At 62.0% G+C, this 57,671-nt stretch carries 48 protein-coding genes, 1 CRISPR repeat array and 1 riboswitch (2 of these 50 running past the window's edge); of the genes, 3 read left to right on the top strand and 45 right to left on the bottom strand.

Translation table 11 applies throughout. The features are described from left to right. Both CORGL_RS02275 and CORGL_RS02270 read left to right on the top strand, forming a co-directional pair. On the top strand, positions 1-591 hold the end of the coding sequence (locus CORGL_RS02275) for an MBOAT family O-acyltransferase (protein ID WP_013708305.1). 987 nt of this gene lie to the left of the window's left edge; only the last 591 of its 1,578 coding nucleotides appear in the window; its start codon lies beyond the left edge, outside the window; the stop codon is at positions 589-591. Between the two features lie 12 nt (positions 592-603). After that, the gene (locus CORGL_RS02270) at positions 604-1,611 is read left to right on the top strand and encodes a hypothetical protein (RefSeq protein ID WP_013708304.1); all 1,008 of its coding nucleotides are present in this window, start codon (positions 604-606) and stop codon (positions 1,609-1,611) included. Positions 1,612-1,628: 17 nt separating this feature from the next. Here the strand turns inward: CORGL_RS02270 and CORGL_RS02265 are convergent, their stop codons facing one another. The 24 genes from CORGL_RS02265 to CORGL_RS02150 all read right to left on the bottom strand — a co-directional run bounded on the left by CORGL_RS02265 (position 1,629) and on the right by CORGL_RS02150 (position 33,879). Next, positions 1,629-2,744, bottom strand: coding sequence for a YitT family protein (locus tag CORGL_RS02265; RefSeq protein WP_013708303.1), 1,116 nt, complete (start codon positions 2,742-2,744; stop codon positions 1,629-1,631). A gap of 165 nt (positions 2,745-2,909) precedes the next feature. Further along, positions 2,910-5,645: a magnesium-translocating P-type ATPase gene (gene mgtA / locus CORGL_RS02260; protein WP_013708302.1), complete on the bottom strand. Its 2,736-nt coding sequence runs from the start codon at positions 5,643-5,645 to the stop codon at positions 2,910-2,912. 288 nt (positions 5,646-5,933) lie between these two features. Beyond that, positions 5,934-6,092: riboswitch (M-box (ykoK) riboswitch) on the bottom strand. 110 nt (positions 6,093-6,202) lie between these two features. Beyond that, entirely contained in the window at positions 6,203-7,234 is a 1,032-nt protein-coding gene (locus CORGL_RS09310) for a class C sortase (RefSeq protein WP_013708301.1), read from the bottom strand. 227 nt (positions 7,235-7,461) lie between these two features. After that, on the bottom strand, positions 7,462-8,775 hold the full coding sequence (locus CORGL_RS02245; protein WP_013708300.1) for a hypothetical protein: 1,314 nt from the start codon (positions 8,773-8,775) through the stop codon (positions 7,462-7,464). 182 nt (positions 8,776-8,957) lie between these two features. Next, positions 8,958-9,659: a hypothetical protein gene (locus tag CORGL_RS02240; protein WP_013708299.1), complete on the bottom strand. Its 702-nt coding sequence runs from the start codon at positions 9,657-9,659 to the stop codon at positions 8,958-8,960. Positions 9,660-9,665: 6 nt separating this feature from the next. After that, a complete protein-coding gene (locus CORGL_RS02235; protein WP_013708298.1) occupies positions 9,666-10,115 on the bottom strand; it encodes a hypothetical protein in 450 nt (149 codons plus the stop codon). Beyond that, entirely contained in the window at positions 10,112-11,143 is a 1,032-nt protein-coding gene (locus CORGL_RS02230; RefSeq protein WP_013708297.1) for an NAD(P)-dependent oxidoreductase, read from the bottom strand. The genes CORGL_RS02235 and CORGL_RS02230 overlap by 4 nt, the downstream gene beginning before the upstream one ends. Before the next feature lie 90 nt (positions 11,144-11,233). After that, the gene (locus tag CORGL_RS02225) at positions 11,234-12,208 is read right to left on the bottom strand and encodes a DegV family protein (RefSeq protein ID WP_013708296.1); all 975 of its coding nucleotides are present in this window, start codon (positions 12,206-12,208) and stop codon (positions 11,234-11,236) included. A gap of 78 nt (positions 12,209-12,286) precedes the next feature. After that, on the bottom strand, positions 12,287-12,871 hold the full coding sequence (gene hpf / locus CORGL_RS02220; RefSeq protein WP_013708295.1) for a ribosome hibernation-promoting factor, HPF/YfiA family: 585 nt from the start codon (positions 12,869-12,871) through the stop codon (positions 12,287-12,289). A gap of 242 nt (positions 12,872-13,113) precedes the next feature. Next, complete coding sequence (locus tag CORGL_RS02215) at positions 13,114-14,064, bottom strand: substrate-binding periplasmic protein (protein WP_041738530.1); 951 nt, start codon at positions 14,062-14,064, stop codon at positions 13,114-13,116. Positions 14,065-14,473: 409 nt separating this feature from the next. Next, positions 14,474-15,244 carry a ComF family protein gene (locus CORGL_RS02210; protein WP_013708293.1) on the bottom strand — a complete coding sequence of 257 codons (771 nt, stop codon included), beginning with the start codon at positions 15,242-15,244 and terminating at the stop codon, positions 14,474-14,476. 104 nt (positions 15,245-15,348) lie between these two features. Then, a complete protein-coding gene (locus tag CORGL_RS02205; RefSeq protein ID WP_013708292.1) occupies positions 15,349-16,941 on the bottom strand; it encodes a regulatory iron-sulfur-containing complex subunit RicT in 1,593 nt (530 codons plus the stop codon). After that, a complete protein-coding gene (locus CORGL_RS02200) occupies positions 16,932-18,074 on the bottom strand; it encodes a DNA polymerase III subunit (RefSeq protein WP_013708291.1) in 1,143 nt (380 codons plus the stop codon). The genes CORGL_RS02205 and CORGL_RS02200 overlap by 10 nt, the downstream gene beginning before the upstream one ends. Positions 18,075-18,184: 110 nt before the next feature. Further along, positions 18,185-18,913, bottom strand: coding sequence for a dTMP kinase (gene tmk, locus CORGL_RS02195; protein WP_013708290.1), 729 nt, complete (start codon positions 18,911-18,913; stop codon positions 18,185-18,187). A gap of 50 nt (positions 18,914-18,963) precedes the next feature. Then, positions 18,964-21,573, bottom strand: a complete 2,610-nt coding sequence (locus tag CORGL_RS02190; protein ID WP_013708289.1) for a DNA topoisomerase I — start codon at positions 21,571-21,573, stop codon at positions 18,964-18,966. Between the two features lie 543 nt (positions 21,574-22,116). Beyond that, a CRISPR array of direct repeats spans positions 22,117-22,949; the repeat unit is 28 nt; unit sequence GGATCATCCCCGCATGCGCGGGGAGCAC. 80 nt (positions 22,950-23,029) lie between these two features. Further along, complete coding sequence (gene cas2e, locus CORGL_RS09575; RefSeq protein ID WP_013708288.1) at positions 23,030-23,392, bottom strand: type I-E CRISPR-associated endoribonuclease Cas2e; 363 nt, start codon at positions 23,390-23,392, stop codon at positions 23,030-23,032. Then, entirely contained in the window at positions 23,389-24,336 is a 948-nt protein-coding gene (gene cas1e, locus CORGL_RS02185; RefSeq protein WP_280985032.1) for a type I-E CRISPR-associated endonuclease Cas1e, read from the bottom strand. The genes cas2e and cas1e overlap by 4 nt, the downstream gene beginning before the upstream one ends. A 144-nt stretch (positions 24,337-24,480) precedes the next feature. After that, positions 24,481-25,170: a type I-E CRISPR-associated protein Cas6/Cse3/CasE gene (cas6e, locus tag CORGL_RS02180; protein WP_013708286.1), complete on the bottom strand. Its 690-nt coding sequence runs from the start codon at positions 25,168-25,170 to the stop codon at positions 24,481-24,483. Between the two features lie 8 nt (positions 25,171-25,178). Then, entirely contained in the window at positions 25,179-25,883 is a 705-nt protein-coding gene (gene cas5e, locus CORGL_RS10180; RefSeq protein ID WP_013708285.1) for a type I-E CRISPR-associated protein Cas5/CasD, read from the bottom strand. Positions 25,884-25,885: 2 nt separating this feature from the next. Next, positions 25,886-27,019, bottom strand: coding sequence for a type I-E CRISPR-associated protein Cas7/Cse4/CasC (gene cas7e / locus CORGL_RS02170; RefSeq protein WP_013708284.1), 1,134 nt, complete (start codon positions 27,017-27,019; stop codon positions 25,886-25,888). Between the two features lie 27 nt (positions 27,020-27,046). Beyond that, the gene (gene casB / locus CORGL_RS02165; protein ID WP_013708283.1) at positions 27,047-27,706 is read right to left on the bottom strand and encodes a type I-E CRISPR-associated protein Cse2/CasB; all 660 of its coding nucleotides are present in this window, start codon (positions 27,704-27,706) and stop codon (positions 27,047-27,049) included. After that, entirely contained in the window at positions 27,690-29,417 is a 1,728-nt protein-coding gene (casA, locus tag CORGL_RS02160; protein WP_049777664.1) for a type I-E CRISPR-associated protein Cse1/CasA, read from the bottom strand. The genes casB and casA overlap by 17 nt, the downstream gene beginning before the upstream one ends. Before the next feature lie 269 nt (positions 29,418-29,686). After that, the gene (locus tag CORGL_RS02155) at positions 29,687-32,827 is read right to left on the bottom strand and encodes a CRISPR-associated helicase/endonuclease Cas3 (RefSeq protein ID WP_013708281.1); all 3,141 of its coding nucleotides are present in this window, start codon (positions 32,825-32,827) and stop codon (positions 29,687-29,689) included. 197 nt (positions 32,828-33,024) lie between these two features. Then, positions 33,025-33,879: a class II fructose-bisphosphate aldolase gene (locus CORGL_RS02150; protein ID WP_013708280.1), complete on the bottom strand. Its 855-nt coding sequence runs from the start codon at positions 33,877-33,879 to the stop codon at positions 33,025-33,027. 496 nt (positions 33,880-34,375) lie between these two features. On the opposite strand from CORGL_RS02150, the gene CORGL_RS02145 reads away from it, so the two are divergent. Continuing rightward, positions 34,376-35,188, top strand: a complete 813-nt coding sequence (locus tag CORGL_RS02145; RefSeq protein WP_013708279.1) for a DeoR/GlpR family DNA-binding transcription regulator — start codon at positions 34,376-34,378, stop codon at positions 35,186-35,188. 9 nt (positions 35,189-35,197) lie between these two features. Here the strand turns inward: CORGL_RS02145 and CORGL_RS02140 are convergent, their stop codons facing one another. From CORGL_RS02140 to CORGL_RS02040, 21 genes are all read right to left on the bottom strand, one after another. Further along, entirely contained in the window at positions 35,198-36,235 is a 1,038-nt protein-coding gene (locus CORGL_RS02140) for a galactitol-1-phosphate 5-dehydrogenase (RefSeq protein WP_013708278.1), read from the bottom strand. Positions 36,236-36,348: 113 nt separating this feature from the next. Next, positions 36,349-37,761 (bottom strand): PTS galactitol transporter subunit IIC, encoded by a 1,413-nt coding sequence (locus CORGL_RS02135; protein ID WP_013708277.1) that lies wholly within the window; start codon positions 37,759-37,761, stop codon positions 36,349-36,351. A 131-nt stretch (positions 37,762-37,892) separates the two neighbouring features. After that, positions 37,893-38,180, bottom strand: a complete 288-nt coding sequence (gene gatB, locus CORGL_RS02130) for a PTS galactitol transporter subunit IIB (RefSeq protein WP_013708276.1) — start codon at positions 38,178-38,180, stop codon at positions 37,893-37,895. 58 nt (positions 38,181-38,238) lie between these two features. Beyond that, a complete protein-coding gene (locus tag CORGL_RS02125) occupies positions 38,239-38,748 on the bottom strand; it encodes a PTS sugar transporter subunit IIA (protein WP_013708275.1) in 510 nt (169 codons plus the stop codon). Next, entirely contained in the window at positions 38,741-39,556 is an 816-nt protein-coding gene (locus CORGL_RS02120) for a DeoR/GlpR family DNA-binding transcription regulator (protein ID WP_172633515.1), read from the bottom strand. The genes CORGL_RS02125 and CORGL_RS02120 overlap by 8 nt, the downstream gene beginning before the upstream one ends. A gap of 244 nt (positions 39,557-39,800) precedes the next feature. Further along, positions 39,801-40,736, bottom strand: coding sequence for a hexose kinase (locus CORGL_RS02115; RefSeq protein WP_013708273.1), 936 nt, complete (start codon positions 40,734-40,736; stop codon positions 39,801-39,803). 37 nt (positions 40,737-40,773) lie between these two features. Beyond that, on the bottom strand, positions 40,774-41,655 hold the full coding sequence (locus CORGL_RS02110; protein ID WP_013708272.1) for an aldose 1-epimerase family protein: 882 nt from the start codon (positions 41,653-41,655) through the stop codon (positions 40,774-40,776). 80 nt (positions 41,656-41,735) lie between these two features. Further along, the gene (gene nagA / locus CORGL_RS02105; RefSeq protein WP_013708271.1) at positions 41,736-42,887 is read right to left on the bottom strand and encodes an N-acetylglucosamine-6-phosphate deacetylase; all 1,152 of its coding nucleotides are present in this window, start codon (positions 42,885-42,887) and stop codon (positions 41,736-41,738) included. Between the two features lie 5 nt (positions 42,888-42,892). Continuing rightward, positions 42,893-44,059 carry an AgaS family sugar isomerase gene (locus tag CORGL_RS02100; protein WP_013708270.1) on the bottom strand — a complete coding sequence of 389 codons (1,167 nt, stop codon included), beginning with the start codon at positions 44,057-44,059 and terminating at the stop codon, positions 42,893-42,895. 72 nt (positions 44,060-44,131) lie between these two features. After that, a complete protein-coding gene (locus tag CORGL_RS02095) occupies positions 44,132-44,863 on the bottom strand; it encodes a GntR family transcriptional regulator (protein ID WP_013708269.1) in 732 nt (243 codons plus the stop codon). Between the two features lie 148 nt (positions 44,864-45,011). Further along, entirely contained in the window at positions 45,012-46,085 is a 1,074-nt protein-coding gene (locus CORGL_RS02090; protein ID WP_013708268.1) for a PTS system mannose/fructose/sorbose family transporter subunit IID, read from the bottom strand. Then, positions 46,075-46,878 carry a PTS mannose/fructose/sorbose/N-acetylgalactosamine transporter subunit IIC gene (locus CORGL_RS02085; RefSeq protein WP_013708267.1) on the bottom strand — a complete coding sequence of 268 codons (804 nt, stop codon included), beginning with the start codon at positions 46,876-46,878 and terminating at the stop codon, positions 46,075-46,077. Before CORGL_RS02085 ends, CORGL_RS02090 begins: the two co-directional genes overlap by 11 nt. A gap of 94 nt (positions 46,879-46,972) precedes the next feature. Further along, entirely contained in the window at positions 46,973-47,455 is a 483-nt protein-coding gene (gene agaV, locus CORGL_RS02080) for a PTS N-acetylgalactosamine transporter subunit IIB (protein ID WP_013708266.1), read from the bottom strand. Between the two features lie 89 nt (positions 47,456-47,544). After that, on the bottom strand, positions 47,545-47,832 hold the full coding sequence (locus tag CORGL_RS02075) for a preprotein translocase subunit YajC (protein ID WP_013708265.1): 288 nt from the start codon (positions 47,830-47,832) through the stop codon (positions 47,545-47,547). Positions 47,833-47,834: 2 nt separating this feature from the next. Further along, positions 47,835-48,275 carry a PTS sugar transporter subunit IIA gene (locus tag CORGL_RS02070; RefSeq protein WP_013708264.1) on the bottom strand — a complete coding sequence of 147 codons (441 nt, stop codon included), beginning with the start codon at positions 48,273-48,275 and terminating at the stop codon, positions 47,835-47,837. Positions 48,276-48,968: 693 nt separating this feature from the next. Beyond that, positions 48,969-51,929, bottom strand: a complete 2,961-nt coding sequence (locus CORGL_RS02065; protein WP_013708263.1) for an ABC transporter permease — start codon at positions 51,927-51,929, stop codon at positions 48,969-48,971. Between the two features lies 1 nt (position 51,930). Further along, entirely contained in the window at positions 51,931-52,608 is a 678-nt protein-coding gene (locus CORGL_RS02060; RefSeq protein ID WP_013708262.1) for an ABC transporter ATP-binding protein, read from the bottom strand. A 203-nt stretch (positions 52,609-52,811) separates the two neighbouring features. Beyond that, positions 52,812-55,745, bottom strand: a complete 2,934-nt coding sequence (locus CORGL_RS02055; RefSeq protein WP_013708261.1) for an ABC transporter permease — start codon at positions 55,743-55,745, stop codon at positions 52,812-52,814. Between the two features lie 42 nt (positions 55,746-55,787). Beyond that, on the bottom strand, positions 55,788-56,426 hold the full coding sequence (locus CORGL_RS02050; protein WP_013708260.1) for a DUF5028 domain-containing protein: 639 nt from the start codon (positions 56,424-56,426) through the stop codon (positions 55,788-55,790). Next, positions 56,423-57,073, bottom strand: a complete 651-nt coding sequence (locus CORGL_RS02045) for an ATP-binding cassette domain-containing protein (protein WP_013708259.1) — start codon at positions 57,071-57,073, stop codon at positions 56,423-56,425. Before CORGL_RS02045 ends, CORGL_RS02050 begins: the two co-directional genes overlap by 4 nt. Continuing rightward, on the bottom strand, positions 57,073-57,671 hold the 3' portion of the coding sequence (locus CORGL_RS02040; protein WP_013708258.1) for a hypothetical protein. The gene runs 241 nt beyond the window's last position; 599 of the gene's 840 nt are visible here — the last part of the coding sequence; the start codon falls outside the window, past its right edge — the gene reads right to left on this strand; the stop codon is at positions 57,073-57,075. The genes CORGL_RS02045 and CORGL_RS02040 overlap by 1 nt, the downstream gene beginning before the upstream one ends.

Below are 57,671 nucleotides of genomic sequence, written 5' to 3'. Positions count from 1 at the left end.
CGGCGCCGTCTCGGCAACGTCTACGGATCGATCGCGTCGAGCGCCATCGCGTTGTTTTTCGTCTGGCTCGGAAACGGGCTGTGGCATGGGGCGGGAACCCAATACGTTCTGTTCGGCATGTACTATTTCGTGCTCATACTCGCCGGAGGCGCGATCGAGCCCACCGTGGCCGCGCTGTGCGCGAAAGCCGGCATCGATCGGGATGCGGCATGGTATCGCAGGCTGCGCATCGCCCGAACGATCGCGGTCATCTGCACCGGAGAGATGCTGTTCCGCGCTTCGAGCGCCCAGGCTGCGCTCTCGATGGTCGGCGCCGTCCTCACAAGGTTCTCGCTCGCCTCCCTGGTTGATGGCACGGCGCTGGCGGTCGGCATGGACGCGGCCGATTTCGTCGTTGTCGGATGCGCGCTCATCGTCATCGTCGCCGTGAGCCTCGCTCGCGAGCACGGCGCATCGCCGAGCGAGACGATCTGTCGCGGACGGGTGCCGCTGCGCTGGGCGGTGCTGTGCGCCTTGGCCATGGCAACCGTCGTGTTCGGAGCCTACGGAGCCGGATACATGCCCGTCGATCCGATGTACGCTCAATTCTAAGGAGAGGGACCGATGGTCGATCTCAGATTCCGCGCGCGCGGCGCTCGCGCGGCGCTCGCTTTGGTTGTCGCCCTCGCCGGAGGCGCTGGCGTTCTCTCGGCGGCGTCCTACATCGTGGAGCCCAAGAACAACCAAGCCGAATTCGGTATGATCGAGGCGCGGGCGAATGGCGTGCTCGGTGAGCCGGACGACTCGATCGACGCCGTGTTCATCGGTGACAGCGAGGTGTTCAGCGCGGTCTCGCCGCTGCAGATGTGGGGCGAGCGGGGATTCACCTCCTATGCGTGCTCGACGACGGCCCAGCAGCTGTGCTACACGCGCACGCTGCTGCTGCGCGCGCTCGCGCGACAGCATCCCCGGGTCGTCGTACTCGAGTCGGATTGCTTCTTCTATCCCTTCACGGCGGCTGACGGTCTCAAGCGCGAGATACAGGATGTATTCCCCGTCTTCGAGTACCATGACCGCTGGAAGAGCCTGGGCCCGCAGGACCTCTTGGGGCCGCTGCGCCACACCTGGACCGACGATCTCAAGGGCTTTCGCCTGAACGCCTCGATTAAGCCGGTCGATGCGCTGGCCGACATGAACCGCGTCAGGAGCGATGCCGAGCTGCCCTGGATCAATCGGCTCTACATCGCCGATATCGCTCGGATCTGCCGCGACCACGGAAGCGAACTCGTGATCGCGACCGTGCCGAGCATGAAGAACATGAATGACGCACGGCACGCAAGAATCCAGCAGATCGCCGATGAACTGCATGTGGACTACATCGACCTCAACGATGAGAAGCATGACACCGGGGTGGACTGGAGCCATGACACGAGAGACTTTGGCGATCATGTGAACATCTTCGGGGCGAAGAAGGTCTCCGCCTCCCTCGGCGAGATCCTGAGCTCGAGGTACAACCTGCCCGATCATCGCGGCGACCCCGCATACCGGGGATGGGAGACCGCGCTCGCGCGTTACGATCGACGCGTCGATCGGCTCATCGCCGAGGCCGGTGCGGATTCCCAGAGGCCCTGATGTCGCCTGCGGCGCGGCTAATCGATCGGCGGCCGATAGAAGTTGCCGAAGAAGTTCTCGGTCCGCATCACGTTCACGACGGCCCCGCCGTCTTCGACGCGCACGAGTTGGATGACGTCATCGAGTTCATAGGCTGAGATGACGGTGTTGATCAGCCAGTAGCGATCGCGACTGCGCCCGCCGAGCACCTCCATGACCGATGAGCCATGCTTGTGAACCCTGTTGTAGGCGGCGAGGATCTGATCTGGTTTCTGGGTTATCACCTGCAGCGTCAGCCTATCGTAGCGATGGTAGAACATCTCGATGGTCTTGGTCGAGATGAACTGGAATATAATCGAATACGCTGCGGCCTCCCAACCGAACAGCGCACCGAATACGGCGAGGACGATGCAGTTCCCAACGAAGACCGATCCCCAGATCGACTTTCCGGTTCTGTTCGAGACCATGAGCGAGATGAAATCGGTACCCGCGGTGGATGCGCCCCCGCGCAGAGCGAGGGCGATGGAGAATCCATAGAGGAAGCCACCGAACACAACCTCGAGCATCGGCGTTCTGATGATGGCCGCGAAGTTCAGAAACCTCAGAAACATGCTCGCGGACACCACCTGCACCATGGAGAAGATGACAAAGCGCTTGCTGATGCTTCTCCAGCACAGGAGCGCCACCGGAACGTTTAAAACGAGCATGCCGGCGAATGTGGGAAACGAGACCCCGAACAGCGAGGTCACGCGATCGATCAGAATCGCCAGTCCCGTGAAACCGCTCGAGAGCAGACCAGCGGGCTGCACGAAAACCTGAATCGTGTACGCCTGCAAAAATGCCGAGAGAACGACCGAGGAGAGCGTGACGCACCTGCGGACGATGGTCCGACGGCGAAGATCCTTCAGGCGGGCGAGCTCTGCCTTGAGGTCGATCTTGGCCTCGGGCAGGCCGATCCAAGCATGCTTGGTCTCGCGCGCGGACGCCTGCCGTCGCCTTTCGTCTATCCGGTCGAGCACTTCGCGCCTGCGCGCCTCGCGCTCCTCCCGAGATCGTCTGACCGCGCGGTCGGACGGGTCGCGCATCCCTGAGACGACGCGCCTCAGCAGGCGCGCACGTGATGACTTCTTTCGCGGCTCACGCGGCTGATCCATCGCGACCCAGCTCCCGTCTTGAATCCTGCGAGGCGCGACGCGGGCGCGCCCCTGCCGACAGACCCAACCATAGACGGTTCCCCGGAAAACGCGTCCCGCATGGGATCGCGCGCAGACAAACGGCATATTTTCACAGACCGGATCTGCGCGCGACAGCAGCGCGACTCAGAGCAGCTCGCCGTAACGAGCGATGAAGTGACGTTTTGCGATCTGGGCCAGGCCCATATAGAGCATCACGGTCACGATGAGGCCGGGGAAGTAGATGAACGGAAGCGATGTCAGACCGATACCGGCGCCGAACGGCGTGAACGGGATTGCGGTCAGCACCGAGATGCCGACGACGGTGAGCAGCGTCAGAGGAGCTGCGGCGCGGCTCTGGATGAATGGGATCCTCGGCGTGCGAATCATATGAATCACCAGCGTCTGCGTCCACATGGACTCGATGAACCAGCCCGACTGGAACAGCGCTATATATGTCGCCGCGAGCGCGGGATCCGTGATATCGCCGAACAGGCGCCCTCCCGTCAGCGCCGGGCACACGACGAAGTACATCAGCAGATACGTCGTGATATCGAACACCGAGCTGGTCGGACCGATCCACAGCATGAACCGGCCGATGCTCGACGCGTTCCAGCGGCGCGGAACAAGCAGATAGTCGCTGTCCACGTTGTCCCAGGGGATGGCGGTGCATGAAAGATCGTAGATCAGGTTCAGCAATATGAGCTGCAGACCCACCATCGGCTCGAAGGGCAGAAACGCGCTGGCGAGCAGCACGGAGAACACGTTGCCGAAGTTCGAGCTGGCGGTCATCTTGATGTACTTGATCATGTTCGCATAGGTCTTGCGGCCCTCTATGATGCCTGACTCCAAGACTGTGAGATCCTTTTCGAGCAGGATGACGTCGGCGGACTCTTTCGCGACGTCGACTGCCGTGTCCACAGAGATCCCGATGTCCGCCGCCTGCATGGCCGCGGCGTCGTTGATGCCGTCGCCCATATAGCCCACATTGGAGCCGTTCTCGCGAAGCGCGCTCACGACGCGCGACTTCTGCTTCGGAGACAGCTTGGCGAACACGTTGTGCTCGCGCACGACGCTGGCAAGCTTGCGCTCGCTCATCGCCTCGACCTCCGAACCCAGGACGATGCGCTTGACCGGTATGTTCACCTGCCGGCAGATCGTCCGGGTGACCTTGTCGTTGTCCCCCGTCAGAATCTTCACGTCCACGCCGTGCCGGTTGAGCGTCTCTATCGCCGTCGCAGCCGAGGGCTTGGGCGGATCGAGGAAGGCGAGGTAGCCGAGCAGGGTCATGCCGCGCTCGTCCCTCACGCCGAAATCCGCCGTATCGTTCGAGACATCCTTGCGCGCGACGACCACGACGCGCATGCCGTCCTCGTTGAGCTCATCGGCTTTTTTGAGCACCGATCTCTTGATCTCGTCGGTCAACTCGACGGCATGTCCGTCGCGCTCGACAAAATCGCAGATGGATATCATCTCCTCGACGGCGCCCTTCGTTATGATCTGCGTCGCGCCATGGCGGTCGGCCACGACGACGCTCATGCGGCGCCGCTCGAAATCGAACGGGATCTCGTCCACCTTGAGAACGTGCTCGGCGAGACCCATGGAGATCGTTCCATCGGCCTGCGCCTCCTCCAGGCTGCTGATGATCGCAGAGTCCATGAGATTGCGCAGACCGGTCTGAAAGTGACTGTTCAGATACGCATGGCGCAGCACGCGATCAGATTTTTCGCCGTCGACATCAAGATGGTACTCGAGCACCACCTTGTCTTGCGTGAGGGTTCCGGTCTTGTCCGTGCAGAGCACATCCATCGATCCCAGATTCTGGATCGAGTTCAGGTTCTTCATGATGACTTTCTTCTTGGACATCGACGTGGCGCCCTTGGCCAGACACACCGTGATGATCGTGGGGAGCATCTCGGGCGTGAGACCGACCCCCACCGAGATCGCAAAGGTCAGAGCCGCCACCCAGTCGCCCTTCGTGACACCGTTGATGATGAACACGACAGGGACCATGATGGCCATGAAGCGGATGAGCAGCCAGGAAACGGAATTCACACCTTTCTCGAAACCCGTTTGAACCGGTTCCTCGATCGCCTGGGACATCGATCCGAACAGCGTGTCGTCCCCGGTCGCCACGACCACGCCCGACGCGCTGCCCGACACCACCGTGGTGCCCATGAACGCCAGGTCGGGAACCTCGGTGAGCGTGTCATAGGGGGGCTCGATCGATCCAGCTATCTTTTCGACCGCGATGCTCTCCCCGGTGAGGGCCGACTGGCTCACAAAGAGGTCCTTCGCGGAGAAGATGCGCATGTCCGCGGGGACCATGTCACCGGCGGCGAGTCTGACGATGTCTCCGACCACGATGTCCTCGATATCGATCTCGCGCTCGGGCTGATCGGCACCGCGCCTGCTCACGAGCGCCGTGGTCGTGATCATCTTGAGCAGGTTCTCCGCGGCGTTGCCGCTGCGCATCTCCTGAACGAAGCGCAGAAGACCCGAGATCAGAAACATCACCGCGATGATGACGACCTTGGTGAAGTCGCCGCTGCCCGGTTCGGCCAAGATCACATCGGTGAACAGCGAGACCACGCCGAGAAAGATCAGGATTCCTGTGAAGGGGTTGATGAATGCGGACACGAGCCGTTTGGCAAGCGAATCGCGATCGCCGCGCGTGACGACGTTCGCGCCGAAGCGCTCGCGCGCGTCCTCGACGGCATTCACGTGCACTCCGAGCTCGGAGGTGGAAAACTTCTCGAAGAGCTTGGGGACGTCCGCTCGCGCGGCGAAGACCATGCGCTCCTCGACGGCCATGCGGCGATGATCGGCCGCGGTGCCGCTTCTGGTATTCGGTTGCACTGTGAGTGCAGATTGATTGATCATCTTCGATCATTCCTCCCGTGGAACGGCAGCGCGCAGCGCCCCGTCCCGGGTCCGGCAGCCGTGAGGATCACAGCTGCGCATACGGATGTATCAGGAAATGTCGAAGAGGCGCGCCTTGGCCGCGCACGGAGCGGGACATGCGCCCGCACCGGTTGCTAGAGCTGCCAAGGAGCAGCGACTTCGACTTCGTGAACAGTCATCCATGTCCCACCTCCTTAATGAAAAATCCCCTGCCGAACCCATGTGCGACAGGGGATTGCGCAAGCAGATGCAGGCACTCGACAAGCACCTGTGACCCCGTCGTCTGAGTTTCGGCTTCGCAGGGCGATGCTGTTGCGTTAGTCCATGCCTTCACTCGACATGGACTGCTGGCCTGCTGGTGATGTCTCCATCACTTCGCGGCAGCAACCCGTATCCCTGCGGTAGCCTCACCTACCGAGTCGGTAATGAAACCGAGCGAAGTATAATCCTTGTGACATGTGATGCCAAGACGCGACGAGTTCTCCACATTGCGCATCCACGTGACGGACGCGCGCCTCCGCGACCGCGCAGAAGGGTCACTGCCGATCGTCGCGACCTTCGCGGCAGCGCTCGGCATCATTGCGAGCGGTCAGCGCGCGCACGCGCGCCGCGTGCTTGCGCTCGCGCGACTGCCGGTACAGCCGCCACGCGCTCGTCAAGATCGCGAGCCCGCACAGGACCGTGAGCGCGAGACCCAAGATGCGCAGCCAATCCTCGAAGACGAGCATCGGCGAGGCGGTCGATGCGGTCGGCGGCAGAAAGCCCGTGATCGCATCGGCGATCGCCCCTGGGTCGGCTGCCTTGGGCTTGGCGTCGGTCTTCTCGCAGAATACGAGGTAGCGTTGTGAGTTCTGTCCGTAAGGGTGACAGGTGAACAGCGTCAGCATATCGCGACCGCTCTGAATGTTCAGCGCATCAGCATCCGCCTTGTCGATGATCTTGGTTGAGACGGTCGCGTAAACGATGGTCTCCCAGGGCGTCTCGACGACGACTTGATCGCCCGGCTGCATGCTCTCGATATTCCTGAACATGAGCAGACCGTGCAAGGCGCCGCGATGGGCGGCGACCACGGTGTTGGAATCCTTCTCGCCGAGCGGCATCGAGGTGCCCGCTATGATGCCGGCCCCCTTGTTCATATGATCGTCCGTCGCACCGAGATACAGCGGAAGGGTCACGCTCATACGGGGTATCGTTATGCTGCCGATGATGCCGTCGGGCAGACCGAGATCATTGAGCTCGCCGCCGTTGAATGCGAACGGATCGTTGATCTGCTGGCTGGTGCCGGTGCGAACGGCCTCGTTGTAGCGCTGGAGCTTGAGATAGGTTGAGTCGTTGCTCTTCGAGCGATATGTGACTCCCCCATCGACCGAGGTTTGCTGTGCGGCGGAACCCTGCACGAGCTCCCTTCGCATCTTGCTGAGTGCGGCGTCTGATTCTCCGCGCGCAGCGATGCTCGAGGCGGCGGGATAGAAGATGAACGCGGCTCCGAGCATAAACAAAACGATGCTCAGCACAAGCGAGACCTTGCTCGCCGGACATTGCGCACCCCTCTTCCTTGCTCTAGGCATCCCGCTGGTCCTCCTGCGTCCCCTTCGCATCGCAAAGATGGCTCAGGCCACAGCAGATGCGCTTCGTTGTTCCATCATGCAGCTCCGGTCGAAGAGACTCCCGTTATCTCATTTTCGACTCAACATAGTAATGATAGAGGAATCTGCAAAAGGATGCTTGTCTGAATTGTCAAGATAGGCGGTTCTTTCCGCACTCGACGGCACCGGCGCACATGGGAGAGCCAGATTCAGGCGCACATCCCATAGAATGTGATATCCACCTTGGAGAACAGATCATTTTGAAAATCGCTCCACGCCGAGGTGGCTTTGGAGTTCGATTCACTGTATTGCTGGTATGCCACATAGTATACCGCCATCGCCTGATCATAGGTGGCGGAGTCCGATGTGAAGTGCTGATCCTTCAAGACCGCGTGGAGCGGTCCGGTCTCGTCCGCCCACGTGCCCTTCGCAGCGTCCCACTCCTTGCCGAGGAGCTTGATGATGTAGTCGGCGTAGCCCTTCGATGCCGCGTCGCCCTTGCCCCCGGGGGGTTCATCGGGCGGCAGGGGCATAGATGCTCCTGCTGCGGAATCGCCGACGACCTGCGCGTAGAGCTTTTGGATCAGCGCCTGATCCTTGACGATCTTCTTCGCCTGATCCTCACTCACCTTGAAGCGCGACGCGATCGTGGAGTAATCGCTGACGCCGATCTTCGTCTGCGCGTAATCGGTCATCTCGTTGTCCGACACGGAGAGGCCGCGCTCGGACGCGACGTCGGTCAGGATCTTGCTGCGCACCTCATCCAAGATCGACTCAACCGAAGGCGTCGTGTAGGTACCTTCCTCATTCTTCGACATGTCAACGCTGGCCTGCCCCTCGATGGCGTCACGCGCCGTGATAACGTGATGCTGGCCCTCATAGGTGTAGCTGGCGACCACGGTTGCGAGCTGGTCCTCGCCGAATGTAGGCTTTCGAATGCCGTGAGGGGCGAAGCCGCCCCCCAGCGCGAACAGCGCGACGCCGCAGACGATGACGACGAGCACGGCCGCGGCGATGAAGGCGGTGATCTTGCGGCGGCGCTTGCGATGCGCGGCCGAGCCAAAGTCCGATCCTCCGACGCCTTCCGAGGCGGCGTGACTTCGAGGCTCGCAGCGTGACGCCGAGCCATCCGCATCCGCATCTCCAGCGTCGAGAGCATCGCAGCTGTCGAGATCATCGGGGATGACGTCATCGAGCGTGCCGGGCTCGGGTTCCTCATGACCCAGATCTCGTCGCGAATCGCGGGCGCCGTCGCCCGTTGAATCCCGTCCGGAGTCATCGTCGGGATGCTCCGCGGCATCCGGCTCGCTCGCGACATCGGTGTCGGCGTCCTCGACGCTTCCGGCATCCTCGTCGGTCGCGTCGGTCCGCGCCGTGCTCTGATCGGCCGATATCTCCTCGGCTGAGGCGCCCTCTACGATATCGACCTCGCTTTCCGGCAGATCACCCGGAACATCAGATCGCTCGATGATCTCGATGCCGCTGACCTCATCCCGCTCGTCCCTCTTCTGAAAAAGGCCCATCTGCCAGAACTCCTTTTGTCGGTGCGCCCATCCAGGCGATGCGAATGAACAAAGAATACTACGGCGTCCCGATCGCAGAGCAGCAAAAGCGGCTCGATTTGCGGAGTCGCATCTCAGGGGGACAAAGAACGCGCGCGATCACGAGGTCGGCACAGGTTCGTCATACGATATCCTTGCGATCTCTAACGGACGACATCGGCCTCGTCATCATCGGATGCCGGCTTCACGCGGGCGCGCTTCTTCGGCGCGTTGAACTTGAATCGCTTCGAGAGCATATCGTAGATCTCGCGCGAACGGGCCTTGAGATAGCTGCCCTTGCCGTTCTCCGCATCAAATTGGATGCGGCCCGCCAGCTCCTCGGCGACGCTGCCGGTGATCTTGCCTGACGCGAAGACATACAGGCACCCCAGCATATCGCGATACTCGAGATCCCCGTGGTAGCACTGGATGGCCTCGTCCAGCATGGGCCACACCTTCTTCGAGCGTCCGCGATCCGTGGCGCCCCACGTTGTGAGCAAGCGAAACGCAGACAGCCTGAGCGCGGGCGACAGCTCGTCGAACAAGGCCGCCTCCGCGCCGTCGAACGCGGACCCGACCTCCTTTGCGCACACCGGAACGAGCGAGGTGAGCGCGTCCAGGATCTCCCATCGGGTCTGAGCCTCAGGGCGGTAGAGCGCGTCGATGAGCTCGGCTGCGAACGGAGCGACCATGCCGGGGTCGCGCGCGCTGAGCAGGGCGACGACACGTGCGGAAAACTGTCGAGAGCGACGAGACGCGCTGCTCAGGTCTTCGATAAGCGCTGAGAGCGCCGACGAGTCGGTCTCAACGAGTTCGAGTCGCTCGCGCTCCTCGGCGCTGAGCTCCACATCGTTGGTTTCTGTCATGGCCACCTACCTCTTCTTGCGTCGTCGACTGGAAGTACCCGTCTGCTGATTCGCTTCATCGCGCCCGCCGCCGGAAACCGACATGAGATCGCGATCTCGCATGCCCGGAGCTCCGCGGTGAGCGCGGCGGGTGCCGCGTGTCGCGCGCTGTCGGCGGGCCTCGTCCGCACCGAACAGATGATCTATCGCGCGCCAAGGGCCCGTGGACGAGCCGAAGCCGGTCTTGAGCCCGACGAGGCAGCCCGCCATCAGACCGACGACAGCCGAGTACATCAGGGGCAGAGCGCTGAGCGCGGCGAAGGCGATCGCCGCGACGCATACGCATGCCACGGTGGCGCCCCAGAAACCCGCCTTCGTCTCGACGCGCTTCGCCCACTCCGAGCCGATCGCGAACCCGATGTAGATACCGAAGAAGAGCAGGAGCAGCGAACAGATGATGAACGCCGGATCCGTCATAGCTCGGACCCCTGCTCATCGGCTCGCTCGGCGCGGCAGCCGCATGCGCAACCATCGTGATCCGACGTGTCTGCGGATGCGCAGGAGCAGCTATCATGCTCATGGTTCGCCGTATAGAGCGACCAATCCAGGCCCGCATCCGAGGCGGCGTCCTCGTCTTGATACAACAAGGAGATGGCCTGCGTGCCGCGCTGACCCCCGCCGATGGTCTCGAGCATGTCGTAGAGCGAGAAGGCCGTCTCGGTCCCGGGCAGCGAGACCTCGTGCTCCTCGGCGTCTTGGATCGCGAGACCCAGATCCTTCAAGAAGTGCTTGACCATGAAGCCGGGTTCCCAGTCGCCGGCGAGCGCGAGCGGAGCGAGTTGCGCCATCGCCCCGGACGACCCCGTGCCGCCGAGGATCATATCGCGCGTCTGATCGAGATCGAGCCCGCAGCTCTCAGCATAGGCGAGCGCATCGGCCATGCCGACCATGCATGAGGCGAGCGACACCTGGTTTGCGAGCTTCGCGGCCTGACCGGCACCCGGTGCGCCGAAGCAGCATATCTTCGACGTGAACGCATCGAGCAGCGGTCGGACGCTTCGGATGTCGCGCTCAGTCGCGCCGACGATAGCCGTGAGGGTCCCCGCGATCGCGCCGCGATCGCCTCCGGTCACCGGACAGTCGAAGGCGAGTTTTTCCTCGACCTGGGCGGCTGCGGCGATGTCGCGCGCCAGCGATGGCGAACTCGTGGTGAGATCGATGAGGACGGCCCCGGGCTTGGAGACGGCGAGCAATCCGTCACCGGAAAGGTAGATCTCCTCGACCTGCTCGGGGAAGCCCACCATGGTGAAGATGAAATCCGCATCTCGAGCCGCCTCAGAGGGAGATGCCGCCCAGCGGGCACCGCGCTCGACGAGGCCGTCCGCCTTGGATCTGGTGTGATTGTGCACCGTGAGCGGATAGCCGGCATCAAGCAGGTTGCCGGCGATGGGCGCGCCCATGATGCCGGTCCCGATAAACGCCACGGTGGGTCTGCTGTCTGTCATATGATCTCCTCAATCAACAGGGTGCGTCAATACGATGGGTTCCCGAGCGCCTCGGCCCCCCTGTTTCGCTTCAAGGGGCCGAGGCGCGAGCTAGGATCTTGCGCGAACACCCTCCGCCTCGCGGACGCGTCGCGCGATCCGATCGGTCAGAGATATCTTATCAGCTCGGTTGCGCCCCCAGAAAACAAGCGCAACCATGCCCGGTCCCACATGCGCACCGATCGTCGGTCCGACGGCACCTCGGATGATCGTGAGGTCCTCGCAGCCCTCCTCCTTGCGAACGGCGCTCTCGACCCAGTCGGCGTCACGCTCCGCATCGGCGGAGGCGATCGCGATCGGCATCGTCGGATCGAGCACGTAGTTCTCGCGGAACATCTTGATGAGCGAGCGCAGCGCCTTCTTTCGGCCTCGAGAGACCCCGGTGAGCGACAGCGACCCCGTGCGATCGAACGTGAGATTCGCCTTGACGTCGAGCTTGCTCGAAAGCTGGGCGGCGGCCGGCGGTATCCGACCACCGGCGGCAAGAGCCTGGAGGCTGTCGAGCGTGAAGTAGCCGTGCACGTAGAACTTGGCCTCCTGCGCCCAGCGCGCCAGCTCTCGGGCGCTGAGCCCTGCGTCGCGCTGTCGGACGGCCTCCAGGGCGAGCAGCTCGCCGGCAGCGCACGGCAGACCGTTGTCCACGATGTAGAGCTCGAAGTCGGGGTAGGCCTCCCGGACATCTTGGGCGGCGCGGCACGCCGCATCGTAGCTCGACGACAAGGCCGAGGTGAAGCACAGATACACCGTGGGCGTCCCCTCCCGGGCGCACTCCGTGAGAAACTCGAGATAGCGACCGAGCGACACCGCTGACGTCGATGCCGGCGTCCCCGCCCGCAGTCTGTCATAGAAGGCCTCTGGGGTCATGGTGCTCCAGATGTCGTCGATGAACTCCTTGCCGTCCAAGATATATGGAAAGCCCAGAATATCGACGTCGAGCGCCGCGGCGATCTCGGGTGTGAGATCGGCGCAGGTGTCGATCACGATACGGCAGCGATCGGGACGTGCAACAGCAGCTGGCGGGTTCATCATACGCGCCTTTCCAAGCAAAAAGCGGCCATCCGCATGGGATGGCCGCCATCCTTCATTCATGCCAGACGATACATTTTACTCGTCTGGGCTCTCGAGTTTCGGCTTGATGATGCCATATCCACCATTCTTACGGTGATATACCACATTGATGAGGCCGGTCGCGTCGTTTTCGAACACATAGAAGTCATGGCCGAGCAGATCGATCTGAACGAGCGCCTGCTCCTCGGACATAGGCGTGATCTCGATGATCTTCTCTCGAACCAACTGGTCATCTTGATCCTCGGGTACAAGCAGATCGGCGAGATCCTCGACGCGCTGCACGGGAACGACCTGCGCGGCGGATGCGCCCTGCTGACGCATGTCAACGACCTTGGTCTTGTATTTGCGCAGCTGACGCTCTACCTTTTCCGCAGCGAGATCGATTGCCGCATACATGTCCGCGCCGTGCTCGACCGCCCGGATGACCGATTTTCGCACACGCAGGGTGACCTCCACGATGGCCGGCTGCGGATTGGACGGGTTCTTCTCATAGCGCAGCACCGCATCGACGGTCATCGGCTCGATGTCGAACACCTTGAGCGCATCGGCGATCTTTTCGGTCACATGGGCGCGCAGCGCATCCGTCACCGTGGTCTTGCGACCCGAGACCCTGATATCCATAACCGTCTCCTCACTCTTCAGCGGATAGTGTCCCCTATAGCTTCTACCCAGCACCCGTTAATAGCAAATTTCGTGGCGCTGGCGCGCCATTAGCGAGACGACTGCGACCGGTCACCGATCCCTGGGACAAAACCTCCATTTCAAGCCGAGCGCGCCGTCGGCGGCTCAGCGGTGAGCCCGGACACCGGAAGAGTCCCGCCGCGATGCCGGGCACCTTGGATAAGGCGACGCGCCGGCGCTGCTCACGCACCGGAAGAGGCGCTCTTATCGGATCCGGCGGAGCCGGTCTGCCCCGTGCCGCCTCCGAGCTCGTCGAGCACCGAGTCCTGATCCGCGGAGGCCGCTTCGGGCTTGATACCGGAGACGAGCCTGTCGGACAGGGCCATGGGCAGCTCGCCGTACCACGCGGTATGGATCGCCTCGAGCACCCCGTCTTCGGAGATGCTGTCTACGACCTTGGTGACCCGCTCCGACAGATCGATGGAGGTCGACCGCAAGAGGATATCGTATTCCTTCGGCGAGGCGATCGCGGCGACAAAACCCAGGCCGCTGTACTGGCGCGCCAGGTAGGCGCCGGCCGTGGCCTCGCACGCGACATAGTCGACCTTGCCCGCCGCCAACGCCTCGAAGCACTCGTTGACGTTTTTGAACGTCGTGATCTTCGAGGTGATTCCCGTATGGGTCAGCACGCGCTGCGAGGCCGAGGCATCCTGCACCCCGACGCTGACGCCGCTCAGATCCGCCGCGGACAGCGAGCGCGCCTCTTGTGCATCATGACCGAAGAGCGACACCGCACTCGTGAGATAGCTCGCGGACACCTTGAGCGCATCGCTTCTCGCATCGGGCTGCGTGCCCAGATAGATATCGATCTTCTTCTCCGACAGCGCGCTGCCAGGCGAGCTGGCGTTCACGAACGAGACCTTGAGACCGAGCCGCTCGGCGATCGAGCGCGCGACGTCGACGGTGTAGCCGTTCAACTCTCCCCTGGAGTCCATCATGGCCTGCGGCGCGTCGGAGGTGTTGAGCCCCACGGTGAGCGTTCCGCTCCGAACGAGCATCATGTCGGACACCGTCGCGTGGGTCTTGCTTTGCGCATCGGAGATCGTCGGGGTGAGCAGCGAGCAGCCACCCATGGACAGCGCGCAGACCATCGCGCACAGACAGACACCCGATCGGACGATATGTGACTTCATGCCTCGGATCATTCTCGCAATCCCGCCTTCGCGTCCAACACGCGCCTCCCCGCCGCCGCGAACGTCTGCGACGCGCGCAGACACGGAGAGGTGCATGATCCACCTGCTGCAAGTCCTCCCAGCTGACCTGGTCTTTGACCCCACACCTGCGCACCGGGGCGTTTGCTCGGAGCGCCGGGGCGCTCGTCACGACTGACCCGCTCGTCCGCGGGGCGCATGCCCTCTTCTGGAACGGACGGTGCGACTTACCTCTAGGACGCGCCATGATCGCGCGCTGATGAGCGCGCTTACGTGGATCCCTTTGACCGCGTCTATCATGGACTTGGACCGGGAAAAGACCCGATCCGCAACCACAGCCTGGGAGGAACACAAGGATTATACCAGTTCGGTCGCAGAAGGCCACAGCCTGCTACCAGACGCGAGCGACGGCCAGACCCGCGATCTCTACGGCGCCCGCGCCTCGCAGGGCGTCCGCAGCCGCCTGCATGGTCGCGCCGGTCGTGATCACGTCGTCGATGAGGGTGAGCCGCAGGCCGCGCACGTCGGCGACGATCTCGTAGACGCCCTCGGTGCTCGCTCGGCGCTCGACGCGGTCCAGGGCGCGCTGATCGGCGCTGCCGCGCTTCGCGAGGGCGTCGAGCACGGGCACCGAGCTCATGCGCGCCAGGGCATGCGCGACCGCTTCCATGTGATCGAAGCCGCGCCGCCTGAGCGCCGCCTGCGTAACAGGTACGAACACTATGGCGTCGGATTCGAGCAGCACCCCTCGGTAGCGCTGCGGAGCGGCGCGTTGCGCGCGAGCGACGGCGTCGGCGATCAGACCTGCGAGCGTTTCGGCGAGACGTCGCTCGCCGGCGTCCTTGTAGACGCGAATGACGCGGCGGAGCGGTCCCTCGAAGGCGGCTGCCGCCAAGCACAGATCCAAGCCCGTCGGAGAGCCACGGCACTCCGTGCACACCAGCTCGCCGAAAGGCGCTCCGCACGCGGTGCACGCGTGACGCGGATCTATCAGGCTGAGCTCGGAGCGACAGCGGTCGCACAGCAGCGAGCCGGGCCGCTCGCATGCGGCGCATCGCGTCGGCGAGAGGATCTCGAGAGCGCCTTCCCTCAGACGTGCGAACGCGCTCTCGAGGAACGCCCCGCGGCGGCTGACCGTATCTTCGATGGCTTCGCTGCGCATGACCGATCACTCCCGGATAGGGAGGACAGGGCAGCTCTGGGTTCATCATAGCGCGTCGCGTCGCCGACCGCCATGGATCGCCGTCGGCGATCGGCGCGCGCGAGCTACTTCTCGGATCGAGAATCCTGGGGCGCGTCGGTTCCCCCTGCGCCCCTGCGCGGGCCACGGCTTCGACGACGGCGGCGCTGCGGCGGCTTCGTCTCCCGATCGGTCTGCTGAGCGCGGCGCTGGGGCCCTTCGGGCTCAGAGCCGCCCTGATCGCCGGGACGGCGCCTGACGGCGAAGCGCCCGTCGGCGAGCTGATCGGCGACCGAGGGCGTTTCAGGCTTGCGCGCGGACGTCCCGCGATGACGGCGACGCGGGGTCTCCTGGGCACCCTGCGGCGTCGCGTCGGCGCGGACGCCGCCGGGGGTGCGAGCGGTGAGACCGGAGTCTGAGGCGGAGCCCTGCCCGCTGTGGCGACGACGTCGTCGATTCTGCTTCTGGCGCGGTGCCTGCTCGCCGTCGACGGGTGCGGCCGCCTTGCCAGCGGGCTCCCCCGCGCGCGCCTCCGGTGCGGTCGTCGACGCGCGACGCCGACGCTTGCGGCCGCCGGCGGGGGTGCGGGCCGCATCCTCTGCCTGCCGGTCGCTCCGGCGTCTCTCGCGCCTGTGCGCGGAGCGATCATCGCTGCCGCCGCAGGCCGCCGCCCCGCTGCGGCGAGAGCGCCGCCCTCCGGTCGAGCGACCCTCGATTCGATCGTCGTTGCTCAGCCCGTCTCCGACATCGACACCCATCTCGCGATCGAGTTCGAGCAGGGCGAGTGATATCTCGGGCGCCTCGATGCGCTCGAGCACCTCGCGGGTCACGCTGTCCGGCCGGCACGGGCACCGCGCCTCCTCGGAGTGCTTGATGCACGCCTCGCTGCAGCTCATCTCCGAGAGGTCGACGCGGAAGACGCGTCCGCTTTCAAGCCTCAAGACGAGCTGCTCCTTGGGCGTGTCGTACTCGAGGATCCGCGCGTGACCGAGCGGTGTGTCGATGAGGGTCTTCTTCTTGGGCGCGCGACTCTTGAAATCCTTATATGCCTCGAATTCGTAGCGAAGGCAGCACATGAGCCGACCGCACATGCCCGAGATCTTCGCCGAGTTGAGGGGCAGATCCTGCTCTTTGGCCATGCGGATGGACACTGGCTGGAATTGACGCCCGAACCGTGAACAGCACAGCTCCTGACCGCAGTGCGCGAATCCGCCGATGAGACGCGTCTCATCGCGCACGCCGATCTGGCGCATGTCCACGCGCTCGTGGAACCGCGCGCACAGATCCTTGATGAGCTGACGAAAGTCGACGCGATCCTCTGCCGCGAAATAGAAGACGGTCTTCTCGCCCCCGAACAGGAACTCGACGCCGACGGGCTTCATATCCAAACCGTTGCTGTTGATGAGCTGGCGAAAGTCGCTCATCGCGGCCTCACCGCGCGCCGCAAGAGCATCGGCGCGGTTCAAATCCTCATCGGTTGCGATACGGACGATAGCTTTGAGCGGGGCGATCAGCTGAGATCGAGGCACCTCGAAGGGATCAGCCGTGACGAGGCCGAACTCCGTGCCGCGCTCCGTGGAGCAGATCGCGTAATCGCCTTTCTCGATATCGAGCCCATGGGGATCGAACCAGAGCGCGCGGCTGGCGAAGGGGAACTTGACGGGAACGACTACTGGCATAGAAGAGCCTTCCTGATATCGAAGAGCATGACCTCGAAGGCCAGCTGAGGAGTGACATTGCGAGCGATGTGACGCTCGGCGGCGGCGACCGACTGAAGCGCGCGCGCGGCACCGACGGGCCCGGCGACCGAGGCGAGGCGGTCGATGACATCGCGGACGTCCTCGTTCACGATATCTGTCGACATCGACTCCGCGCAGAGCAGAACGTCGCGCAGCAGCGAGCGAGCACTCGCCAGCACCTCCATGATAGCTGATCGCTCGTGAGCATTCAGCTCGCGCTTGTTTCTGTCTTCAAGCTGCTTCATTGCTCCACGGGAGAGGTAGTCCGCATCGCGCTCCAACACGGCCCGCTGCGTCGAGGCGACTTCGGCGAGCGGAGCGCGCACAGCCGCCATCAGCGCCTTCGCGGCAGCCAGGATATCTGCCTCGTCCGCACCAGGCAGGGCATCGATCGCATGGACGATCTGGCGTCGGGCGTCCTGTCGCGCCGCGCTTCTCAGGTACTCCTGCGCGGCGCTGGGGCTCCCGGCGATCGCGGCGGCTATGCGGCAGCGCCCCTCGGGCAGACCCGTCGCACGGGACACGATAGCGGCGACCTCGGTCGGCGGAACCGTGCGGAACAAGACGCACTGGCAGCGAGAGACGATGGTGGGCAGGATCGTGTCGGTCGAGGCGCCGATCAGGATGAACGTCACGCCATCCGGCGGTTCCTCAAGCGTCTTCAGCAACGCGTTGGCGGAATTCGGGCGCAGCAGATCGGCACGGGTGATGATGTATACCTTGCGATGCGCGCGGATGGGAGCCAGCGCGACGTCGCCGAGCAGCTCGCGAATCTGGGTGATGATGTAGCCCATAGCGCTCTCCGGCTCCAGCACATGCACATCGGGATGGGTGCCGCGCGCGACGCGCACGCACGTGTCGCATCTTCCGCATCCTCGCTCGTCGCACAGCAGCGCCTGGGCGAGCGCGCGGGCGGCATCGCCTGCACCCGATCCGGTGGCACCCAGAAAAAGATAGGCGCTCGAGGTCCTACCCGCCTCGAGCGCGCGCTCGAGGAAATCGCGCACGCGCGGTTGCGCTTCAAGGTGCGCCAGCAGCGCCTGACCGGCCGCGTCTGCCCTATCCCGCGTCATGTCCCTCCTTCTGCTCGCAGCGATCGCGCTTCAGCTGCCCTACATGATAGCGCGAAGAGCGACGCGCCCAGCCGAGCCCGAGCGGCTCCACAGGCTCCGGGCGAGTCGGGTCACGCGTAGGCCGCGGTGAATGCGACGTGAGCATCGGTATCGGTGATCTGAAATCCGACTGCGATGAGTTCGGCGACCGAGCGAAGCAGGACGTGCGCCACGTCCTCGGATGCATCGATCAGCCTCACGCGCTCGGGCTCCTCTGCCGCGATGGCGCGAAAGCCCTCCGCGGCGCGCTGCTGGAATGCGGCGCCCTTGGCCTCCATTCGATCCCGTGCGCGGCCGGGCATCCGCTCGGCGGCGAGATCCGGAGCGATATCGCAGACGATCGTGATGAGCGGGCGAATCGCGCCGACGGCCAAACCGTTTGCCGTATCGACGGTCGCGCGATCGATGCCGGAGCCGAACGACTGGTAGGACGTGGTAGAGTCGTAAAAGCGATCGCATACGACGACGCGACCCGTCTGCAGAGCCGGTACGATGAGCTGATGGACCAATTGGGCTCGAGCCGCCTCGTAGAGCATGAGCTCGCAGGTCGCGCTCATCTCGGCGTTGGCAGGATCCAGCAGCAGCTGACGAATCTTCTCCGAGATGGCCGCGCCGCCCGGCTCGCGGAGCAGCTCGACCTCGTAGCCCGCGTGCTCCAACGTCGCTGCCAGCAGCCGCGCCTGCGTGGACTTGCCGCACCCGTCGATGCCCTCGAGCGTGATGAACGCCGGCGAGGGGGCCTTCGGGCGATCGTGACGAGCCGTGATACCCGCCACCTTGGCATGCATGTTGCGAGACATTGCTCCCCCTTGGATAGATCACCCAGTCCGACGAGACGTGCGCGCGCCGCTCATCGGCTCGATGCGGACTTCTTCGCGGCCGCGGTCTTCTTGGCGGCCGCGGTCTTCTTGGCAGCCGGCTTTCTCTTCGCGGGCGACTTCTTGGCAGCCGATTTCTTGGCGGCCGCGGTCTTCTTGGCAGCCGGCTTGCTCGCCGCCGCGGTGCCGCGTCTGCCTCGGGCGGGCCGCTTCTCCTTGCCCGGGCAGTCCATGTTGACGCAGATCCGCCAGGGCCCCCGCGCCGTCTCGACGACGACGATCGGGGAGCCGCAGTGCTCGCAGGTCTCTCCGGTCGCCTGAAGCTTGCCGCGAGCGGGCAGCGGATAGCTCACGGCGCACTCATCGTAGTTCGTGCAGCGGATGAAGCGCTTGCCGCTGCGCTCGGACTTGTGCGCGATCAGATCGCCGTGACGTCCCGCCTCGGCGCACACCGCGCACTCCCCGACCTTGAGATCCGGTTCGTAGTTCGTCGGGCACCTTGGGTTCACGCACACCTCGTAGGCTTTCGATCGAAACGGCTTGCACTTGATTTTGGGCGCACCGCACTCCGGGCACACGCCGTCGTCGCCCTCGATGGGTTCGAGCTTCACTCCGGAGGGCACCGGATAGGTGACGTCGCACTCCGGCCAGCCCATGCAGCCGATGAAGTTGCCGCGCGTCTTCGCGCTCGCCTTCATGACGAGGTCGCGCCCGCAGGTGGGACACACTCCCACCTTTGCGTCGGCGGTGACGGCGTCCGAGATCGCCTCGCCGAGATCGTCCTTGTGATCGATCAGGTTGTCGATGAGGCCGGCGAGCAGCGCACGGGAGTGGTCGACGACGTGAGCCTCCGTGTCGGCGCCCTCGGCGACCTTGGTCATGTCGCCGTCGAGCTCGGCGGTCATGTCCGGGGTGGTGATGCGCGGCGCGTAGGCGGCCAGCGCATCGATGATCGCCATGCCGAGCCGGCTGGGCTCGATCGGGTCGTTCTTGAGGTAGCGCACCTGATAGAGGCGCTCGATGATGCTCGCGCGCGTGGACTTCGTGCCCAGGCCGCGCTTCTCCATCTCCTGCACGAGGCGACCCTGGCTGTAGCGCGCCGGCGGCTCCGTCTGCTTGGCCTCGAGTGCGAGATCGCGCACCTCGATGACGTCGCCGGCGGAGAGCGGGGGAAGCTGCTCATCGCGCTTCAGACCGTAGGGGTAGGCCTCGCGAAAGCCCGCGGTGACGAGCACGTCGCCGGAGGCCGTGAGGGGCTCGCCTGCCACGTCGATCGAGAGCTTCGTGTTCTCTATGGTGGCCGGCCCCATGAGCGTCGCCAGAAAGCGCCGCGCGATGAGGTTGTAGAGCTTGCGCTGGCCGCCGTCGAGCGACTCGGGGCTGCCCTGTCCGGTGGGGTGGATCGGCGGATGGTCGGTCGTCTCGGTCTTGCCGCGCGTCGGCTTCATGGGCCCGGCGAGCACCTTCTTGCAGACCGGTGCCAGAGCCGGTGAGCTCGCAGCCAGCCCGGAGACGATGGCCGCGAGGTCCTCCGATGGAGGATAGACCGTGTTGTCGACGCGCGGGTAGGAGATGAGACCGGACATGTAGAGAGACTCGGCGATGCGCATCGTCCGCGCCGGCGAGATGCCTTCCGAGGCCGCGGCGGCCTGCAGCGACGTGGTGTTGAACGGCGCCGGGGGGGCCTGCTTGCGCGCGCGCGTGGCGACCTTGACGATCGTGCCGGATGTCTTGCCCTGGACATGGGCGAAGGCGGTCTTCGCCTTCTGCTCGTCGGTGAAGCGCGCGGTGGCGTGCGCGATCTTGAACGCGGTGTCACCCGACGCGCCGATGCCGCGGATCTGCCAGTAGTCCTCTGGCACAAAAGCGAGTCGCTCGCGCTCGCGCGCGACGACTAGAGCCAGCGTCGGCGTCTGCACGCGGCCGGCCGAGCGCACGTTGCCGAAGCCGCCGAATTTCGCGAGGGTGAGATAGCGCGTGAGCACCGCGCCCCAGATGAGATCGATGTGCTGACGGCTCTCGCCGGCATCGGCCAGATCCCGATCGAGCTCAACCAGATTGTCGAAGGCCCCGCAGACCTCGCCTTTGATGAGCGCGGAATAGCGGGCGCGCGCGACCGGCACGTCAGGGGCGACCTCGCGCACCTGCGAGAGGGCGTCGGCACCAATCAGCTCGCCCTCGCGATCGAAGTCGGTCGCGATGATGATGGAGTCGGCCTTCTTCGCGAGGTTCTTGAGAACGCGGATGATCTCCTTCTCCGCGGGATGCTTCACGACGGGTGCCCACGTGAGATAGGGCAGGCTATCGACTTTCCAGCTCTTGATGTTGATGCCGTCGGGCAGATAGGGACGACGCTTGGAGTCATAGGGCGGCCGCGCGAGGCCGTCGGGCACGTCGGCGGGCAGGATCTCACCGTCGTCTGTGAGCGAGTACCAGCCGCGCTCGGCGTCGAACAGGATGGCTTCAGGGAAGTCCGGAGCCAGGATGTGTCCGGCGAGCCCCATGGAGACCCACTCCTCGCCGTCCACCGAGAAACGGTAGACCTGCGTGCTGTAGACCTTGTCGGTTTTCGGCGCGCCGTCTGCAAGCAGCTGCGCGATCTTTTTCGCCGCGATGTTCTTCTCAGCGATTACGAGTACCAAGAAAACTCCTCACCTACATCATGTGACGCTGTGGCTCAACCTCCGCTGCGCGCGCAGGCGCGGGTCCAGCCTCAACATGGCGCTACCAAGCCACACAGTATACACGTCCATGTCAAATGGGGGTATCTTACCCAGATGACGATCGTGAGATCATAAGTCGCCCTGTTACAATGAGCGGAACCATGGTGATATATTTAAGTGTTATCATGATCGGAATTTTGAATGGGATGAAAGAGAAAACTTCTCCTATGGAAATTGAAGATACTTTTTTATGCATCAGATTTACGCATCTACTAAGAGAAATTCTGATAGATCACTGCAAATGCCAATAAACTGCAGAAGGCAAAATGAACTCTGCAATGTACTGAGCGTAGGTCATTCCCTTTCTGTAACTACGTTGATGTCACCTCATTAAATCTTTGCGTAAAAAGAATTAGCTGTTCGTATGCGGGGGGGGGCATCCGGCAGCTTCAGCTCGAAAGGATCATCCCCGCATGTGCGGGGAGCACGCTGACAACACTGGCGGTGGTCGCGATCCTGTCGGGATCATCCCCGCACATGCGGGGAGCACGATGTACTTCGACAGGCGCAGCCCACTCGTCGAGGGATCATCCCCGCATGCGCGGGGAGCACCTGGGCCATGTCGGCCACGCAGGGCAACGCGACCGGATCATCCCCGCATGCGCGGGAAGCACTATCCCGTTCCCAGCAGTGCCGTATATATTGATAGGATCATCCCCGCATGCGTGGGGAGCACTCGACGCAGCTCGAATGGTACTCTCCGTTGGAGGGATCATCCCCGCATGCGCGGGGAGCACAAGGGCTCTTCTAAACGCGCGTCTGCCTCAAAGGGGATCATCCCCGCATGCGCGGAGAGCACGTCAATCTGGTCGAGCGCCTTTAGGTCCTTGGCGGGATCATCCCCGCATGCGCGGGGAGCACGATCGAGAAGGCCAAGCGACTGCGGGCCAACACAGGATCATCCCCGCATGCGCGGGGAGCACCTTGAGCGCGTCGTCGCCGGCGCGCACCGATATGGGATCATCCCCGCATGCGCGGGGAGCACTCTCCTGCGCGGCCTCGGTGGTGACTCCGAAGTGGGATCATCCCCGCATGCGCGGGGAGCACGGCTCACCTGCGGACACGTCGGTGTCAGTCCGGGGGATCATCCCCGCATGCGCGGGGAGCACCCGTGGCGGATGTCGTGGGATGCGTGTCGTACCAGGATCATCCCCGCATGCGCGGGGAGCACGCGAGAGATGGTCTCTGCCGATGAGCCGTCGGGGGGATCATCCCCGCATGCGCGGGGAGCACATCATCATCGTAATGATCATCTGACCAATTGCTGGGATCATCCCCGCATGCGCGGGGAGCACACTTAATTATCTGGTATGAAACCCATCTTTGTAGCTGTTTTTATTAAAGCAAAAGTGCTTTACATCCGCAGCACACAGTTTCATTGGTTCCCAAACTTTTTCATTTTTCGATACTTACTTGCGTTGCTCCATCCTTTTGCAACTGGTCCAACCAATGTTGAATCCTCGGTTCCATAGGGCTTTTTTATCAGTAGGGCTCCATCGCAATCGAAAGGCTGCCAATCCGCTTGATGTACGCTAAACTTAAGGTGCTGTTCATTTTGAGCAGCTTGAACCATGATTGCACGACCCTCCTTCACGGCAGCAAGAACGCGCCCCCAAATCCCCTCGCGGACTCGCGCCGAGATGCAGCCAACAAATACACCAGGAGCAATCTCAAGCAACCAGCGCGTCAGATCTCCCCTAAGCCCGATCGGACATCGTGTAAGAACAAAGATCGTCATTCTTGTACCTCAATCATTTCTTCGTCTCCATATGATCGCCCTGCGGCGACTTCACCCTTCGCCCCGTCCCAAAGACCGACGTGGTCATCCATTTTTTCGCAAGAATCAGATCCATCCACCGAAAGCAGTGCCTTGATATCACGTACCATACGCTTCATGAGCGCGAGATCATAAACCGCGTCGCGGAAATTTCTCCGTGTCGCTGAGCCGACATCCTCCGGAGATTCGGCCACTGTAGCGAATGCGACGGGGATCGACAGCTCTGCCTTATAAAGGTCGGCAACATCATATACAAAGGATTTTTCATGACCGGTATGAACAAACCCCAGCCCGGGAGAGACTCCCAGTGCGATAATCACAGCATGGGCGATACCATATAAACAGAAATGCGCTGCTGACAATGCCTGATTTATGGGCGAGGCATCTTCAAAGTCCTCGGGATTGTAAGTTCGCTTATCCCAGATGACCTTCGTTTTTTCGGACCAGGTTCTGTACACGCGTCGTATCCGGATACCCTCCCTCCCGCGGAGTTGCTGCATGGTGAAATGACTCACGTCCTCTTGGGGAAACCTCATCTGATACATCCGGCGAGCAACATTGAGCCGAGCGTGCGTGTTTGAGACCAGTTTTGCCTGACGCTGCAGCAAAGCCGAGGAGTGAGTAAGCGGTTTGCCGGAGGCGTACATTCTAACGCCCCGCTCCCCCACCCACAGAACCGTTGCGCCGTTTTCACCAATAGCGGTCATAGCCCTGTGTGTCACCGTGGTGCCCGGCCCTAAAAGCATCACATTCAACGATGCGGACGGCACATGAATGGTCCCTTCGTCGTCGGCCACGGTTATGGCATTGCTTTCCCTGTTGATAGCACAGTGCTCGAAATAGAGAAACGAGATTCTGTCTTCCACGCGAGACAGGTCAGAGAGATTGGGAGGAGGCGCTCCCATCCTTTTCGATTTGGGTTTGTTTCCGTTGGACTCATCTGAAGCAACCATATCGATCTCGATTCGTACCGAAAGAATAAACGGGCGCGAGAGCCCCGCATCCCGTTTCTGTATGGATCCGGGGCTCTCATAAATAACAGATAGCGACTATACGGCAGGCTTCACGATCGTGAGCAACCCACATCCGAAGCTTTTCGCACGGCCGATTCCCGAGCAGAGCACCTTTCGAAATTCCACGACATCTGTGATCTCGAGAAGCCCGTCAAAAAAGGCGGTTGCCAACGTGACCGTGCTTTGTCCGCGAGAAAAGCTCTCTTTTGTGCTCTGCGACACGATAAGGGCAGGTTCGCCGTTCTGACTTTGCCGGACACTGAAGCCATGGGCTGCAGTTCGGGAAAGCATCCAGCGCTTCTGCTGCTCAGCAGTCACATGCCCTTGAACGGTTCCGACGATACCCTCTCTGGGGCTCTGTCCTTGATCCTTGAAAACCTTTCGCACCGGATTCGCCTTTATGCGAAAGCTCCATACCTGCCCCTGCTCCAGCGAGTCGAGCAGCGGGAGGTAGCTTTTCGTCTGCCAGCGTTTCGAATCCGTCCAGCCTGCCTGCTCAACAACATGTGTAAAATCGGGCTTATCGGGGCTGACGACGTACAACCAAAGCGTCTTGATCGCCTTCGGCATGGAGTCGAGCCTCCACAAAATACGACAGTCATCGCCTGCTCGTTTGGCGAGCGGCGAGAACGATTGCTCGACGGCCGCATGCACCTTGTACGGGGAGCTGATGAACCGTATCGTATCCGGTCTAGCCATATTTAGTGGCACTTTAGATATGTACATGGAACCTCCTAACATGCGCAAAGGGGATCATGATTAGACGCTATTTTGGCTATATCCTCTTGACCCCAATCGGGATTGTCGATCCAAGCTCGATATACTCTGCGGTCCTCGTACGTGCGCCCCGACTTGCTGAAGCTCAGTGGAAGATCAGCTTGTCGGGAATACGGTTCTCCCTCTCGCGCATCGCAGGCTATTTCGAGTTGCCGGTGCTGCGCTAATCGGCGTTTGCACCGGGAGGATGCGATCCAGTTCATCTGTTGAAGAGCTTGGCGCACATCTTTGTACTCTTCATGCACGCCCAACGAGATCGGAGGATCCGGTGGACAGGATCGTCGTCCGAGATATAAAGGCCATCGAGGGTTTTGGATTGCCTCGTCAAGCTTATGAAGAACATCAAGCTTCCCATGGAGAGCCGCAAGAAATATCGCATCAGCGAGATAATACCTGTTGGAAAGCGGCATCGTGGTTTTGCCGTCGAGCGACCGCTCGGTCTGAAAATCTCGAAGCATATTGCCCTGTTGGTCGATACGAACGCCAAATTCTAATTTCGCAAGATCGTTCAGCGATTCTTCCCGCGTTCTCCCAAGAGCGGATGCCAGCAATCCGATGACCCCGCTTTTCGTTGGCTCTCTCCTAGTGGCTCTCCTAGTAAAACGAGAGGAGTCCCCCCACGACTGCAGGGGACCCGAGAGGCGAAGCAGCAGCACCGCCATGATCAGCTCCTCGTCCTCAGTACACGTTCTGCTTCACGCTGAACCTCGCCAAGCAACGTCTTGAAGTCAATTCTCTCGCCCAGTGCTCCGTTTGGAGTAGCGGGGAGATCGATCGTCGCGCACCAAGCGCGATCAGCGGGCTCATCAAAGAGCCCCTCGATCTCCGCGACCCTTTTTTCCAGCAGCTCGGCCGCCTGTTGCGAGATGGATCGATCCTCCTTGGCAGATACGGGGATTTCGAACGCTGACACTGGGTTGATAGGCTGTCGTGAGCGGAAGGCAACGGAAACAGTACTCGGAAGCGTCCTGTTCGCAAAGGTGTTCTGCTTGCCGGTGGGCATCGACCGAACGAAGGTCTCAACGAACACAGCAGTGCCCTTTGCCGTTCCTTCGATATCTTGGAGCTGCTCGAACAGTGAATCCAAGTTCACGGTCGCGTAGCGATACAAAGTCGAAGAGTTGTATCCGGCCGTTTCGAGCATGCTGGCACCGGTATTATCTGCTGACGCGCAGTCGTCGACAGCGGCGAAGTAATCGTACTCCTGCACGACGCGATCGACCGAGATCGCATGGGCGACCTGAGCTGAAGCATCCGTATTCAGCTTCGAGGCCTCGGTGAGCATGCGACCGAACAGCGCGATATCGATGGCTCTGAGATCTTGAAAGACGGCGGCGGCTTCCTTTTTCATCGACTTGGTCAGTTTATTGATATTGCGTTTTGTATTGTGCCAATCTATCATCAGCTGCGCCAAGCCATCGATTTCCGGCGGAGCAAGGAAAAGGAGATAACCGGTTTCCTGCTCACCGCTGTCGGAGCCGGCGCGCCTAGACTTCTTGAGCTTCAAACCCAAGGCTTTGAGAGCGGCTTCTGCCAGCTCCTGCCCTTCGCTTTCCAGATCTGGACAAGCAGCCACTATTCGATCCTTGATGAGCCTTACCGCATATTTCGTCCGGACGCCCAAAGATCCTTTCGGCAGGTACGCAGGAAACATCTTCCTCATTGCACGCTTCCAGGCCTGGCTTGAGACGCGCGCCCTCCGGGCGCCTCCGTAGAGTGCGGTTTTAGGACTGCCGGTATCGTCTCGGTTGATGTTGTTTGACGGTACATTTTGGATGACGCAGATATCAACAAACATGTTGGTTCCTTTCGATGTGATAATTTCCTACGCCTTCTCTATCTCGATCGCTGCCGCTTTCTGAGGTTCGGTTTCCAGTGAACCGAAATACGCTCGGCTCCAATCGATGAGCACTCGGTCTTTTAGGCCGTCGCACTGAACAAGATAGAGATCCTTAATCAGAGAGAAGTAATCCAATCCAATCTGTTTGCTGCTCATCAACTTGATCAGACCGCGCATATGATAGGCGATGCCTTCAAAATCATATGCTGCCTCTATCGACGCCAAGCGTCTCCTGATGGCGCCCGATCTGTCGATATCGGGATCTATCTGGCGACACGCTTGACCGAACGAATAGGGATTGCGCCTCGGCACCTGCGCACCGTCTTTCTTTTTATGGGGCATGGACATCCCGACCGTATTCGATTGCTGATGGATCGCATAAAACTTAAAGGACGTCGCAACGGCTCGAAGCGCACGGGTTTCCTCGGACGGCCCGAGATCCAATTCTGGCCAATTCTCAAACAGCTCCCGCCCTGCCATGATCCAAGTGGAGGATCCCGGTTCATGCAGGCGGCGCAACTGAGCAAGGACGGAACGCGCATGTGCCGCCCGCGATCCGGAGCCGAGATAGTCTCGTTGTAGTATCTGAATCTTTCGAGCAGCAAAAGCACCGAGCTTGCCTGCGACTTCATAGGTGTTCGACATGGCTGTCCTCCTCTATCCGTGAACCGGAATTAAACGTTGGAGAGCCCAGTGCCTTCGTGAGTCCTCGATAAAAAAGTATCTGTGCCTTCCCTGATGTCATCAGCTCTTCCTTCTTTCCGAATTTCACTCTGTGCACGGAGAACGCACTCGAACTTGCCGCAGAAGCATATGATTTGCCGAGATCGAGAAGGACGCTGCGTACCTCTTCTTTCCAGTCATTGGAATACGAGTCGATATCCTGATCAGGAGTAAAGCCGGAAAGCCGTTTGCGAAATATCGTGTTAAGCTCACTGTAGGCACACTCGCGGATATCATTTTCCATGGTTGAGTTCTGACGCATATAGCCTGCGGAAGATTCCATGTTGCGCACGTATCGCATTAAGCTGAGTACTGCCTGATCGGTGCGAGAAACAAGATCGATCGAAGCTGCTGCCGCTTGAGCATCGTGTCTCATCATCGATACATCGAGATCGAAATGATCATCGATGCTATCAATAATGGCCGAGCTACCCTTTTTTATGTTGTACACGATACCTTGGGCGCAGATTGAGACTATTAGCCCCGATTTTGGAAGAGCAATGTCGGCTTCACCGAGTGTTTCGTTCCATCTGATCACTCCTGGTCTTACATCAGCCCCTTCTTCGTTTCGGGCGGCAAGCAGCGCGGACAAGCCCTCCCATATCGTTTTACTTGGATCGTGTTTCAAAGGCACCCAAGGTGTATGAGAAAGACCGAGCTTCTTTTGTAGACCACCGTCAGATCGCCAGGCCGTCATCCACTCATATGGGTGCTTATCGTAAGAAACCGTCGCATCTCCATAGCAGATCACTACGCCGATCGCTGAATTCTTTTCACCGTCGAAGATGAGTCTGATTCTTCTGCTCTGCCAAGTAAGCAAATCGACCGGACCGTTCGGTTCACGGAAAACGATGTCGCAACTTGGTAAACTTCTCTCCCAAGGAGGAAGATCCACGTCAGACTCTTTATCGCTATTCGAAGCCCGTGAATCGTACAGAACCATATTGAACAGCAAGGTTTCGTATAATGTGCGGCCTCGCACATAGACTCCGCCGATCGCCCCGACAAAGCCCGTTTGCACAACCCCATGAGGGGCGTAAACATGCCCTCGTTTTACTTGAGTGTTTCCTTCAACAGGGCTTTTTATCCCAGCAAAATCGAACGCCTGCGCTAGGATCAAGTATCGCGCTGCTTCCGACAATTTGATACACGGCGGGCTACTTGAACGCTCTTTCATTGCAAACAGGTATTTGTCGGGCTTTGGAATATCAGGGACCAGCTCGCTTATCCAGTCGTATTCCTTTTTCTCGTCTGAATAGGTGAGATCCGCGACCTGATAAAAAGGAGTGACTGGAGACAGGATGTCGAACCGATCTTTGAAGTGCTCCAAGTACTCGTCCACGTATTCCGAATCAAAGTGCCGCTGAGTCCAAAGATCCGACCATAATGCCAGGGCGTCTCGTTTGCTCAGCGCTTGACTCGAATACGCTCGTAGCAGGATCGCGATGAGAAATCTCAGCAGAACGATGCGAAACTGAGGAAACTCATCCGAGATCTCTTGGATCTGGTCTGCATCCTTGAAAACGGTACTCAGTGAGACATCGGCTTTATGCTCGTCTGTATAAGTAACCGGGATCCAAGGCTCAGTCACGAGATTGAAGGTTGGATCACTGTTTATATCGTCTTTCATCATCTGTTCTCCATTCTAATTGCGCTTTCAAAAACCTTCACTCCTCTCTGTGCATCCGGCTGAAGATCTATTGCTACCGCAACTGCACGATTATAAAAAAGAAAGTCCAATCGTTATAGTGGACGCTGCTGAAAGCATTACCGAAAAGCCATCGCTTACGAATCATCCCACCCGTGCAGAGGATTTTCAAAATTAGGTCCTGACATAATTATCCCTCGCGTAACCCCTGATGAAATCCTCATCACGTCCTCCCACTGGCAAATATAGTAAAACTAACTGGAAAGATGATTTTCACTCCTTTTTACATTTTCAGAAAGACCAGCCTCTCGAGAATATGAAACTTCCCAGTTATCAATATCGACAACCAATTCCGTACCTCCTCTCTCTTCAAGAATCAATACGAGGCTGCCAGCCAACCATGGCGAATCCTGCCATGCCCCAATCCAACTCTGAGTCAAAGTTTCGAGCTTCTCGATGAGCGAATCGATCTTTCCTATCGCGCACATGCTCAGCGGCAGTCGCACGGCAGACTGCATGATGAACTGGGACAGTGCGGGGGACGGCTCCTGATCCATGGGAACTGCAGCGCCGTACTCGACAGCTCGTTTCGGATCCCCGACCCATGGCAGAAGTCTGAGCTCGTCATGCTGCCGCCAAAGCAGCAGAACCTCAACGGTCTCTTGCGTGTCGCGAACGGCCCGCGGACCCCAATCATCATCAGCCCCCCGTCTTGCATTCGATTCGGAAACTGCACCTGAAGCGAACAGGTCGACTAACGTGGCATCATTGCTGTGCAGAAAATCCACTGATTTAAGCAGGCACGGGCGCGCGCGGCGCTTCTTTTTGTCATGGACGTCCGATCGCTTCCTGACGGCATCTGCGTAGATGCCCTTCCATGCCTCCGGTATCCTCGACGAAACGTCGCTTCCATACCCTGCCCGCACCGTCCTCGCCACATCGTCGGGAAGCTCGAACTCCGATTCCGGATGGTGCTCTGACAGCTCAAGGACAGCTAACGATTCCAGAAGTGACGCGCGATCGTAGACGCGCTCGACGTCTTGGGGAAATGAAGGCGCTTCTCCCTCCCCCCAATGCTCGATGCCGCGCAGATAGCACGTTGCGCCTCTCAGTTTGCCTGGCCGTTCCGACTCGGCCGTCCCGCGCCGATGACGGTGGACCCTCCCGAGCCGCTGCATGATGAGATCGATCGGAGCCACATCTGAGACCAAGACATCGAAATCGATATCCAGCGACTGCTCAAGGACCTGCGTTCCAACGATTATCTTCAGATACGGTCTTGTGCCAGCATCGACGTTCGCTTCGGGTCCCAGCATCGCTCTCAGCATCCGTTCGTTCGCCATGCGGTCGAAGTCGACAAACCGCGCGTGCGTCAACATGATCGATTCGGATCCGAACTGATCGGAGAGGGCGGCGGCCGTCTGCTGAGCTCTTGTGACGGTGTCACACACGATGCCCGCGCACCCGCCTCCAGATAGCCGCTCGCGCAGCAGCTCAATCAGGGAATCGTTGTCGTCGCTCATGATTTTGACGGTTACGTTCCAGCGACGGCTTGAAGCGGGAATCCCCCGTGATCTCATCTTTTCGCCTTCGCTGTAGGTGATCAGCGGATATGCGGCGGCGACATCCGACGGTTCCTTACCGCTTTCTTTGCTGCTCGCTATCGAAGCGGGAGCACTCGATACAAGCTCAGCACGCCGCCAAGATTGCGCTCGTCTTGCCGTCTCTCTCCAGTTGCCTGTTGCCCTGTGCGGCTGGCCGACCGTCCGGCGTCCTTTCAGGTAGGCTTCGATCAGCTGAGCTCTCAGCGCCGGCGGCAGGGTTGCCGAAAGCAAGACGACCGGCGTTCGCCAGCTGCCGAGCCATTCCAGCACACGTGTGAGATACTGCTGCATGTAGATGTCGTAGGCGTGGCATTCGTCGATCACGACCACTTTGTTAGCCAGCGCCAGATGCCGCAGCGCAAGGTGCTTCATCTGGAGAGCTCCCATGAGCACCTGATCGACCGTGCAAATCAAAAAGTTGGACAGAACTCCTTTTTTTCTGCCGTTCATCCAGTCCGATGCGACAACGCTGTCAGATAGCTCGCCAGCTTCGAGATCCTCTCCGAGAACTTTATATCTCTGCTTGGAGCGCGACGCCGTGACGATGCCTTGAAACTCCTCATTCAGTCGCGCCTTGCCGTGTGCCAGATAGATGCTTCGTTCGTTTTCGTTGTGCTCCGGAAGCCGCTTCAGCCACGCGTGCACGCGCCCGAACATGGCATCCGTCGTCGCCATCGTGGGAAGCGCCACGGCTATGCCCCCGCAGCCGGAACGGGAGGCAAGGATCTCCGCAGCTGCCAGCGCCGCCTCGGTTTTGCCTTCGCCCATCGGCGCCTCGAGAATGATGATGCCGGGATCTTCAGTCGTGCGCGCCACCTGATCGCTTGCAATCTGTATCGGCCGAGGACGCGTACCGCCGGTGAAACCGAACCGCTCCCCATAGAGCGTTTCCATGTCGGGGAGATCGCATGCATCCTCACGCCAGGCGGGAAGGATGCGAGCAGCATCCCACGCCTTTGCCGAACGCGCAGAGAGCTGCTGCGCGGCGTGCCGCGCACAGAGAGCGACCGTGCTCGGCTGATCGGAGTGGTGCAGAGGTACGAGCGGGAAAAACGCCTGATTGCTCACGATCCAATCAACCATGATGATAAGACCGGTGAGCAGGCTCGCGATCTGAGGCTCGACGAATCGGCCGCTCATCAGTGTCAGATCGGCTCGGGTGATCTCCGAAAGGCGCAACGCGTGTTCGATGAGCTCACGCTGAACATCTCTCCAGGCACTTCCGCATGAAGCATCCCAACCCAGCTCCCTCTGGCGCGTCCGCACAGCATCGCCGAGATCCTTCTGCCGCGGAGGGCGACCGTGATGCGCTCCGATGATGCAGGTGAGCGAGCCGGCGATCCCTGCTTCCCAGTGATGTTCGTCCTCGAGATACGCTTTCAGGATCACCTGGCCCGCGATGGCATGGCTCGGTCGGGTGGCGCAATCGAAAACAGAAGTGAAGGGCAGGCCGGCGGATTGCGGTTTCCATGTAAGATAGGCCTCCTCCGCCTCGGTATCAAACAAAACGCGGCGAGCCTGAAACAAGGGTGTCGCTTTGCCGATATCGTGCACGCCGGCCAGAAAGCAGACGAGACGCTGCGCCAGCGCCTCATTCTCGCAGTATGCGCTGCTGATGGCTCCGCGCGTGCTACGTGGCACCCACGTGTCCCAAAGTCTTCTCGCCACGCTGACGGCATCTTGCGCATGCGTGACCAGCGGCAGCCAGGATCGCCCTTCGTCACGATCAGACTTCGCCCATAGTGATCGCGCACGCTTCGAGCACGTCAGCTCTCCGCCAGTCTCGCTCATCGACACCACCCCGCCGTCGGCCTACCCGGTTCCATCAGGTAGCTTCAGTATAGCGATGCGTGGGGACAAGTTTTTACTCACGCATCGCCAGCAGGCGATCCGAGCGTAGGAACGAGAAGTGTCGCCGTCAATGAAAGCACCCCCGCAGCGACGGCGCGGGGGTGCAACCCTCGATCAGATTCGAAAAAGAAGGTTTTTTACGCCCGCCCCGCAGACCCCAGATTCTGCATGTGCTCGCTCACGACCTTCGTGATCTCTGCCATGCCTTGAATCGCGGGCTTCTTGGGATCGAAATTACCCGGGTTCTCCGCCATGTAGCCCATGAAGCCGCGCGTGTAGGCCTGCCGCAGCTCGGTGGCGTAGTTGATCTTGGAGATACCGTTCTTGATCGCCTCGGCGACCTGCTCATCGGGCACGCCGGAGGTCCCGTGCAAGACGAGCGGGATATCGAGACGCGCGGCGATCGCCTGGACGATGTCCTGCTGGATGTGCGGCGTGCCGTGATAGACGCCGTGCGCCGTGCCCACGCCGATGGCAAGCGAGGTGCACCCCGTGCGCTCGACGAACTCGACGGCCTCGTCCGGATCGGTATAGGGGTTCTCGCCGGCGACGGCCGGGCCGTCATCCTCCTTGCCGCCGACCTTGCCGAGCTCCGCCTCGACCGGCACGCCGATGGCTCTGCCCGCGCGCGCGACCGGCGCGGTGATCTCGATGTTCTGCTCGAAGGGCACGTGGCTGCCGTCGATCATGACGGAGGTGTAGCCCACGTGCAAGGCCTGCAGGCAGCGGTCGTACCCGTCACCGTGGTCGAGGTGGAGCGCCACCGGCACGCTCGCCCGCTCAGCGGCGCATTTCACGAGCGCGTGAAAATAGTCGAGACCGGCGTACTTGACCGTTCCCGGCGTGGTCTGCATGATGACCGGGGACCCGGTCTGCTCGGCGGCGGCGAGCACCGCCATGACGAACTCGAGGTTCTCGACGTTGAACGCCCCGATCCCATAGTGGCCCTTCTTAGCCTCGAGCAGCATCTCCTTGGTGGTGACCAGTGCCATAGCGCACACTCCTCTCTCTCCGGCTTCAGCCGGACGGCCGCAACCACATGCGACCGGATTGGATACTCGAAGGGGTCCCGGAGCGACTTATCTTGACTCGGCGCGGCGACCCGATCAGGCTCCGCGCAAACCAGCTCCTACCGGAAAGCCTTCGATTGCTGCTGGCATTATACGAAATCGCAAATACCGGGTCGCAGCGCGATTGAACGAAGCCCGGGTGCTGCCGAAAGCAAACGCATGTCGCGCTTGACTCGATGATAGCCGCACTCGTTGCATTACCCTTTCTAGATGCAAACATCATCGGAGCTACCATACCCGATTTTGCTATACTATCGAACGCAAGCAAACGCAACGCAGATGTTTTCGTATATCAAAAGTAACGAAAACACAATCTGCACAATCCGAGAGTGCCGAGCCGGATGGGCCGGGCTGCGGCAGCACACGACCGCAGACGGCTTTTCCGGCTCGCCCGCACAGCATCTGAAAGGAGCTCTCCATGTCCTGCAAAAAACCTCTGTATGCCGACGAGCGCAGGGCTTCGATCTTGGCCGTTCTCGATCGCTCGGCATCGGTGCAGGTATCCGGTCTCGCCCGCGCGTTCTCGGTCTCAGCTGTAACCATCCGCGGAGATCTTGACGCTCTTGAGCGCGCCGGCAAGCTGCGCCGCACGCATGGCGGAGCCGTCTCACTGCACCGCTCGCTCACGGTCTCCATTCAAGACCGGCGCGTCAACGTGAATGTGGAAGCCAAGCGCAGAATCGCTCAGGCTTCGCTGTCGCTGATCTCCGACGGCGATGCCCTGCTCGTGGACTCCGGGACCACCGCGCTCGAATTCGTCCGCATGCTCGGTGTCTACCAGAGCCTCACCGTGATCACCGCGGACGTCACCATCGCCGATCTCATAGACGAGAGCATGCCCTCCGTTGACGTCATGTTGCTCGGCGGCGCGCTTCGCCAAGGTCACCGCTACCTCACGGGCCCGCTCGTCCTCCGCTCGCTTGAGGTGCTCCATCCCGACAAAGCGGTGATTTGCCCCACCTCCTATGTTCCGGGCCGCGGCCTCATGACCGGCTACGCCCAGATGGCTGAGGTCAAAGCTGCATTTCTCGCCGCAGCCGACGAGTGCATCGTCCTGATGGACGCAACCAAGATCGGAAGCTCGGGGCTCATGCGCTTCGGTGGGCTCGAAGACGTCGATGCCGTGGTCGTGGATGCCGATCCCGATGGACTCATCGAAGCCGACATCCGCACGGCAATGGAGACATCCGCTTCGAGATGCCGCCTTCTGATCGCTGACGCTACGAGCTGACCGGCTGCCTCATCCGCCGATGCGATAGAGCACCTTCACCTCAGATGATCCGGGTGCGCGCATCCGCTCAAACGGCTCCGCAGCATCCTCAAGCGACCAGGTGCTCGTGATGAGCGCAGAGGTGTCGATCTCACCGGTCGCCAGATAGCGCAGCGCCGCGTTCCATACATATCCGGGAAATGGAGCGGAGTAGGACATCCATGAGCCTGTCAGCTCGAGCTCGCGGCGCAAGATCAGCTCAAAGGTCTCCGGATCGAAATCTATCGGTTGGGTGCACGTTCCGATGAATACGACCTTGCCGCACCGATCGGCGTACCTGATCGCCTGAACCTGCGTCACATGGTTTCCGGCTGTCTCGAAGACGACCTCACCGAGCCCGTATCTACCGAAGTGATCATCGAGGTCGACGCGCGCGGGATTTATCGTGCGGTCCGCCCCAACCTCGCGCGCCACTCCGAGCCTGCTCTCGTTGATGTCGACGACGGTGATCTCGCCGATGCCGAGCGCCCGCAGCGCCAGTACCGCCATGAGACCGATCGTTCCCGCACCCAAGATGAGGGCGCGAGCGCCCGGTCGAATTCTGACCCGCTCCATGCCGTGCAAGGCGACCGTAAGCGGTTCGATGGTCGAGGCGATATCGAGTGGAAGAGCATCTGGAACCTTCAAGCAGTTCTTGGCGGGCGCCGTGACATATTCCGCCATCGCACCTGGACGACGCGAACCGATGAAGCTGTAGTTTTCACAGAGCTGCGGGTTGCCCTGCTGGCACTGATCGCACGTACCGCACGGCACGAGCGGCGCGACGACGACCGCGGTGCCGGGAGTCAAACCGCATACCCCCTCACCCGTTCGCTCGATCACGCCCGAGAATTCGTGGCCGAGCACCTGCGGATATTGATGAACCCCTCCTTCGAAGTACCTCGGAAGGTCTGATCCGCAAACGCCGACATAAGAGACCCGGATCAAGACCTCATCGGGGCCGGGGCTCGGCACCTCTATGTCGACGAGTTCCATATTCTTGCTAGCCGTGATCGCAAGCGCTTTCATAAGGCGCTCCCTCGATTCTATGTTTGAATAGCATTCCGTTTCGGACGGACCGCTGCGACCTCGCCGACGTTGAGACTTCAGCGGGCGCAGCCGCCGGATCGCTCACATGAGAGCTAGGCGATCTCCACCTTGCCGGCCTCTCGGCTCGCGTCATGCTCGGCAGATCGCTCGGCAGCGTTCCTCGACTTGAACAACCGCCCGCGTTTGTAGCATATATAGGTATAGGCGAACGCACCGATCCATAGAGCAGCGATGACGATGAACCCGATGCCAAGATCTGTCGTCGTCGCTCTGGTCAGCAGAAATGTGATGGGTGAACCGGATTGATCGAGCGAGGATATCTGCTCCCCCGCCTTGACGAGCCCAACCGAGCGGCCGAGCGCCTGTTGCAGACCGGCCATCTGGTTGGCGATCCACAGGGTGATCGACATGATCAGCGCGCCGGAGAAAAGCGTGCGAAACACGTTTCCCTTATGAACGCCCACGGCGATTGCCACGAAGAATCCTATGGTGGCAAGGTCCCCGAACGGCAGAATTCGATTGCCGGGCATGATGACGGCGATGAGCAATGTCAGCGGCACGAACAGCATGGAGGACGCCACGACGGCCGGGTCGCCGAGCATGAGAGCACAATCGAGACCGATACGGAAGTCGCCGCCTTTGAAGTGCTTATTCAGCATTTCGCGCGCTGCCTCTGAGATTGGCATGAGCCCCTCCATGATGAACTTCACCACGAGCGGCATGAGCTTCATGACCGCGGCCATCTCGACAGCGAGGGTGCCGGCACGGCCCACATCGTATCCCGCGAGCAGACCGATCAGGAAACCGAGAAAAAATCCGATGATCATAGGTTGTCCGAGTACGCCGAGCTTCTCCTCGACGGTCTCCGGTGTGATGTTGATGCGATTGATCAGCGGGATGCGATCAAGCAGATCGTCTACAGGAGCGGCGAAGACTCCCATGTATGCAGATGTGCCGTGAGGCATCGCCATGCCCTCGAGCTCGAAGTACCCGTCGGTAACCGGAACGAACATGTCTCCGAGCTTGTAGGCGATGGCCGCATGGATCGCGACGCAGACGAGAGCGATCGCGAAGTTTCCCGTCGCCATCTCTACGATCGCGCCCGTGAATGCCATATGCCAGACGTTCCAGATATCCACGTTGACGACGCGAGTCGCACGCACGCAGAGCATGAGGATGTTAACGCCGATCGCCACGGGAATCGCGATGATACCCACATCAGAGGCCCATGCCATGGGAGAGGTCCCTGGCCAGCCGAGATCGATGATCGACAGATTGAGATTGAAATTCTCGGCCATGGCCTTTGCAGCCGAGCCGAGATCTCCCGTCATGAGACTCACGACGAGGTTCACACCGACGAACCCGATGCCGACGGTCAGACCGGCGCGCAGAGATTTTCCGATGCCGAGTCTCAGGCACAGCCCGATTATGAAGATGATGACCGGAAGCATGAACGTCGAACCCAGGTTGACGACATACTGAAGCGCTTCGAATATGATGTTCATTGCGTTCTCGCTTTCTTACCCACTGAGGTTTCCTGTACGGGTCACATCACACGGGGCTGCGAGGCGTTTGCGGGGTTCCGGTGGGCGGAGCCCCGCGCTTTCTCTCGCGGTCCGTTTTTTTCCGCAGCCTCTCACGTGCTCTGAAGGGCATCCAAGATCTTGCGCTCGGTGGCTTCGATTCCGATGCCCGAGATGAATGCGACGCCGTGGATCACGGGAACGCCGTAATCGCGACGAACCTTTGCGGTCGTCACGATCAGATCCGCTTGATCCTTCATCGATTCCAGCTCCGTGATGCGAGCCTGAGTGACATCGGCGTCGATGCCGTTTCTGTCGCATATCTCCCGGATTTTGTTCGCTGCAACCGTCGAGGTCGCGATCGCACCTCCGCATGCGACGATGATTCGCTTCACTGCCATGGTCTTGCTCCCTTCCCTCTCGCCGGCGCGTCTGCCGACGCTGTATCTGAGCCGCGCTCTACCACACGCTCGCGATCACCTCCCTGAGTTCGGCTTCATCTGCTGCTCTCATGATGCGCGATACGAGCCCTCCCTGTTGGATTCGCTCTATCAAGCTCGAAAGCACGTCAAGATGCGTCTTGCCCTCACGCATGACGAGGATGAAGAACACGCTGGGGCAGACGATGTCATCCGCCTCGCCGCACATCTCGACGAACTCGATCGGACGCTTGTTGACTATGCACGCGATGGCTTCTCTGAGTACATGCTCGCCATCGGTATGCGGGATCGCCACCGCTGGCTGCGTGGGAAGACCGGTCGGAAACGAGCGCTCCCGTTTGGCGAGCGCCTGCTCGAACCCCGGGCGCACATACCCGTGATCGAGAAGATAGGTGCTCACACCATGGAACAGGTCCGGTTGATCTGCGAAATCAGTCCCATGCAGGTACAGCCACTCAACTTCTGCCGGATCGCGCTTTGAAGGGTCGGTCGGCACGGGTTCTGTGCGCGGGCTTGCAAGATCACTCATCTTTGCTCCTATCGATCTTGATAACCTCCACATTTGCTTCGGTGAATTCCGTCTCCATCGCGGAATCGTCGATATCATCTGTGATGAAGATGTCGATATCGGCGATCTCCGATGTCCGATATAAAGCGGATCTGCCGATCTTCGATGCGTCCGCAAGCAGAATCGACGTGCGGCTGTGCGCAACCATGAGCTTGGAGATCTCGATCTCGCCCATGTGATAGTTCGTGGGGCCGGCTTGCGGGGTGATGCCGGCACATCCGAAGAACCCGATGTCAACGAAGATGTCGCTGGCGCTGTTGAGCCCGAGGCTGCCGAAGAGCGAGTCCTCGTTCTTGCGAACATTTCCACCCAAGATGATGAGTTCGATGCCTGGAGAGTGGATCAGGCGATTCACGATGGGAATCGTATTCGTGACGACCGTGAGACCGGTCGAGTTCGCAAGCTGTTCGGCCAGCGCGTACGTCGTCGTCCCATAATCGAGATAGATCGTGTCACCGGGTTCGATGAATTTCACGGCACGCTGGGCGATCGCCTTCTTTGCCGCATCGCTCTCACCTCGACGCCGATCGTAATCGGTTTCCACGTTCGCCTCGTCTAAAACGGCTCCGCCGTAAGTCTTTCGAAGCAAACCTTCCTGTTCCATTTCGGCGAGGTCCTTCCGGATGGTCTCACGCGAGACGCGCAGCTGCTTGCTCAGATCCATGATGCGAACGGACCGCTTTGCGCGCAGTGTCTCCAAGATCTTGGATTTTCGAACCTCGGTCATGTCCATCTCGCCTTTCTCCAGCTCGTAACATGATAGTGGCAAGTTACTTGGCACTTTGCAATACAAACCTTTGCAATTATTGGCAAACGGTCACTTTTTGGTTGTGAGTTGCATCTATTTTCTCGATCGTCCTACCGAATTGATCGAATTCGGCGACACGAACCGAAAGAAGCCCTCGGCCGCACGGAACCGAGGGCTTCCAAGATTCGATTTGCTATTGATAGCAGGCCGCAGAGGTTCGGAATATGCACTCGTCGACCGAGGCACCTGTTTTTCCGCGACAGGCTCAGAGCTCTGTGACCTTTACGGCGCCGTACACCTCGTCCCAGTGCTCCATAGCGAGATGGCCGGTCTGCGGATCCATCGCGTTGAGCTTCCCGCACGTGTTCGCGATGCGCAGCACCGTCTCGTCGTCATTTCCGCCAACGATCGCGTGCGCGAATCCGGCGATCGTCGCGTCGCCGGATCCGGTGGCGTTCACCGCGGGGATCGGGGGTTGCGTCACGCGATAGGTGCGCTCTCCCCGAAATGCGATGGATCCGGCCGCGCCGGCGCTCACGACGACCCACGAGATGTCCTCGAAGCGCTTGTCGGATCGGAGCGCCTGCTGCAGCTCGTCGAGCTGATCGGTGGTGAAGGAGGTGCCGAGCAGTCCGTTGATCTCGGTGAGATTCGGCTTCACGAGCGTGGGCCGCGCACGTGATTCGAGAGCCGCATCCAGGGGCGCGCCCGAGCTGTCCAACAGCACCGGCACGCCCGCGCTGCGGGCCACCCGAACCAGCTTGGCATAGCAGTCCGCCGGCACGCCTGCGGGAAGGCTGCCCGATATGGTCACGCACGAGGCGCGCCCCACGAGCGCAGCATATGCCGTCTCGAAGGCGCCGAGCTCCGCTGTCGAGATCTCAGGGCCTCCCTCGAGCAGCTCGGTCTGGTTGCCCTCATGCAAGATGTTGAGGCAGATCCGCGTCTCCCCGGCGATGGGCGTGAAGCTGTGCGGTATGCCGTCGCGATCCATGAGCTCTTCCATGTAGGCACCCATATGGCCGCCGAGCAGGCCGGTCGCGAGCACCTCGTCGCCGAGCTGCATGAGCACGCGCGAGACGTTCAGGCCCTTGCCGCCGGCGGTCTTCATGGGCTGCACCCGGTTGACGTCATCCACGATGAGCTCGCTGAGCTGGTAGCGCGTGTCGATGGACGGGTTCATGGTTACGGTGAGAATCATCGATACTCCTTGTCTTGGTCGCTCGCGCGCATGGGCGCTAGAACACCTCGATGGTAAAGCCGCGCGTCACGGTCTCACCCGGACGGGCGATCAGGCAGCCGCGCTTGTGCTCGAAGATATCGTCCTCGTCTGAACAGGTCGACAGACCGCCCCACGGCTCGATGGCCACGAAGTCGCCTGCGGGCTTGCTCCATACGATGAGGTAGGGCATGTCGGGGAAGGTGAGCCGGACGCCATGGGTTCCGCGACGACTGAGCAGCGTCGCGCCGCGGCTCGCCAACCGGTCGTATATCGTCTCGGACACCGCGAACAGCTCATGCGACAGCGGCAGGTCGCGACCTCTCTGCGGTCCCTCGCTGCGATCGGAGACGTCGATGAGGCCGGTGTCGACCTCAGCGCGCGGCACCGTCTCGACTTCGGGCTCGTCGAAGCGAATCAGGTAGTCGGTAAAATCCTCCTCACAGCTGAGGGGGCAGCGAAACGCCGGATGTCCGCCGACGAAGAAGGGCATATCGCGCTCGCCGACATTCGTGATCTCATAGGACACGTCGAGTGCGCCTGCGACGCGGCCGAGCGTGTAGCGCGCGACGAACTCGAACGGGAACGGATATTGCGAGAGCAGCTCCGGCGTGCTCGTGAGCCGCATCGCCGCCATCGCGTCCCGGGCATCGACCAGGGCGAACTCCCGCCCGCGCGTGAAGCCGTGCCGGCTGAGCTCGATGCGCGAGCCGTCCGTCGTCTCGGCGCGGCCCTCGCGCAACCCGCCGCAGATGGGAAAGCAGATCGGCGCCTGTCCGCTCCATACACGCGGATCGGCCTGCCACAGATACTCGCGGCCCGCGGCCTTGATCGATGTCAGAGAGCCGCCCGTCGTGCTCAGCGTGACGGACAGCTCGCCGTCGGTCAGCACATGTTCCATATCTCTTCCCTTCTTCAGCGCACCGGGGCGAGCGCGGCTGCGGCTCGCCCGAGCGAGATGCGCACATGGACACCAGACGATCAGCGCCGATAGACGGACTTGCCTCCCAGAAACGTCTCGCTCAGCGTCAGGTCGGGCTCGAGCACGACGAAGTCGGCCGCGCGCCCGGCCTGAATCGATCCGCATACATCGCCGATCTCGTTGGCCTCGGCTGCCACGCGGGTCGCCATGTCGATGGCCTGCGCCGGCGTCGCGATCCCCCATGCGACGACATGTTTGACTGCGTCGTTGAGACGCAGGATCGAGCCGGCGAGCGAGCCGGCGTCCTTGAGGCGCGCCGTGCCCCCGGCGACGACGACCGGCAGCTCGCCGAGCAGGTAGTCGCCATCGGGCATGCCGCCCGCGCGCATGCAGTCGGTGATGAGGACGCAATGATCATGTCCCTTGCACTGCATGACGATCGACGCAGCGATCGGATTCACATGATGACCGTCGCAGATGAGTTCGGAATAGGTCCGGTGCCCCGAATACAACGCCGCTCCGACCATGCCCGGCTCGCGATGATGCAGCGGGCTCATGCCGTTGTACGTGTGAACGAACACGCGCGCGCCGGCGTCCAGACAGTGCAGCGCATCGCTCACCCCGGCGTCGGAATGCCCGAGCGCCACGACGACGCCCATCTCGCGGGCCGCGCGGATGAACGCCGGACTGTCCGGGAACTCGGCCGCGATCGCGATCTTTTTCACCAGGCCCTTCGCCGAGCTCTGCCAGCGTTTGAGCTTCTCGATAGCCGGTGCGCTCAGATACGCGGGGTTCTGCGCCCCTTTATGCTTCTCGGTGAAAAACGGACCCTCCAAAAAGATACCCTGGATGCGCGCTCCGGTGTTCTCGTCGATGCGGTCGGCGACTCCGTGACAGGCGGCATCGAGCTGCTCGGCCGTCGCGGTCAGCGTCGTCGGCAGCCATGAGGTGACCCCGTTTTCGAGGATGCGCTTCGCGATCGTGTGGACGCTGTCCCAGGTTCCGTCCATGACATCGCAATCGCCATAGCCGTGGATATGCGTGTCGACGAAGCCCGGCGCGACATGGCAGCCGCGCCGGTCGAGAATCTCGCAGTCGGGCTCCTTCTCGACATGCTCGCCGAACATCCCGTCTTCAACCAGAAGATAGCCCCCGTCGAGGGTGTGCGTCGGGAAATAGAAGCGGTCCGCGAGCACCGCATATCTGCCCACGGTCCTCACGCCTCCCAAGGGTGAATCGTCACGCCTTTGACGACGCGATTCACGGTACCGGTCGGATTGGGCGTGTCGGGCGTGTTGCCCACGCGCACCGAGTTCAGCACGCCGATGGTCTGCGCCACCATAGCGAAGGGCAGAGACAGATACGCCTCAGGCAGTGGCTCGCGACCTTGGAATGTAAACGATTCGTGCTCGAAGACCGTCCCGGCATCCTGCTGAACGGCTACCGTGCGCTGCGCGATGTCGTCGCCGGAGATCTCATTCAGGATATCGAGATCGTATTGGCGCGTGTAGGGATCGTTGCTCACGAAGACGAACACGAGCGTCTTGTCATCCACGAAGCTCTTGGGGCCATGGCGGTATCCCATAGCCGAATCCCATGAGGTGGCCACCAGACCGTGGGCGAGCTCCAAGATCTTGAGCTGGGCCTCCTGCGCGAGGCCGGAGAGACCGCCCGATCCCAGATAGGTCACCCGATTGAAGTCGCCGGACAGATAGCGCGCGATCTCGGACTCGCGTGAGATGACCTCCTCACCCATATCGGCTGCCGCCTCGACCCATGCGGCCTTCTTCTCGATATCGGACGTGTCGAAGATGAGCGCGCACAGCAGCTGCATGCAGGTGTAGCTCCCCGTCATGGCGAAGCCCTTGTCGTTGGCACCCGGCAGAAGGATCGTCAGCGCATGCGGATCTCCATCGAACTCGGTCTTGAGCCTGCCATCGGGCGCACAGGTGATATTCAGAAATCTGACGTTGTCGATCAGCTTGCCCAGCACGCGCACGGCAGCCAAGCTCTCGGGACTGTTGCCAGAGCGCGCGAAGGACACGACGATCGTGGGGTCTGCGGGGCGAATGAAATCGAGCGGCGCCGAGACGAGATCGGTCGTGGCGATGGGTTTGAAATCAAAGGTGTCCGTGTCTCCGCAGCGGCGCAGATAGGGTGCGACGGTATCGCTCACATAGTCCGAGGAGCCGGCCCCAGCGAGCACCACCGTCGTGCGACCGTCGGCCATGGCAGCCGCCTCGGCGAGAAACGCCTCGATAGCCGTTTTGTTCTCCCTGTAGATCCTGACGGTCTCGCGCCACAGGGCGGGCTCCTGCATGATCTCGGTCGTCGTGTTCCGAGCGCCCAGCTTCTCGAGGTCGTCGCAACTCTTTTCAAACATCGCGTTCTCCTTTTCAGTTCGTGCATAGCACCGCCCGGGATCGTGATCCTCACCCCGGCGGTCTTCTTTATTTCAATCGTTCCTGTAGTGGAAGACTTTGTATTTGAATTGATCGGCACGGGCGACCGAGAGGGTATACTCGATGATCTCGTTGCCGGTGTCATAGGTGGTGCGCGCGAGATCGAGCACAGGAGATCCATCAGCGATGTCGAGCAGGTGCGCGTCTGCGGGACGCGCGATGCTTGCGAAGAACTCCTCCTCGGCAACGCGAATCTTCTCATGGTAGTCGTGTTCGATGATCTCATAGAGAGGCCGTCGTTCGACGAGGGGACGCTTGAGCGTCATGAATCTGCGCATCGGCAGATAGGTTCTCTCGACCATCATGGGCATCCCGTCGGCGGCGCGCAGGCGCTTCAGCTTGAAGAGCCGATCCCCGATGCGCGCCCCCATGTGCGCAGCGAGGTTCTTGTCAGCTTCCATCTCTCTGAATTCCAAAATCGTCGTCTTGGGAGAGCGCCCCAAGGCGCGCATCTGTTCGGTGAAGCTGTAGGAGTGCATGAGATTCGTGGTCTGGGCGGAGCGGTCGGCGACGAACGTCCCGCGACCATGTTGCCTGATAACCAGACCCTGACGCTCCAAGTCCTGAAGCGCCAGCCGGACGGTCGTGCGCGACAGCCCGTAGCGCTCGGCGAGCAGCCGCTCGGAGGGGATGAGATCGCCGGGGCGATACTCATTGTCGATCTTATCGCTCAGGATGCCGACGAGCTGATCATAGAGCGGCTGTTTGCGTGCGCCGAGTGCCATGAGCTCTCGCCTCCTTTATCGACAGGATCAGTGTTCGAGAAAGGCCGCACCCCTTTGGACCCAAGGGACGCGGCCTTCCCGATTGAAGATCAGAACCGGAGCGACGTCGCCTGCAAACAGGCGGCGGGAAACCCCGACAAACCGATCTCTACCAGATGCTTCCCCACAGACCGAACGGACCGGCGCCCAGGATTCCCAAGACGAACATCAAGACGATGCCCTTGATCGGGGTCCAGCTGCGCTTCGCGAACATGTAATAGAGAACCATCACGAGTGCGAGCGGGATCAGTTTCGGGATAACCGTGTTGAGCGTGTCCGCGACGCTGAAGTTGACCGGCGTCTGCGTAACGGTCGCATAGGTGACCGAGCTCATGCCGTTTCCGAGATCGGTGATACCCGTGGTGGTCTCGGTTCCGTCAGCGTTCTTGATCGTGATCGGCTTGCCGTCGGCACCCTTCGTGCCGATCGTGCCCGCCTTCGCATCAGAAGAAATCTCCTGATTGAAATTCTCGGCGTCATCGTTTGATACGACAGCCGTGGTCGCGCTGTAGCCCATCGAGGTCCCATTCGGGATCTTGAGATTGATCTGGGTGGCGCCCATCGTGACCGTCAGGCAGCCGACGACAAAGACACCCATGATCGAAGCGGCACGCGTGAACGCCTGCATCTGCGAGGTGAGCGCATCGATCGCGCTCGTGCCCATCTTGTAGGACCATTTCATGAGACCGAAGCGCAACAGGAACTGCACGACGTTGAAGATGGCCAAGAAGATGAACGGTGCGAGCATGTTTCCGGAGATCGCCATGTTCGACGTGATGCCGGCCGTGATCGGCACGAGCGTCAGCCAGAAGATGGCGTCGCCGATGCCGCCGAGCGGCCCCATCGCCGCGACGCGGACGGCGCGGATGGTCGGGATGTCGAGTTTGTTCTGCTCAAGAGACAGCACGATGCCCATGACGAACGTCACGAGAAACGGGTGCGTGTTGAAGAACTCCAGATTGTGGCTCATCGACGCCGCGAGATCGTTCTTGTTGGTATGGATCTTCTCGAGACCCGGAAGGATGCCGTAGAGCCAGCCGCCCGCCTGCATCCGCTCATAGTTGAACGATGCCTGCAAAAAGCAGGAGCGCCATGCCATCTTGTTGAGCGTCTTCTTATCGAGCTGCGCGGCAGGCGTCTGATCCTCGTAGCGATCAGGGATCACGTAGTCATTAGATGCCATCTTCCATGTCACCTCCGTCAGCGATAGAACCAGCCAGCTCGGTGCGCTGCTGGTAGTCCCAGAATGCGATACCGAAACCGATCAGGGACAAAATGAGCAGTGCCGGGGTCGCCAGCGATTCGTTGGCGACGGTGATGATAGCCAAAGCGAAGCCCATGAAGAAGAAGCCCCACATATCGCGTGACATCATGACCTTCAGAAGGATCGCGAAGCCGACGAACTTCATCATGCCGCCGGCGGCGCTGAGGCCATCCTGCAACCACTGAGGAATCGCTGCGGCAACAGTCTGTCCGATGGTGGCGCCGGCGATGAAGAACAGCGTCACGACGACAGCAAAGATCAGTCCCAGCAGACCCATAGCGAAATAGTTCAGATGAACGATGCCCTTGACATCTGCATTATGCGCCATCCTGTCGGCAGCCGACATGAGAGGCGACATGAGTGTAAAGACAATTGTGACACCGATCTGACCGAGCAACGCGAACGGAATGGCGAGGGCCGCTGCCGTGTTGTAATCGATAGTGGTCTTGAGAGCGATAGCCAGCACCGCTGCCATGATGCCGCCGATAACCGCATTAGGCGGCTGCGCGCCGCCGATCGGCATGTTGCCGATCGTCAGGAGCTGGTAGGTGCCGCCGACGACGAGGCCGGTATTGGGATCACCAAGGATCAGACCGATGACCAAACCTGATACGATCGGCTGGTACAGCGACTCGAGGAAGTCGAACTGATCGATTGCACAGATGAATGTCCAGATGAACACCAAAGCGATCTGTATGATCGAATACTCCATCTTGTTGCTCCTCCTTTCGAGAAATGTTGTGAATCCCGAGGACTCACCGGAAAGCTGCCGGATCCGACCCGGCCGAACAGATGCGAGCAAGCGCTTATGCGAACAGCTTGTTCGTATCCTCCACCGACGTGCTCGGTACACGCCTGATCTCCAGCTCCACCCCCAGTTCCTGCATCTTCTTGAAAGCGGCGACATCATCGTCATCGACCGCCACGGTTGTGGCGACCTGCCGCTTTCCCTCGGACATGTGCATGTTGCCGACATTGACCTTTTTTATAGGAACCCCACCTTGGACGAGCTTGAGCACGTCCTGCGGGGTCTCGGCAACGATGAAGATCTTCTGTCTGGGAGATGCCTTGCTGATGATGTCGATGGTCTTCTGGACCGAAAAGAACCTGGTCTGCACGCCGGTGGGCGCCGCCATCTTCATGAGGTTCTGACGCATCGTGTCACTGGAAACCTCATCGTTGGCGACCAAGATGAGATTGGCTCCCAAGGTTGAATTCCACTGCGTGGCGACCTGCCCGTGGATCAGTCTGTTGTCGATCCTGGTGAGCAGGATATTCGGTTCTGCCATAGCTGCACCGCTCCCTTTCCCGTCATGCCTTTCGGCGTTGTACCTGATCTTGCATTATCGCTGCCATCAGCTGGTCAGCGGGCGGCGCCTCAATGGCCCGCGATCTGCTGAACGGCGTAGCGCGATACGTCCATGATCGCGCCGGAGCTCACCTTCACGCTCACGCGATCGCCTCGCACCGCCTCGACGGTGCCGTAGATGCCACCGCAGAAGATGATCTGCTGACCGGTCGCAAGCTCGGCATGCAGCTTCTCGAAGTAGGCGCGTTTCTTTCTCATCGCCACCTGCGACCATACGGTGTAGGCGATGCCCATGATCACGAGCAGCGCCAGCAGCGCAATGGAGGAACTCAAGATGCTCTGGCCGAAATCGCCCATATCTAGATACCGTCCTCGTCCTCATCGAATCCGTCCCCGTCGGAGTCGGCGGTGATCTGCTTGTGGTCGATGCCGGCCTTTCCCACGGCGAGGGCCTGCGCCACAAGCTCGCCAATCGGCGAGCCGCTGCCTCGTGTGAGCAGAAGTTCGATGAGCATCGGCAGGTTCGTCCCCGTGACGATCTCGACATCGGCGATGTCCTGCGAGATCATCATCGCCTGATTGAAGGGGGTGCCCCCGAGCAGATCAACGAATACGATGACGCCCTCGCACTCGGCACGCATTTCCGCGATGGCCGATCGCAGATCGCTCCCATATGTAGCCGCCGCGGAGACCTCGAAGGGAACGATCCGGAAGGCGGGCTGGTCTCCCGCCACCATATCGATCGCGCTGCCGAGCCCGCTTGCGAACTTCCCATGGCCCGTAAGTACGAAACCGACCATTCTGTACCCCTTTCGCCTGATTTCGTTTCCGGTGCCGCGCACCAGAGCTGCTGGATCTCGAATCACCCCATGTGCCTACATGTACCCCTGTTGCCTCGAAAGCAGCACCCGACCGCAATTTCAACCGCCCGCATGGGCGGGTCCAAACTGATCTTGGAACAAGCGCAACGACGTTCGAGGACGTCCATAACTGGTAGTAACCACATAACGACTTTTTTACATCATAGCATCATCGGCCGCGCAGTCAAATAATGCTCCCATGGTTCAGTGCAACCGCCTGAAGCGCAAAAACAACCGTTTACTGGATGATTTCTCCAGCTAAACTAGAATTTATTAAGTTGAGTGACTTCGTGATTCAACCCCGGCTTGATCTGTTCTTGGATATACAGACCACGCCAATTTCGATGCATATGACTTTCAGCTGCAGGTTTTATCATAAGTTTATGAAGAGGTACGCATTTGACAGAGGCTCGTATCGATACGCGCATCCGCCCGGATGATAGTTAGTGGATCCCACCATGCGATCGCCTGCTTACCTATAGATCGCCCAGCGGCTGGGGATCATCCGTGAACGGCGCGTCATGGACGTGAATCATTCGCATCCTCCACCCCGCCTCGGGTGCAAGCGCATGGGGAGAACGACGCAAGACGCTACCCGCTCGCCCCGGCCTCTTCGCATCGCGGGACTGGTCCCTAGAGCACGTCCTCATGCAGCGCCTCGACGACGCTGTCCGCGCGACAGCGCCTGAGCCCGTAGGCGACCGAGACGGCGAGCACGAACAGAGCCAGACCGATCGCGAAGGCAACCCAGAACAGCGGCAGGCCGAAGGGAAGACCGCTGATCGACATGCTGATAGCGCTGTACAGCGCATAACCCACCGCGGAGGCGAGCGCGAGTCCGATCGCCAGACCGCGCACCGCGTAGCTCGCGCACTCCAGCGCGATCATGCGACGAAACGAATGGGGTCCCATGCCCAGCGATCTCAATACGGCGAACTCGCGGCGCCTGAGCATGAACGAGGTCGAGAGCGTGTTGAAGACGTTCGCCACCGCGATGAGGCCGATGATGATGGCAAACGCCCCGGCGAAGATCTGCAGTGCGCCGTACATCAAGCGGCTCTCCCGGGCGGCCGATGCGTTGTCGCTCACACTCAGCGACACGCCGCCGATCTCTGCGAGCTGATCACTCGCGGTCCGCCTCATCTTCTCGCTCGCTCGCGCGCTGTCCTTGGTGAGATACGACAGGTCCACTATGAGCGAGCTGCCGGGCTCGATGAGGGGCACAGGTCCCGTGCCCTTGGTTCCCGGCGCGCGCGCTGCGAGAGCGGACAGCGCATCGGCGCCTATAGAGCGCAGCGCGCTCTCAGGCAGAACCAAGCTCGGCTGCTGCGTGCGCATAAGGGTCGACATGCCCGCGGGCGCGCTCTGGGCGAGGGCTCCGATCTCGACGCGGGCGCTGGCAACGGTCGCATCCGTCAAAGCGACCTGCAGCTTCTCAGCACTTGACCGTGTGTAGTACGTCGCGACAAGATTCCCATTCTCATCGACCTCGATCGAGGGGCTGCTCGCCTCCGGACGACTGACGAACTCCGTGAGCAGCTCGACGGTCCCGACGTGGTTGATAGGTGCGCTATAGCGGTAGGATGACCCGTCCGAATCGATCACCCGGTTGAGGGCGATAGCCCTCGGATGCGTCGCATCTGCGTAGTCCGCTTCAGAGAGTCCCAGGTCGCGAACGTATGCTCTCCACGACGCATCGTCTATGAAGTGAACCATGAACGAAGCGCACGCGGTGCCGTCCGCGGCTGACTTCATGTCAGACGAGGCGATCATCTCAGAGGGAACGAGGCCCTCGATGTATGTGGTCGCCCTGTATCCGTTGGAGCTCACACCATCGATCTTGAGCAGCTCCGCATCCAGACCGTCGACGACATCGAGCGTGCCGGCAAGTGTCGCGCCATCCCGAGGGTCCACCGTGAGTGACACCCGAACATCGCCTTCGGCTGTGCTGCCAGCGACTCTGGACAGCATGTCCATATCCTGAACGAACGAGCCGATGATGACGAGCAGCGCGACGGAGACGGCGATCGAGGCGACGGCGACGTGCGACTTCGAGCTCGCGCGCGTGAGGTTGCGATGCGCCAGATAACCGGGCACGCCCGAGAGGTGCAGACGCAGCCGATCCAGCGCGCCGCCCGCACGTGCGCCGCTCCCTTCGAGCCGAACGGCACGGCGGCGCGCCCGGCGAGAGGCACGGCGCTGCCGACGCCGCTCGGCGCGACTCAGGTGGACGAAGCCGGCAGAGCGCAGAGCATCGATCGCGGAGGCGCGACCGGCACGCACCGCGGGCAAAAGCGCGCTCAGAGCGATCGTAACAAGCGAAAGCAGCGCCGCGACGCCGAGCACCCACACGGAGATGACGACCTCTGGAGCATGGCCGGAGACGCGCATGAACAGGGCGAGTCCCTCACCGGTGAGCTGGAAGACAACCCAGGTCCCAGTCAGGCCGATGATGAGGCCCGAGGGAACGCCGACTGCCGCGAGGACGAGCGCCTCGATGCAGATACTGCACCTGATCTGACGTCGAGACGCCCCGAGCGAGGAGAGCAGCCCCAGCTCGCGGGTGCGCTCGGACACCGAGATGGCGAAACCGGTGTGGATGAGCGACACCGAGGCGACGATGACCACACCGCTGAGAATCCCCAGGATCGCCGCGACCGTGACCCATATCTGCTCTTCCCCTGTGATGCCACGGTAGCGCAGCAAGGAGAGATGAAGCGATTGCTCGAGACTGTCAGGGACGTATGAGGCGCCCCTTTCGCCTTCCTGACTATCGCGGGAGAACGCCTGCGCGTAGGCCTTGAAGTCATCAAGTGAGACGAGTCCGGTCGTCGTCGCCCAAACCGTGCTCCCTCGATAGGCCAGCGCGCCGTCATCGCAGGTCAGCGCAAGGTTCATCACACCATTGTTCAATTGCCAAGCGGAGCCGGGCAGATAGAAGCCCACGACGGTGAACTCAGCGGGCGCGGGCCCCTCGATGCTCTCACTCAGACCCGAGCCCTCGCCATAGACCGGACTATCGCTCATCGTGAGCCTATGTGTCTTCGCTCCTGCGGAATCTTTCGCCACCCGCTCGCCAAGCGGGAGCGTGACAGGACAGTCGAGTGCGATCTTTCCCTGGCTTCGCGCCTCGAGCCGACCGTCGCCTGCGAGGAGCTCACCGCGAAGCGCGACCGGCATAAGCAGCTCGTGGCTGTTCTCGGGCATCCTGCCGCTATCGATCTGTGGCGGCACGACTATGCCTTGGGCCGTCGAGGCCGAGGGCGAGGACTCGACAGCCAGGCGCTCCATATGGCCCCTCTGCTCTGCGGAGGGCAGCTGCGCGACGCCATATTCCCGCATGACCACGGTGTCGGCTGTTCGGCCGTCAGCCTTGAGTCTGTCCACGTCGCTGTCGGACAGACCGCTGAGGCCGACCTCCCAGGACCCCTCGATCTGCTCGGTGCTCTCATACATCATCGAGCACAGGGAGAGCGCCGTGGTGAGGATGGCTGTGATGAGAGCGCAGGACAAGGCGATGCCAGCGACGCACACGACCGTGCGCGCGCGGGCGCGGCGCAGCGAGCGCAGCGCGTAGGAGCCCATGACGCCCATCTCAGCGCCTCTCGTCGCGGACGATCCGGCCGTCCTCGATGGCGAGGACCCGGTCGGCCATCAAGGCGATGTCCTCGTCGTGGGTGATGACCACGAGCGTCTGCCCGAGATCGCGGTTCGACGCGCGCAGGATCTGCATGATGGCGGCCGAGTTCCTCGAGTCGACGTTGCCGGTCGGCTCGTCGGCCAGCACGATCGCCGGCGCGGCCATGAGGGCGCGGCCGATGGCGACGCGCTGCTGCTGGCCCCCCGAGAGCTGATTGGGCAGGCAGCCCTGCTTGCCGGAGAGCCCCAGAGCCGAGATGAGCTCCTCGAGCCGCGCGGCGTCCGGCTCGCGGCCGTCCATGCGCACCGGCAGCGTCATGTTCTCGACGACGTCGAGCACCGGGATGAGGTTGTAGAACTGGTAGACCAGACCCACCTCCCGGCGGCGGAACACCGCGAGCTGCTCGTCTGAGCGCGCGTAGACGTCGCTGCCCTCGAGGCGCACTGTGCCCGAGCTCGGTCGGTCGACGCCGCCCATGAGGTGCAAAAGGGTGGACTTGCCCGAGCCCGACGAGCCGATGATGGCGACGAAGTCGCCCGCCTCGATCTCGAGGCTGATGTCGTCCAGGGCGCGCACGGCGGTCGCGCCTGAGCCGTAGATCTTGGAGAGGTGCTCGACTGAGAGCAGTGCCATGGGGGTCTCCCTCCCGTCGGCGGGACCGGCCGGGCTGGAGTCGCTCAGCGCGGTCGGTCCCTCTGTATGATGTCCGCCATCTATGGTCGCACGGATTGCTTGCGCGAAGGTGACGAGTGCGTGACAGATCCGTCACGCGCGCGTAAGACCGCGTCGGATGAGCGGCCGAGACGTCAGCCCGGCGCCGGCCGCGGCCAGCGTGCTCACCCGACGCCGCCGCGCACGGCGTCGATCACGCTGGCGGCGCGGGACCGCCCGAGCCCGTATGCGACCGAGATCGCCAGCGCGCCGACGACGGTCGCGGCCGCCGCGGCCAGCCAGCCGGCGGGCAGCTGCAGCTCGATCCCGCTCACCGACAGGGAGAGCGCGCGGTACAGGGCGTAGTTCGCCGCACAGCCCACAGCCAGCCCGCCCGCCAAGCCGCGGACGGCGCAGCTCGCACACTCAAGCGCGATCATGCGGCGAAACTGCCGGCCGCTCATGCCGACCGACCTCAGGACGGCGAACTCGCGCCGGCGCATGGCGATCGAGGTCGACATCGTGTTGAACACGTTCGCGACGGCGACCAGGCCGACGGCGGCGCAAAACGCCGACGCGAACACCCGGATGGCCGTCGAGGCGATCCGCTCCCTGTGAGCGTCATCGGCGTTGTCGTAGATCGACACGACTCTGCCGGGTACGCCGGTGAAGCTCTCGCTGACGATCCGGCGCATCGCGCTGGCCGCCGCCCCGCTGTCGCGCGCGAGAAACGAGAGCTGCGTCTCGAAATCGCTTGCGCCACCCGAGCCGATGAGAAGGGGATCGCCGAGATAGGTCGCGTCGGCGACGTCCCCGCCTCCGGGATAGCTCGCCGCCGCCATCACCCGCAGACTGCCCAGCGGCAGCAGCAGCGTCGGCGTCGTCGAGCGCAGCAGACTTGAGCGGCTCGCCGGCGGCGTCTGCGCGAGCGCGGCGATCTCGACGTCGACCGTGGCGCAGGCGGCCCGCCCCAGCGGCACCAGACGCTGCTCGCCTCCGCTGTCGGACTCGTAGACCGCGCACGGCTCGCCGTCGGCGCCGGCGCGCACCGCTCTGGTGAAGCCCCAGCCGTCGTCGTGGCAGAACCGCGTGAACAGCGTCACGGTCCCGGTGCGCTCGAAGGGCTTCAACCGGGTGTAGTTCTCCGCGTCCCTCGCCGCCAGAATGAGGTTGAATGCGATCGCCCGCAGATGGGAGGGATAAACGAAGTCCGCTTCGGGCAGGCCGAGCTCGCGCACGTAGTCGGCCCACGACGCGTCATCGAGGAACATGACGTCGACCGCCGGGCAGGCCGAGCCGTCGGCGGCCTCGAAGATCTCTTCGCCCTGTTGCCGCTCGATGTGGCGCAGTATGCCGGGGGGAGTCCGGCACACAAGGCTGAGCTGTGTCCCGTACCCGATGGGGGTCACGCCGTCGATCGCGCCGAGCGCCCGGTTCAGCCGCTCGGCGCACGCCAGTCTCGAATCGAGGTCGCCGGGCTGCTCCTTTGTCTGCGTGAGACTCACGACGAGATCCCCGTCGAAGGTCTCAGCGGTGATCGACGCACCCAGGCCCGCGTAGGTCGCGAGCGACCCGCAGGAGATGAGCAGTGCGACCGAGACCGCCAGCGAGACGGCCACGATGCGGGCGGCTCGGCCGGATCGGGTGAGGTTGCGGTGCGCGATCACGCCGGCCACGCCGACAAGCCGGAGGCGCATCCGATCGGCGACCGAGCCCGAGCGCGATGCGACCGTCCGCCGTCGGCCGCGACGAGTTGCCCGACGCGCGGCCCGTCTGCGCTCCGCGCCGCTGAGCCGGACGTCGCGCGTCGAGCGCAGCGCCTCCATGGCCGAGATGCGCGCGGCGCTGCGGGCCGGCCTGAGCGCGCTCGCGGCGATAACGACCAGCGAGATCAGCGCCGCGATCCCGATCGCCCAGGGCGACACCGCGACCGCGAGCCCAGCGCCCTGATCGTCCAGCATCGAGGCGAGATCGGCGCCGACGGTCCGAAAGAGCGCCCACGTCGCACCCAGGCCGACAAGCACCCCGGCGGGCACTGCCGCCGCTGCGAGCAGGGCCGCCTCGACGCGGACCACGCGTCGGATCTGACGGGGCGTCGCTCCCAGCGAGCAGAGCAGCCCCAGCTCCCGGGTGCGCTCGGACACCGAGACGGAGAAGCCGGTCCGCACGAGCGAGACCGAGGCGACCACGACCACCACGGCCAGCACGGCGGCGATCGCGGCGATCGAGGTCATGAGGGGGCCGGGGGCGCCGAGGCCGCGAAGGCTCAGAAGCTCCTCGTGCATCACACCGGCGCCGGCGCCGTGCCGAGCGAACATGCCCGCGTAGGACTCGACGGCGGCGCGCGAGGAGAATCCCGTCGAGGTGGCGTACACGCAGGTTCCGACCGGCTCGTCGATAGCGCCGCAGCCGGTCAGCGCGAGGGAGCCGGCATCTCCGAGCATCCAGTTCGGGCTTGTCCGGTAGAAGCCCACAATCGTAAAGTCCAAGCGCTTCACGTCTGCGAGCCGCTCGACGGGCGCGCCGTCCTCCCCCTCGGGGGCCTGCTCGCTGAAGCCGAGAGCGCGGACGCCGCCGGCGGCCTCGTCGGTGACACGGCGCCCCAGAGGCACGCTCAGCGCGCCGCCGAGCGCGAGCCTCCCGTCCGAGGTGACCTCGCTTTGGGCGTCCCCTGAGAGCCTCTCGCCGGCGAGCTCTGCGGGCAGTGCAATCTCACCTGGGCCCTCCGGCAGCCGACCCTGGTCCATCTCGGGCAACGCGATGAGGCCGGCCGCCTCCTGCGCCCCCGGCACCGACGCGAGCCCCAGGTGCGCTCCCCGTTCGTAGCGGCCGGCCTGCGGCAGCACGGCGGTGCCGTACTCGCGCACGAGCACAACTCGCTCGGTGCGCGGGTCGCTCCTGACGCGCTCGACCTGCTTGGCGTCAAGATCGCGAAACTCGACCTGCCAGGATCCCTGGGTTCGCTCGGCCGCCTGGCACAGGGCCTGATCCAAGGAGAGCGCCGTGGTGAGGATCGCGATGATGAGCGCGCAGGACAAGGCGATGCCGGCTGCGCACACGATCGTGCGCGCCCGGGCGCGCCGCATGGAGCGCAGCGCGTAGGAATCCATGACACCCATCTCAGCGCCCCCCGTCGCCGCCGCGCGGGCGCGCCGCCGCGATCATGAGGCGTCCACGCGCAGGTCGAGAATCTTGCGGACCGGCAGGTTCGACATCACGAGCTCAAACGAGCTCCCCTCGATCGGCGGCCGAAAGGATGCCTCGTCCGATCCGAAATACGGCGGATTCGAGAATCCGACGAACGGCACGACCGTTTTGAGCGTCTTGCCGGGTGGCACGCTGAACATGCTGGGGTCCATCTTGGCGACATGCGCCCACAGGTCCTCGTCGACCGAGTAATCCGTGTTCTTCGATTCCGGGATGACCTCCCAGAGAAACGACATGATGCCGCCGCCCTCGGTCGAGGTGTTGCGCATGGTGAGCGTCACGGCCAGAACGGAGCGCCGCGCGCCGTCCTCGGTCGAGGCGACGCCGTCTTTTCCGTAGCGGCTCAGATACTCATCAGGGGTCACGACCTCGGTCTTCTCGACTCTGAACTCGTAGCCCTTCGTCTGTTCCTCATCGCTTCCGGCGAAGGCGCCGTCGAGTGCGAGCCAGCTGCCCTGCGCGACGTGCTCGACCGGAATCTTGATCGCCTGCTCGTTGACCCACCAGATGCGCCCGGCGATCAGCGCCACGGCGACCGCGCAGGCGAGCATGGCGACGATGCGAAGCGCGCCTCGGCGCGCGGGGGCGCTCACGATCGCACCGCGATCGTCTCGCGGCGCTCGACGGCGCCCTCCGCCAGGTAGATGACCTCGTCGGACATCTCGCGCAGCACGCCTGCGTCATGGCAGGAGACGAGCACGCAGGCGCCGCGTGAGCGCTCCTGCGCGACGATGCGCTTGAGCATCTCGACGCCGGCGACGTCCAGCGCGTTGGTCGGCTCGTCGAGCACCAGCAGGTCGGGCGCCTCCATGATGGCGGCGGCGATGCCCAGCCGCTGCTTCATGCCGAGCGAGTACTTGCGGTAGCGCCGGCGATCCTGAGGGTCGAGCCCCACGCGCGCGATGGCCGCGCGCACCCCCGCCGCGTCGACGGAGCGCCTGATGGAGGCCAGCAGCTCGAGGTTGGCCGTCCCGGAGCGGTTGTCGAGAAACGCCGGCCCCTCGATGAGCAGCCCCACCGAGGGCGGGAACGCGATGTCGCGCCAGAGCCGTTTGCCGTCCACGGCGACCTCTCCCGCACTCGGGCGGATCAGGCCGCACGCCATGCGCATGAGCATCGTCTTGCCCGAGCCGTTCACGCCCGACAGGCCGACCACGCGGCCCGGAGCCGCGCTCAGGCTGACATCGCGGACGACCTCGACCCCCTTGATGGTCTTCGATACGCAACTCATCTCCAGCATCAGACATTCATCTCCTTATCGAGCACATCGAAGCGCCTGAACAACAAACCCCCCGCGAGGGCCCCGGCAAAGAGCAGAGCGCATCCGACGAGCGCGCCGGCATCGGAACCGAGCCCGGAACTGACCATGCCGCCCCAGCGATCGGCCATGAGGAAGCTGCCCACGAGCAGCGGGCTCGTGAGAAACGCCGAGGCGAGCAGCAGCGCCACTGCGGCGGCGAACGCGAAGGTGGGGCGCAACACGAGCGAGGCCGCCAGCTGGGCTATGCCGAGCGCCGCACTCATCAGCAGGGCGACCAGCAGAAACGGGGTCCCATCGACCGCATCGGCGAAGATGTGATCGGCGCTGACCTCGCAGACGAGCAGCATCGAGCGGTGGATCTCGAGCGTGAGCGGGCCTCCGCAGATGAGCGTCGCCACCGCAGCGGCCGCGGCGACAGCCACCCAGCACAGGCACACCACGGTGATCACCCACAGGCACATGGCGACCCACCATGAGATCCTTCCGCCGCCGGCCACGAGCGCCGCGCGACCCGCGCCCATGAGATCGCGGTACGGAAAGAGCAGGGTCGCGTAGGCGAGCAGCAGGCATATCAGCA

This window comes from Coriobacterium glomerans PW2 (assembly GCF_000195315.1).
In the GTDB taxonomy this organism is placed as follows: domain Bacteria; phylum Actinomycetota; class Coriobacteriia; order Coriobacteriales; family Coriobacteriaceae; genus Coriobacterium; species Coriobacterium glomerans.
Note: the sequence above shows the minus strand (reverse complement) of the source record. Positions and strands in the feature narration are given on the sequence as shown.

What these genes read in the sequence shown, in the direction of transcription:
- CORGL_RS02270 (WP_013708304.1), top strand. Translation starts at nt 604, where the DNA reads ATGGTCGATCTCAGATTCCGCGCGCGCGGCGCTCGCGCGGCGCTCGCT.
- CORGL_RS02265 (WP_013708303.1), bottom strand. Translation starts at nt 2,744, where the DNA reads ATGGATCAGCCGCGTGAGCCGCGAAAGAAGTCATCACGTGCGCGCCTG.
- mgtA (WP_013708302.1), bottom strand. Translation starts at nt 5,645, where the DNA reads ATGATCAATCAATCTGCACTCACAGTGCAACCGAATACCAGAAGCGGC.
- CORGL_RS09310 (WP_013708301.1), bottom strand. Translation starts at nt 7,234, where the DNA reads ATGCCTAGAGCAAGGAAGAGGGGTGCGCAATGTCCGGCGAGCAAGGTC.
- CORGL_RS02245 (WP_013708300.1), bottom strand. Translation starts at nt 8,775, where the DNA reads ATGGGCCTTTTTCAGAAGAGGGACGAGCGGGATGAGGTCAGCGGCATC.
- CORGL_RS02240 (WP_013708299.1), bottom strand. Translation starts at nt 9,659, where the DNA reads ATGACAGAAACCAACGATGTGGAGCTCAGCGCCGAGGAGCGCGAGCGA.
- CORGL_RS02235 (WP_013708298.1), bottom strand. Translation starts at nt 10,115, where the DNA reads ATGACGGATCCGGCGTTCATCATCTGTTCGCTGCTCCTGCTCTTCTTC.
- CORGL_RS02230 (WP_013708297.1), bottom strand. Translation starts at nt 11,143, where the DNA reads ATGACAGACAGCAGACCCACCGTGGCGTTTATCGGGACCGGCATCATG.
- CORGL_RS02225 (WP_013708296.1), bottom strand. Translation starts at nt 12,208, where the DNA reads ATGAACCCGCCAGCTGCTGTTGCACGTCCCGATCGCTGCCGTATCGTG.
- hpf (WP_013708295.1), bottom strand. Translation starts at nt 12,871, where the DNA reads ATGGATATCAGGGTCTCGGGTCGCAAGACCACGGTGACGGATGCGCTG.
- CORGL_RS02215 (WP_041738530.1), bottom strand. Translation starts at nt 14,064, where the DNA reads ATGAAGTCACATATCGTCCGATCGGGTGTCTGTCTGTGCGCGATGGTC.
- CORGL_RS02210 (WP_013708293.1), bottom strand. Translation starts at nt 15,244, where the DNA reads ATGCGCAGCGAAGCCATCGAAGATACGGTCAGCCGCCGCGGGGCGTTC.
- CORGL_RS02205 (WP_013708292.1), bottom strand. Translation starts at nt 16,941, where the DNA reads ATGCCAGTAGTCGTTCCCGTCAAGTTCCCCTTCGCCAGCCGCGCGCTC.
- CORGL_RS02200 (WP_013708291.1), bottom strand. Translation starts at nt 18,074, where the DNA reads ATGACGCGGGATAGGGCAGACGCGGCCGGTCAGGCGCTGCTGGCGCAC.
- tmk (WP_013708290.1), bottom strand. Translation starts at nt 18,913, where the DNA reads ATGTCTCGCAACATGCATGCCAAGGTGGCGGGTATCACGGCTCGTCAC.
- cas2e (WP_013708288.1), bottom strand. Translation starts at nt 23,392, where the DNA reads ATGACGATCTTTGTTCTTACACGATGTCCGATCGGGCTTAGGGGAGAT.
- cas1e (WP_280985032.1), bottom strand. Translation starts at nt 24,336, where the DNA reads ATGGGAGCGCCTCCTCCCAATCTCTCTGACCTGTCTCGCGTGGAAGAC.
- cas6e (WP_013708286.1), bottom strand. Translation starts at nt 25,170, where the DNA reads ATGTACATATCTAAAGTGCCACTAAATATGGCTAGACCGGATACGATA.
- cas5e (WP_013708285.1), bottom strand. Translation starts at nt 25,883, where the DNA reads ATGGCGGTGCTGCTGCTTCGCCTCTCGGGTCCCCTGCAGTCGTGGGGG.
- cas7e (WP_013708284.1), bottom strand. Translation starts at nt 27,019, where the DNA reads ATGTTTGTTGATATCTGCGTCATCCAAAATGTACCGTCAAACAACATC.
- casB (WP_013708283.1), bottom strand. Translation starts at nt 27,706, where the DNA reads ATGTCGAACACCTATGAAGTCGCAGGCAAGCTCGGTGCTTTTGCTGCT.
- casA (WP_049777664.1), bottom strand. Translation starts at nt 29,417, where the DNA reads ATGATGAAAGACGATATAAACAGTGATCCAACCTTCAATCTCGTGACT.
- CORGL_RS02155 (WP_013708281.1), bottom strand. Translation starts at nt 32,827, where the DNA reads ATGAGCGAGACTGGCGGAGAGCTGACGTGCTCGAAGCGTGCGCGATCA.
- CORGL_RS02150 (WP_013708280.1), bottom strand. Translation starts at nt 33,879, where the DNA reads ATGGCACTGGTCACCACCAAGGAGATGCTGCTCGAGGCTAAGAAGGGC.
- CORGL_RS02145 (WP_013708279.1), top strand. Translation starts at nt 34,376, where the DNA reads ATGTCCTGCAAAAAACCTCTGTATGCCGACGAGCGCAGGGCTTCGATC.
- CORGL_RS02140 (WP_013708278.1), bottom strand. Translation starts at nt 36,235, where the DNA reads ATGAAAGCGCTTGCGATCACGGCTAGCAAGAATATGGAACTCGTCGAC.
- CORGL_RS02135 (WP_013708277.1), bottom strand. Translation starts at nt 37,761, where the DNA reads ATGAACATCATATTCGAAGCGCTTCAGTATGTCGTCAACCTGGGTTCG.
- gatB (WP_013708276.1), bottom strand. Translation starts at nt 38,180, where the DNA reads ATGGCAGTGAAGCGAATCATCGTCGCATGCGGAGGTGCGATCGCGACC.
- CORGL_RS02125 (WP_013708275.1), bottom strand. Translation starts at nt 38,748, where the DNA reads ATGAGTGATCTTGCAAGCCCGCGCACAGAACCCGTGCCGACCGACCCT.
- CORGL_RS02115 (WP_013708273.1), bottom strand. Translation starts at nt 40,736, where the DNA reads ATGATTCTCACCGTAACCATGAACCCGTCCATCGACACGCGCTACCAG.
- CORGL_RS02110 (WP_013708272.1), bottom strand. Translation starts at nt 41,655, where the DNA reads ATGGAACATGTGCTGACCGACGGCGAGCTGTCCGTCACGCTGAGCACG.
- CORGL_RS02100 (WP_013708270.1), bottom strand. Translation starts at nt 44,059, where the DNA reads ATGTTTGAAAAGAGTTGCGACGACCTCGAGAAGCTGGGCGCTCGGAAC.
- CORGL_RS02095 (WP_013708269.1), bottom strand. Translation starts at nt 44,863, where the DNA reads ATGGCACTCGGCGCACGCAAACAGCCGCTCTATGATCAGCTCGTCGGC.
- CORGL_RS02090 (WP_013708268.1), bottom strand. Translation starts at nt 46,085, where the DNA reads ATGGCATCTAATGACTACGTGATCCCTGATCGCTACGAGGATCAGACG.
- CORGL_RS02085 (WP_013708267.1), bottom strand. Translation starts at nt 46,878, where the DNA reads ATGGAGTATTCGATCATACAGATCGCTTTGGTGTTCATCTGGACATTC.
- agaV (WP_013708266.1), bottom strand. Translation starts at nt 47,455, where the DNA reads ATGGCAGAACCGAATATCCTGCTCACCAGGATCGACAACAGACTGATC.
- CORGL_RS02075 (WP_013708265.1), bottom strand. Translation starts at nt 47,832, where the DNA reads ATGGGCGATTTCGGCCAGAGCATCTTGAGTTCCTCCATTGCGCTGCTG.
- CORGL_RS02070 (WP_013708264.1), bottom strand. Translation starts at nt 48,275, where the DNA reads ATGGTCGGTTTCGTACTTACGGGCCATGGGAAGTTCGCAAGCGGGCTC.
- CORGL_RS02065 (WP_013708263.1), bottom strand. Translation starts at nt 51,929, where the DNA reads ATGGGCGTCATGGGCTCCTACGCGCTGCGCTCGCTGCGCCGCGCCCGC.
- CORGL_RS02060 (WP_013708262.1), bottom strand. Translation starts at nt 52,608, where the DNA reads ATGGCACTGCTCTCAGTCGAGCACCTCTCCAAGATCTACGGCTCAGGC.
- CORGL_RS02055 (WP_013708261.1), bottom strand. Translation starts at nt 55,745, where the DNA reads ATGGGTGTCATGGATTCCTACGCGCTGCGCTCCATGCGGCGCGCCCGG.
- CORGL_RS02045 (WP_013708259.1), bottom strand. Translation starts at nt 57,073, where the DNA reads ATGCTGGAGATGAGTTGCGTATCGAAGACCATCAAGGGGGTCGAGGTC.